Annotated in this window: 45 protein-coding genes (2 of these 45 running past the window's edge); 14 read left to right on the top strand and 31 right to left on the bottom strand. The window is 31.9% G+C overall.

The features are described from left to right. The 15 genes from AAFU52_RS21735 to AAFU52_RS21665 form a co-directional block, all read right to left on the bottom strand. On the bottom strand, window positions 1-1362 hold the 5' portion of the coding sequence (locus tag AAFU52_RS21735) for a heavy metal translocating P-type ATPase (RefSeq protein ID WP_438423528.1). The gene continues 1140 nt to the left of window position 1, outside the view; the window shows 1362 of its 2502 coding nt (coding positions 1-1362); its start codon is at window positions 1360-1362; its stop codon lies off the left edge, out of view. Window positions 1363-1437: 75 nt separating this feature from the next. Then, window positions 1438-1998, bottom strand: coding sequence for a helix-turn-helix domain-containing protein (locus AAFU52_RS21730; protein ID WP_438423527.1), 561 nt, complete (start codon window positions 1996-1998; stop codon window positions 1438-1440). A gap of 47 nt (window positions 1999-2045) precedes the next feature. Next, window positions 2046-2606: a DUF3347 domain-containing protein gene (locus tag AAFU52_RS21725; protein ID WP_024770144.1), complete on the bottom strand. Its 561-nt coding sequence runs from the start codon at window positions 2604-2606 to the stop codon at window positions 2046-2048. A 13-nt stretch (window positions 2607-2619) separates the two neighbouring features. Beyond that, the gene (locus AAFU52_RS21720) at window positions 2620-3855 is read right to left on the bottom strand and encodes a TolC family protein (RefSeq protein ID WP_438423526.1); all 1236 of its coding nucleotides are present in this window, start codon (window positions 3853-3855) and stop codon (window positions 2620-2622) included. Further along, the gene (locus AAFU52_RS21715) at window positions 3852-7586 is read right to left on the bottom strand and encodes an efflux RND transporter permease subunit (RefSeq protein WP_438423525.1); all 3735 of its coding nucleotides are present in this window, start codon (window positions 7584-7586) and stop codon (window positions 3852-3854) included. The genes AAFU52_RS21720 and AAFU52_RS21715 overlap by 4 nt, the downstream gene beginning before the upstream one ends. Before the next feature lie 106 nt (window positions 7587-7692). Next, window positions 7693-8109: an HYC_CC_PP family protein gene (locus tag AAFU52_RS21710; protein ID WP_438423524.1), complete on the bottom strand. Its 417-nt coding sequence runs from the start codon at window positions 8107-8109 to the stop codon at window positions 7693-7695. A 256-nt stretch (window positions 8110-8365) separates the two neighbouring features. Further along, entirely contained in the window at window positions 8366-8908 is a 543-nt protein-coding gene (locus AAFU52_RS21705; protein ID WP_438423523.1) for a hypothetical protein, read from the bottom strand. Window positions 8909-9063: 155 nt separating this feature from the next. Then, the gene (locus AAFU52_RS21700; RefSeq protein WP_438423522.1) at window positions 9064-10365 is read right to left on the bottom strand and encodes a SusD/RagB family nutrient-binding outer membrane lipoprotein; all 1302 of its coding nucleotides are present in this window, start codon (window positions 10363-10365) and stop codon (window positions 9064-9066) included. 14 nt (window positions 10366-10379) lie between these two features. Next, on the bottom strand, window positions 10380-13607 hold the full coding sequence (locus AAFU52_RS21695; RefSeq protein WP_438423521.1) for a SusC/RagA family TonB-linked outer membrane protein: 3228 nt from the start codon (window positions 13605-13607) through the stop codon (window positions 10380-10382). Between the two features lie 338 nt (window positions 13608-13945). Beyond that, entirely contained in the window at window positions 13946-15049 is a 1104-nt protein-coding gene (locus AAFU52_RS21690) for a helix-turn-helix domain-containing protein (RefSeq protein WP_438423520.1), read from the bottom strand. 328 nt (window positions 15050-15377) lie between these two features. After that, the gene (locus AAFU52_RS21685) at window positions 15378-16505 is read right to left on the bottom strand and encodes a serine hydrolase domain-containing protein (RefSeq protein WP_438423519.1); all 1128 of its coding nucleotides are present in this window, start codon (window positions 16503-16505) and stop codon (window positions 15378-15380) included. A gap of 14 nt (window positions 16506-16519) precedes the next feature. Further along, the gene (locus AAFU52_RS21680; protein ID WP_438423518.1) at window positions 16520-17356 is read right to left on the bottom strand and encodes a DUF4249 family protein; all 837 of its coding nucleotides are present in this window, start codon (window positions 17354-17356) and stop codon (window positions 16520-16522) included. 4 nt (window positions 17357-17360) lie between these two features. Beyond that, entirely contained in the window at window positions 17361-20009 is a 2649-nt protein-coding gene (locus AAFU52_RS21675) for a TonB-dependent receptor (protein ID WP_438423517.1), read from the bottom strand. A 152-nt stretch (window positions 20010-20161) separates the two neighbouring features. Continuing rightward, window positions 20162-21139: a FecR family protein gene (locus AAFU52_RS21670; RefSeq protein WP_438423516.1), complete on the bottom strand. Its 978-nt coding sequence runs from the start codon at window positions 21137-21139 to the stop codon at window positions 20162-20164. Between the two features lie 54 nt (window positions 21140-21193). Then, window positions 21194-21694 carry an RNA polymerase sigma factor gene (locus tag AAFU52_RS21665; protein ID WP_438423515.1) on the bottom strand — a complete coding sequence of 167 codons (501 nt, stop codon included), beginning with the start codon at window positions 21692-21694 and terminating at the stop codon, window positions 21194-21196. Between the two features lie 303 nt (window positions 21695-21997). Between AAFU52_RS21665 and AAFU52_RS21660 the strand changes: the two genes are divergently transcribed. The 4 genes from AAFU52_RS21660 to AAFU52_RS21645 are packed head-to-tail and all read left to right on the top strand — an operon-like array spanning window position 21998 to window position 28142. Next, entirely contained in the window at window positions 21998-22882 is an 885-nt protein-coding gene (locus tag AAFU52_RS21660; protein WP_438423514.1) for an ABC transporter ATP-binding protein, read from the top strand. 8 nt (window positions 22883-22890) lie between these two features. After that, window positions 22891-26454 carry an ABC transporter permease/M1 family aminopeptidase gene (locus AAFU52_RS21655; protein WP_438423513.1) on the top strand — a complete coding sequence of 1188 codons (3564 nt, stop codon included), beginning with the start codon at window positions 22891-22893 and terminating at the stop codon, window positions 26452-26454. 9 nt (window positions 26455-26463) lie between these two features. Beyond that, entirely contained in the window at window positions 26464-27456 is a 993-nt protein-coding gene (locus AAFU52_RS21650) for a sensor histidine kinase (protein ID WP_084050262.1), read from the top strand. After that, entirely contained in the window at window positions 27453-28142 is a 690-nt protein-coding gene (locus tag AAFU52_RS21645) for a LytR/AlgR family response regulator transcription factor (protein ID WP_438423512.1), read from the top strand. The genes AAFU52_RS21650 and AAFU52_RS21645 overlap by 4 nt, the downstream gene beginning before the upstream one ends. Window positions 28143-28213: 71 nt before the next feature. Here AAFU52_RS21645 and AAFU52_RS21640 read toward each other — a convergent pair whose 3' ends face one another. Beyond that, window positions 28214-29317 (bottom strand): hypothetical protein, encoded by a 1104-nt coding sequence (locus AAFU52_RS21640; RefSeq protein WP_438423511.1) that lies wholly within the window; start codon window positions 29315-29317, stop codon window positions 28214-28216. Window positions 29318-29441: 124 nt separating this feature from the next. On the opposite strand from AAFU52_RS21640, the gene AAFU52_RS21635 reads away from it, so the two are divergent. Together AAFU52_RS21635 and AAFU52_RS21630 are read left to right on the top strand one after the other, a co-directional pair. Then, complete coding sequence (locus tag AAFU52_RS21635) at window positions 29442-30713, top strand: hypothetical protein (protein ID WP_438423510.1); 1272 nt, start codon at window positions 29442-29444, stop codon at window positions 30711-30713. A 117-nt stretch (window positions 30714-30830) separates the two neighbouring features. Next, entirely contained in the window at window positions 30831-31157 is a 327-nt protein-coding gene (locus tag AAFU52_RS21630) for a hypothetical protein (RefSeq protein WP_035091464.1), read from the top strand. Here AAFU52_RS21630 and AAFU52_RS21625 read toward each other — a convergent pair. The 4 genes from AAFU52_RS21625 to AAFU52_RS21610 all read right to left on the bottom strand — a co-directional run bounded on the left by AAFU52_RS21625 (window position 31154) and on the right by AAFU52_RS21610 (window position 36706). Then, on the bottom strand, window positions 31154-31564 hold the full coding sequence (locus AAFU52_RS21625) for an Lrp/AsnC family transcriptional regulator (RefSeq protein WP_438423509.1): 411 nt from the start codon (window positions 31562-31564) through the stop codon (window positions 31154-31156). The genes AAFU52_RS21630 and AAFU52_RS21625 overlap by 4 nt on opposite strands. A gap of 27 nt (window positions 31565-31591) precedes the next feature. Beyond that, the gene (locus tag AAFU52_RS21620) at window positions 31592-32161 is read right to left on the bottom strand and encodes a hypothetical protein (RefSeq protein ID WP_438423508.1); all 570 of its coding nucleotides are present in this window, start codon (window positions 32159-32161) and stop codon (window positions 31592-31594) included. Between the two features lie 78 nt (window positions 32162-32239). Then, on the bottom strand, window positions 32240-35815 hold the full coding sequence (locus AAFU52_RS21615; RefSeq protein WP_438423507.1) for a M1 family aminopeptidase: 3576 nt from the start codon (window positions 35813-35815) through the stop codon (window positions 32240-32242). Between the two features lie 3 nt (window positions 35816-35818). Then, window positions 35819-36706: an ABC transporter ATP-binding protein gene (locus AAFU52_RS21610; RefSeq protein ID WP_024770125.1), complete on the bottom strand. Its 888-nt coding sequence runs from the start codon at window positions 36704-36706 to the stop codon at window positions 35819-35821. A gap of 222 nt (window positions 36707-36928) precedes the next feature. Between AAFU52_RS21610 and AAFU52_RS21605 the strand changes: the two genes are divergently transcribed. Together AAFU52_RS21605 and AAFU52_RS21600 are read left to right on the top strand one after the other, a co-directional pair. After that, the gene (locus AAFU52_RS21605; protein WP_241461407.1) at window positions 36929-38044 is read left to right on the top strand and encodes a sensor histidine kinase; all 1116 of its coding nucleotides are present in this window, start codon (window positions 36929-36931) and stop codon (window positions 38042-38044) included. Continuing rightward, window positions 38041-38751: a LytR/AlgR family response regulator transcription factor gene (locus AAFU52_RS21600; RefSeq protein ID WP_024770123.1), complete on the top strand. Its 711-nt coding sequence runs from the start codon at window positions 38041-38043 to the stop codon at window positions 38749-38751. Before AAFU52_RS21605 ends, AAFU52_RS21600 begins: the two co-directional genes overlap by 4 nt. 105 nt (window positions 38752-38856) lie before the next feature. Here AAFU52_RS21600 and AAFU52_RS21595 read toward each other — a convergent pair whose 3' ends face one another. The 3 genes from AAFU52_RS21595 to AAFU52_RS21585 all read right to left on the bottom strand — a co-directional run bounded on the left by AAFU52_RS21595 (window position 38857) and on the right by AAFU52_RS21585 (window position 40516). After that, entirely contained in the window at window positions 38857-39396 is a 540-nt protein-coding gene (locus AAFU52_RS21595) for a class I SAM-dependent methyltransferase (protein ID WP_024770122.1), read from the bottom strand. 23 nt (window positions 39397-39419) lie between these two features. Continuing rightward, complete coding sequence (locus tag AAFU52_RS21590; protein ID WP_024770121.1) at window positions 39420-39980, bottom strand: TVP38/TMEM64 family protein; 561 nt, start codon at window positions 39978-39980, stop codon at window positions 39420-39422. Between the two features lie 185 nt (window positions 39981-40165). Then, window positions 40166-40516: a hypothetical protein gene (locus tag AAFU52_RS21585; RefSeq protein WP_024770120.1), complete on the bottom strand. Its 351-nt coding sequence runs from the start codon at window positions 40514-40516 to the stop codon at window positions 40166-40168. Window positions 40517-40631: 115 nt separating this feature from the next. Between AAFU52_RS21585 and AAFU52_RS21580 the strand changes: the two genes are divergently transcribed. Beyond that, the gene (locus tag AAFU52_RS21580) at window positions 40632-40841 is read left to right on the top strand and encodes a hypothetical protein (RefSeq protein WP_024770119.1); all 210 of its coding nucleotides are present in this window, start codon (window positions 40632-40634) and stop codon (window positions 40839-40841) included. 181 nt (window positions 40842-41022) lie between these two features. Here AAFU52_RS21580 and AAFU52_RS21575 read toward each other — a convergent pair whose 3' ends face one another. Both AAFU52_RS21575 and AAFU52_RS21570 read right to left on the bottom strand, forming a co-directional pair. Then, entirely contained in the window at window positions 41023-42354 is a 1332-nt protein-coding gene (locus AAFU52_RS21575; protein WP_024770118.1) for a S41 family peptidase, read from the bottom strand. A gap of 108 nt (window positions 42355-42462) precedes the next feature. Continuing rightward, window positions 42463-43251, bottom strand: a complete 789-nt coding sequence (locus tag AAFU52_RS21570; RefSeq protein ID WP_438423506.1) for a helix-turn-helix transcriptional regulator — start codon at window positions 43249-43251, stop codon at window positions 42463-42465. Between the two features lie 185 nt (window positions 43252-43436). Between AAFU52_RS21570 and AAFU52_RS21565 the strand changes: the two genes are divergently transcribed. Next, the gene (locus tag AAFU52_RS21565) at window positions 43437-44549 is read left to right on the top strand and encodes a hypothetical protein (RefSeq protein WP_024770116.1); all 1113 of its coding nucleotides are present in this window, start codon (window positions 43437-43439) and stop codon (window positions 44547-44549) included. A 5-nt stretch (window positions 44550-44554) separates the two neighbouring features. Next, complete coding sequence (locus AAFU52_RS21560) at window positions 44555-45643, top strand: Ig-like domain-containing protein (protein WP_438423505.1); 1089 nt, start codon at window positions 44555-44557, stop codon at window positions 45641-45643. 21 nt (window positions 45644-45664) lie between these two features. Here the strand turns inward: AAFU52_RS21560 and AAFU52_RS21555 are convergent, their stop codons facing one another. Genes AAFU52_RS21555 through AAFU52_RS21545 form a run of 3 tightly spaced genes read right to left on the bottom strand, consistent with a single transcriptional unit; the run spans window position 45665 to window position 48621 of the window. Further along, on the bottom strand, window positions 45665-46933 hold the full coding sequence (locus AAFU52_RS21555) for a leucine-rich repeat domain-containing protein (protein WP_438423504.1): 1269 nt from the start codon (window positions 46931-46933) through the stop codon (window positions 45665-45667). Further along, window positions 46930-47643, bottom strand: coding sequence for a LytR/AlgR family response regulator transcription factor (locus AAFU52_RS21550; protein WP_438423503.1), 714 nt, complete (start codon window positions 47641-47643; stop codon window positions 46930-46932). The genes AAFU52_RS21555 and AAFU52_RS21550 overlap by 4 nt, the downstream gene beginning before the upstream one ends. Further along, the gene (locus AAFU52_RS21545) at window positions 47644-48621 is read right to left on the bottom strand and encodes a sensor histidine kinase (RefSeq protein ID WP_438423502.1); all 978 of its coding nucleotides are present in this window, start codon (window positions 48619-48621) and stop codon (window positions 47644-47646) included. A gap of 351 nt (window positions 48622-48972) precedes the next feature. Between AAFU52_RS21545 and AAFU52_RS21540 the strand changes: the two genes are divergently transcribed. Beyond that, window positions 48973-49833: an ABC transporter ATP-binding protein gene (locus AAFU52_RS21540; RefSeq protein WP_438423501.1), complete on the top strand. Its 861-nt coding sequence runs from the start codon at window positions 48973-48975 to the stop codon at window positions 49831-49833. A 77-nt stretch (window positions 49834-49910) separates the two neighbouring features. Beyond that, complete coding sequence (locus AAFU52_RS21535; protein WP_438423500.1) at window positions 49911-51461, top strand: hypothetical protein; 1551 nt, start codon at window positions 49911-49913, stop codon at window positions 51459-51461. Between the two features lie 96 nt (window positions 51462-51557). Here the strand turns inward: AAFU52_RS21535 and AAFU52_RS21530 are convergent, their stop codons facing one another. The 3 genes from AAFU52_RS21530 to AAFU52_RS21520 all read right to left on the bottom strand — a co-directional run bounded on the left by AAFU52_RS21530 (window position 51558) and on the right by AAFU52_RS21520 (window position 56859). Then, window positions 51558-54791 (bottom strand): M14 family zinc carboxypeptidase, encoded by a 3234-nt coding sequence (locus AAFU52_RS21530; protein WP_438423499.1) that lies wholly within the window; start codon window positions 54789-54791, stop codon window positions 51558-51560. A gap of 197 nt (window positions 54792-54988) precedes the next feature. Next, window positions 54989-56443, bottom strand: a complete 1455-nt coding sequence (locus AAFU52_RS21525) for a DUF692 domain-containing protein (RefSeq protein WP_024770108.1) — start codon at window positions 56441-56443, stop codon at window positions 54989-54991. 8 nt (window positions 56444-56451) lie between these two features. Next, window positions 56452-56859 (bottom strand): hypothetical protein, encoded by a 408-nt coding sequence (locus tag AAFU52_RS21520; RefSeq protein ID WP_024770107.1) that lies wholly within the window; start codon window positions 56857-56859, stop codon window positions 56452-56454. Window positions 56860-57130: 271 nt separating this feature from the next. Between AAFU52_RS21520 and AAFU52_RS21515 the strand changes: the two genes are divergently transcribed. Beyond that, on the top strand, window positions 57131-57671 hold the 5' portion of the coding sequence (locus AAFU52_RS21515) for an aldehyde dehydrogenase family protein (RefSeq protein WP_438423498.1). The gene runs 983 nt beyond the window's last position; 541 of the gene's 1524 nt are visible here — the first part of the coding sequence; it begins with the start codon at window positions 57131-57133; its stop codon lies off the right edge, out of view.

Below are 57671 nucleotides of genomic sequence, written 5' to 3'. Positions count from 1 at the left end.
ATAAACTGCCCAAATGACAAATGTGATTAAGGCAATGATAACCACTATAGGCACAAAATATCCCGAAACACTATCTGCCAGTTTTTGGATAGGAGCACGACTACGACTTGCATCATTTACCATTTGGATAATTTTTGATAACAACGTATCAGCTCCAACTTTTTCTGCTTTCAATAAGAAGGAATGATTTCCATTAATGGTTCCACTACTCACCAGATCACCTTCTACCTTATCTACTGGTATTGGTTCACCTGTGATCATTGATTCGTCTACAGATGTTTGCCCTTGAAAGATTGATCCATCTACTGGAATTTTATCTCCTGGTTTTACTCGTAGTATATCATTCAATTCTATCTGATCAATAGAAATTTCTTCTTCTTTACCTTCTACAACACGTATTGCTTTGTTAGGTGCCAGTTTCAACAGCTCCTTAATTGCAGTGTTTGTTTTGCTGTGTGCTCGTGATTCTAATACCTGGCCTAAAAGTACAAGTGTTAAGATAACGGTGGCCGCTTCAAAATATACATGTACTGTTCCTGATTCTGTTTTAAACTGATCTGGAAAAAAACTTGGAAAAAGCATTGCTAAAATACTAAATAACCATGCAGTACCCGCACCAATGCCTATAAGAGTAAACATATTGAGGTTCCAGATTTTTATAGAACGAAAAGCACGCTCAAAAAACATCCAGGTGGCATAGAACACTACAGGAACAGAAAGTCCAAACTGAATCCAATTTCTATATTTTAATTCCAAAATATCATTAAGCGGATTACTCGAAAACATATCTGACATCGCTATTATAAAAATAGGAACCGTAAATAGTACAGCTATCCAGAATTTCCTTAATAATTTTTTATAATTCTTTTCTTCTTCAGAAAGATCTGGTTGTAACACTATTAGATCCATACCACAAATAGAACATGCACCAGGGGCATCTTTAATTACTTCTGGATGCATTGGACAGGTATACTGTTCTACAGCAATTGTATGTAATGTTATTTCTTCAACTAAATCCATCCCACATACAGGACAATCCTGTAACGCATTGTATGTTTTATCTCCTTCGCAATGCATTGGGCAATAAAAAACTCCTGTACCTTTTCCTTTAGGCTTAACCTGTTTTGGTTTATCATTCTGATCTTGTGTCCCCGGAAGGTGGATACTGTAACGTCCACCTTCTTGCGCTAATGTCTCTTGAAAAATAGCTAAAGAAATGTGTTCTTTTGTTTCAATAATTGCTTCTGATTTCTCCAGATCAACAGACGCACTGGTCACCCCATCCATAGTATCAAGTATGTGCTCCACATGGCCACGACAGCCATTACAAGTCATCCCAGATATTTTATATGTATGTTTCATTTTTTAATTTTCAATGTTCAACCAGTAAAATTATTGAGTTTACATCTCTTCCTATTTGATAATTATGGTTTCTTCTTATACAATTTTGTCCAGTGGTTGACGATCCCACGATTGTAGATTTTTAAAACTACTCATAGACATTCCAGTAATTGTTTTAAATTGTTTTGCCAAATGACTTCCACTTTTATAGTTCAATGAATGTGCTATTTCAGAAAAACTTAAGTTTCCCATTTGAATATATTCCTTTGCTTTTTCAATTTTAAGGCGAATGAAATATTTTTCTATAGTCAAGCCCTCATTACTACTAAACAATTTACTTATCACAGAATAATCCTTATGTATATGTTTGGAAATAAGATCAGATAGATTTTTATTTAACATACCATCATTTGACAATTCACTTATCAAATAGGATTTCACTTGTTCTACAATAAGAGCTACTTCATCATTTATGATCTCGAAACCATTACGAATAATAATTTCATTTACTTTTTTATAAGTAATGGCGTCAATATTACTAAACATGATCTCTCCCAATTCTATTGTTTCAACAGGGATTTTAGCATTTTTAAATTCCTGTTGTAGTACAGTTTTACATCGGTTACAGACCATGTTTTTGATTAAAACTTTTTTCATCTGGTTGTATTTATTGTTTTAGAAGTCAGATGGAATAGCTAGTGTAATTATCGAATAGTTTCGGCAACACTACCACATTTTAGCATTCGATCCCCAAAATATGGGTTCCTAATTTCTTTTTCTTTAGATAACCAATATCCACCTGTATTATCAAATGCCATTGGACAATATTGCTTATAAACCTCTCCAGACGACAATGCTCCTTTAAGCGCAGTTTCCATTTGTGCAGTAATTTCTATGAACGCTTTTCTTTGCTCCTCGATATCATCTGTATTTGTTATTGCCTCAACCGCCGTTTTTAGAGCTGTATTTTCTGTTACTTTGGCAAGCATTTGAGCTCCTGCTTTAGCTTCATTAGCATCTGTATTTACCAAAGCTGTTTTGATATGGATATAATGCTGAAAAGCTTCTGCTGTTTCTACATTTTTAAACTGAACTTCCTTTGTTTGCTCTCCTTCATGACTACTATGATCATTATTATGACCCATTTCAGAATGTTCCTGTTTTTCATCTGTTTTAGATGTTTTATTCTCTTTGCAAGATAGTATTGTTAATCCTAGTATTGCTACTATAATTACTCTTATATCATAAATTTTTAAGTTTCTCATTTTGTTTACTTTTTTAAATAGTTTTGTTTTTTTGATTTGTTAAATAATTGATAATCGCAGCTTGTGTATAGTATAATTGTATACTCTCTATCTGATTTAGCTGAAATTTAAGTTGTAGTTCCTGGATGTCTAACACATCATTAAAATCTATAGTTCCTGTTTCATAGCTTTTTATCAGTATTTCTTCTGCATTTTTGGCTTGTTTTAAATTTTCTTTCTGAGTATTGTATTTGATTCTTGCAGTATTTCTATTGGAAACAGCCTTCCCTAAAATCGTTTCCATATGGTTTAATCGTTCTTCTTTTTGTGCTGTAATTTCTTGTTGACGTAATTTGTTTTGACGAGTTCGGGAATCATGACGCTTATTAAATATAGGGATAGAAAAAGATACCATAGGCATTATAATATCTTTACCATTATCATTTATAGTAACATCATTTCTCTCTGATACTGGTATATAGTCAAGTCCAAAGCCAATTTGTGGAGACTTTTCTTTTCGATTAAGCAATTCTGATTGTTTTATGCTTTCATATATCTTATCGTATTTAATTAGTTCTGGGTTAAGTTGTAAATTTTCCTTGTTGGTAATAGGATCTTCTGATGGTATGTCCATTTTGCCGGGGACAATCATATCAATGCCCGAATCTCTATTGAGTAAAGCATTAAAAGCTATTTGTTCTGCCAAAAAGCTTTCTTTGAGTACTGCTTTATGTTGTTCTAGCTCATTTTGACGCATTTGTAGTTTTAATACATCTACTGCAGAGCTTTTACCCACTTCGATAGATGTTAGTGCGAGTTTCTCGTAGGTTTGTAATAGTAGAATATTATCTTCAAGTATCTTTTGTTTGCTTTGTATTGCAAATAATTTATAATACGATTGAGAAATCGAAAGGGCTAATTTTCTTTTCGCAATTACAATGTCTACATATTCTGTCTCTGCCATGGCCGTAGAATAATTCTCTCTTGCTGTAATTGTTCCAAACCATGGTAACTTTTGTTTGACAGAAAATTTTGCACGTTGTGCACCTGTACGTGTCTCTGGTTCACTTACAAAATACCCTGCACTCAACTGTGTATTAGGCAACGTATTCACTTCTTTTATTTTTTCTTTTGCAACTGCATAACGCAACTCAAAATACTGAATATTAGAACTATTACGCCATCCTTCTTGAATATATAATTCAAGTTGTTGAGCATGTGTAAAAACTGAAATAAAAAGAAACCCTAGTATGATATTTAAATGCTTCATTTACTCATTTTTTTAAGTTGAACTTCTTTTTTCCAGCCAAATAATACCGGTACAACAAATAGTGTTATAAGGGCAATCCCCATTCCGCCAAATGAAGGAATTGCCATTGGTATCATAATATCACTCCCACGCCCAGTAGATGTTAATATTGGTAATAATGCAAGAATTGTAGTTGCAGTGGTCATTAGGCAAGGGCGAATTCTCTTCTCTCCTGCTTCGATCACAGATGTTCTAATATCATTAAGGGATTTCGGTTCATTTTTATCAAAAGTCTGTTTAAGATAAGTCGCCATTACTACTCCATCATCTGTAGCAATACCAAAAAGTGCAATGAAACCGACCCATACGGCAACACTTAGATTGATGGTGTGAACTTGAAACAGATCTCGCAAGTTTTTATCAAAGAAATTGATGTTTAAAAACCAATCTTGACCATATAACCAGATCATTAAAAATCCACCAGAAAAAGCTACTGCAATACCTGTAAATACTATTAATGAAGTAGTTATTGAGCGAAACTGAAGGTAGAGTATTAAAAAGATAATGGCCAAAGCCAAAGGTACTACAATCGATAATGTCTTTTCTGCTCTCAATTGATTTTCATACGTACCTGTGAATTGATAGGTTATTCCTTTTGGAACAATCAGTTCACTATTATCAATCTTGGTTTTTATTAAGTTTTGTGCATTCTTAACAACATTTACTTCTGCAAAACCATCTTTCTTATCAAATAAAACATAGCCCACTAGAAATGTATCTTCACTTTTTATCACTTGCGGCCCTTGTTCATAACGAATATCCACTAATTCGCTTAGCGGTATCGAACTTCCTTTTTCCAAAGGAACATAGATAGTTTCGAGATCTGTTGGATTAGCCCGAAGTTCGCGTGGATAGCGTACTCGAACTCCATAACGTTCTCTACCTTCCACCGTTTGTGTAAGTGAAATTCCCCCTATTGCTACTTCGAGAATTTGCTGAACCTGTTCAACCGATACTCCATAACGTACCAATTGTTCTCTATCAATGTCTAAAAGCAAATAAGGTTTTCCAACAATACGATCTGCAAACACTGCTTCTTCTTTTACTCCATCTACTTCTTTTAGTATCTCTTCTAATTGGATTCCAAAAGCTTCAATTTGTTTTAAATTCTGCCCTTTTACTTTAATACCCATTGGGGCTCGCATTCCCGTTTGTAGCATTATCAATCGAGTTTCTATTGGTTGTAGTTTCGGTGCCGAAGTTACTCCAGGTAATTTTGTGACTTTTATGATTTGACTCCAAATATCGTCTGGATTCTTGATTTCTGGTCTCCAGTTACGATAGAATTCTCCATTATTATCGGGAACAAGGTTTCCTCTTTTAATAGAGAAATATTTCTTTTTTGAGGCATTACTGATTTTACCAGAGTCAACATCATAGTTTTCATTATAAATCAGATTTCCATTTACATCAATAAATAGTCCATCATCATTAATCTTATATCGTTGTCTCTTCCCTTTTTCATTCAGCATATACTCTGGTGTATACAAAATGATATTCTCATACATCGATAATGGAGCCGGATCAAGAGCAGATTCTATTCTACCAGCTTTACCAACAACAGTCTTAACCTCTGGGATATTGGCTACTGCCATATCCAATTGTTGCAGTATTCTCTTGTTTTCTGCTACCCCCGCGTGTGATAATGTGGTTGGCATCAATAGGAAAGAACCTTCGTTTAATGAAGGCATAAATTCTTTCCCAGTATTTTTCATAATTAAAAACCCAAAAACAATAATAATAGCAGGAAGTGATAGGAATAGTACCTTATTTTTTAATGCCCATAGCAAAATTCGGGTATAGTATTTTCTAAAAAGGGTAAAAGTACCCAACAACCCAAAACATATAATTCCTACAAACACAAGATTCCAAAAGATGTTTTTATCCACACCCAACGGTCGCCAGTACTCTGCCAATAGAAATATAATTGTTACAGCAGATATTATAATATTACCCAAATTAACCTGGCTTTGGGAAAGTATACCTCTCAAACCAAGAATTGTTGTGATCCCAAAAGCTATCAGGATTATACCTAGCGATATACCATTAAGAATAACTATACATCCTAATACAATCAAAATACTACTAATAACATAACTCACTGAAGTTTTAATATTCTTCCTTTTGAATAAAAACGCAGCAAACGGTGGAATCAAGAATAAAGCTACTATGATTGATGCTGTAAGTGCCATAGTTTTGGTAAATGCTAATGGTCTGAATAGTTTTCCTTCTGCTCCAATCATCGTAAATACAGGTAGGAAACTGATTATTGTAGTTAGTACTGCTGTCAATATTGCACCAGAAACTTCGGTGGTAGCATTATATACAACTGTATTCACTGGCAAATGATTTTTATTATCATCGAGATGCCTTATAATATTTTCTGAAAGTATGACTCCCACATCGACCATAGTACCGATAGCGATAGCAATACCAGATAAAGCAACAATATTAGCATCAATACCAAAGAGTTTCATGGCTATAAAAACCATTAAAACAGCTACGGGCAAGAGTCCTGAAATAAGAATTGATGCCCTGAGGTTAAATACCATAATAATGATAACAAGAAAGGTGATCAAAATTTCTAAGGTAAGTGCCTCGTTAAGTGTGCCTAATGTTTCATGAATAAGTTCGGTTCGATCATAAAAAGGAACTATTGTTAATTGCGAAGTACGACCATCTTTTAGTTGTTTAGATGGCAATCCGCTACTGAGTTCTGTAATTTTATCTTTTACGTTACTGATAACCTCTAATGGGTTTGCGCCATAGCGTGCAACGACCACACCTCCTGCTACTTCTGCACCTTCTTTATCCAAGATACCTCTTCTGGCCTCTGGTCCTAAACTAACATTGGCAACATCTTTAATACGTATTGATGTAAATTCTTCTGAGGTCACTACTGCATTTTCGATATCTGCTATAGATTTTATATACCCCAAACCGCGAACAAGATATTCTGCCTGGTTAATTTCTAACGTCTGTGCACCGATATCCCGATTTGATTGCTTAACTGCATCGACAATATGTTGTAAGCTAATGTTGTACTGGCGCATTAGCTCTGGATTTACATCTACCTGATATTCTTGTACATACCCACCTATAGAGGCTACCTCTGATACTCCACTTGCAGATGATAATCCATATTTCACATAGTAATCCTGGATACTTCTTAATTCTTGTAAATCCCAACCACCTGTTACGTTTCCGTTTTCGTCTCGTCCTTCTAAAGTATACCAAAAAATCTGGCCCAATCCAGTTGCATCTGGCCCCAAACTTGGATTTACTCCATTTGGTAATAGCCCGATAGGTAAAGAATTTAGTTTTTCCAGAATACGGCTCCTGCTCCAGTAGAATTCTACATCTTCTTCAAAAATGATATAAATACTAGAAAATCCAAACATTGAAGAACTACGAATGGTTTTTACTCCTGGCACTCCTAAAAGTGAAGTAGTTAAAGGATACGTAATCTGGTTCTCTATATCTTGCGGTGATCGCCCCTGCCATTTTGTAAATACGATTTGCTGGTTTTCACCAATATCGGGTATGGCATCGACTGCTACAGGGTCACTAGGTAATATTCCTGTTTGCCAACCAAATGGTGCATTTACAATACCCCACCCTACAAAAAGAGCTAGTAAAAGGACTGCAACCAATTTATTCTCGATAAGAAATTTGATGCTTTTATTTAGCATATACTTTGATTATTAAATAATTAGAGAAAGACATTGTTTTTGAATTACAAACAACAACTCTAGCCCAGATGGACGTCATCGGGCATAATTATAATTATCTAATGTATCAAATAAGAAAGGTTTCGTTAAGCACTTGAATATCCTTGACCAAGAAAGGAGGTGGATACTCTTTAAAAGGGATGACATTATTCTCAAGTCCTTCAAAAAGGTTTATATATGAGTAATAAAAAATTGCAACAAAAGCTTGTTGCTCTAAAGTGATTTTATCTAATGAATTTTGAAGTTCATCTTGTCCTTCAAAAGTAAGTTGTTTATCGGTACAACAGCTTTTTTTGGCCAGTATTGAACATGCAACCGAATCAGACATTTGCTGTTCCATTCCACAAGTCTTTGCTTCTTTAAACAAGGCAATATCAACCAAAGTATTTCCACAATAATGCATATCTAATGTAAACGACATTGTAGATGCCATTACTATTAATGCCATTAAAACAGCAGATATTTTATGGATAAATTTTTTCATTTATCTAACAAATCTACAAAAAATAGATATAACAAATTTTGTTTAACAGAAGTTTAATCTTTGTTTTTAAGAAATAAACCTCTAAATATTTCTTACATCAAAAGACTTTTCCATAATAGTTAAGGTCAATTATCTCGTCTTTAGTTGTCTTATAATCACATTTTATGGTTCCTTATTTATGAAGATTGGTCAGTCTTTTTTAGTCATATTTAGTACATATAATTATTATAAAATCTTGAAGGTTATTTGAAATCTATTACTTATCTATTCTTTTCATAACAAATTGAGTTTCTAATTTTCCAAACCAACTAGGTTTTTGGCCATCGGGATAGGTTTCGTCAATCATTTTTAATTTTAAAAGACCTCCTTTTAGATCATATATAAAACTTTGTTTTCCCCCTTCAAAACCAGGTACTTTAGCGATAATAGCTTGTACGTTAAAAGTAGAATCAGTAGCTGTATACGTTCCTGAGTTGAATACTATAGTTCTAAATCCCGAAATCATTTCTTCTTCTGTAGGATGGGATAGGTTTTTAAAGGGTTTTCTGGATGTATCTGTTGCTGTCCATATAATAGAATACCTTTTTGGTGTAACCATAAAAATACCCGGTAATGGTTGTTTTATTGAATAAATAGTATCTTTTGTTATCCATTGTACTTCTTCTATACTCCAGGAACCCAGGATAGGGTTATTTTTTACTACTTCTTCTTTTTTATTTGTACAACCATTTACTAGTATAATAATGGTTATTAAAACTATTACAAGAATTACACTTTTAGAAATTATAGTAATATTCATGTTTATGTCTTGGATATAAGTAAAATCTGAAAAGTAAATTTTTATTATAAAATTAAACCTGCCGAAGTTTTATAGTTTTGATGATTAAGCAATCTTCGGCAGGTTCAGACTAACAAAAATTATGAAATATACTTTTATGATTACTTTAGAATTAATTATTGATTGATCGGTGTAGCAACAAATAAACTTTCGACTCCCGGGAAATTAGAATTTGCATTTATTTCTGATTGTGGGTATAGAAATCGCTCAGGTATTCCAGGTGCTGTAGAGGATTTAATAGGTATCCCTAGTGCATTATCTGTTCTACGTAGATCACTAAAAACTGATAATTGTCCTATTAAAGAGATATATTTTTCCTCCAATATTTCATTGATTAATGTTGTTCCTGTAGATGTAGAATGAGGAAAACTACCTCCGTATACTGTTGCTAGATAATCTCTAACCTGATTAAACGGGGTTAGTCCATCACCACCAGTTCTTGCAGCAGATTCTGCTTCTATTAATTTTGTTTCAAGCCATGTTATTAATCGTAAAGGAGCTATTTCACCAAAATATCCATTACTATTATAATTTAGTTCAATACCATCAAAATATATAGTTGCTCTATTACTGTCTCCTGGAGTAACTAATAGTCTTGGTGTAACTCCTGCGACTAATTTTCGTAAATGAGAGTCCTCTACAGTGAGGTATCCACCTCTTAGCAGAGCACCAAACTGATAGAACAAATTTCTTCCTCCATTAGCTGTAGCATGACTAGATAACAAATCACCATTAGAAGATGAAATTCCTTGTTGAGCTTCTATTAATGCATTTGGGTAATCTTTTGCCGCCATATAATATCTGGCTTTTAGCGTATGCCCTATTTCACTCCATATAGCATCATTTTCTTCAAAAATCCCACTACCGTAGAATCCTTCTACTGTAGCATTATCTACTTTTGTTATAGCTTCAGATAGTATTGCCTGTATTTGTTGAAGTATTACTGATTGTGAATCATAAATAGGGTTCGGAAAATTATCGGCATCTCCGGCTTCAGAAAAAGGAACATCTCCGTACAATAACGTAGTTTCTCCAGCAAAACAAGCCATCAAAATTTGAGCAACTCCTTCTAACACAACATTTCCTGACTCAATAGCTTTTTCTTTGGTAAATTTTGCTTGTGCAAAACCAGCTTGATATGTATTAGCCCAGGTACCATTAAAGCCTTGTGCGGTAATTGTATAATTATTATAGGCTATATATTGTCTATCCGCGCCTGTAAACTGATCTCCAAAGATTCCAGCCAAACGAGCCGCTTCTCCACCTAAAAGATGAACTAGTTCTAATTCTGCCTGGCCAATCACTAATTCTCCTGGAGCATCTGTAAATACATTTGGATTGATATTTACATCTTCTACATAACTATCACAAGCTGTAAATGAAAATATAATCATCAATGTTATAATTGCTTTTTTCATCATTTTATTTTTTATTAGAATCCTATTTTTACTGTTGCTATATATGATTTTGTACCTGGATTAGTAAAGTAATCCAATCCCCTACCTAAACTTGCTCCGGTAAGATTTAGATCTGGATCTACTCCCTTAAAATCTGTCCACAATATCAAATTTCTTCCTGTAACACCAATCTCCATATTGGTTATCCCCATATTTTTAAAAAATCGTTTCGGAAAAGAGTAATACAAAGACAACTCTCTTAATCGTGTCCAGGAGGCATCGTCTACAAACTGCTCTGCCAAGGGCCCAAATCCGCCTCCTGTTCCTGTATACCAATCGATATCCAAAGCGACAGGGCCTGCTCCAAAATCTTGAATATTACCTCTAAATGTTGTACCTGCAGGATATACTGTTCCGGATGCGCTGGTTAATCCTCCGGTTGGAGTTACTGATTCATTGGCTGTATCAGGGTCTATACCGAAGAAGTTTAGTACACCACGCGTTCCTGCCCACATATCTCCTCCTTGAGAAGTTTCAAATTGTGCAGATAGCGTTACTCCTTTCCATGAAAATGTGGTACCCAATCCACCAGTCCAATCTGGATTAGGGTTTCCAATTACTCCGTTAACAGGATCTGCCTGTGGAAATCCATTAGCATCAAGATTTAGGCTTCCATCTGTATTTCGAAGATATCTACCTCCCCATAACGTACCAATAGGATGTCCTTCTACTACACGGGAAGATGTTCCTGCAAAACCAGCCAGAAATACAGATTCAACGCCACTTAAATCTTCTACCATATTATTATTTTTGGAAAAATTAGCATCTATTTTCCAGCTTACACTTGCACTCTCTATGATATCTATTCCCAAATCAATTTCAAATCCTTTATTAGAAATCTCAGCAGCATTATTCAGGCGGTTTGTATATCCTGTCGATGCTGGTAAAGTAAGGTTTAAGATCACGTCTTCTGTGGTCCTGTCATAATATGTAAATCCTAAACTAACATTGTTTTTAAATAGTCTTATATCGGCTCCTACTTCATATTCTTTTACTCTTTCTTCTTTTAAATCTGCGTTTCCTTGTACAAAATTTCTAACAAATGGATTTCCGTATAATGCGCCTACAAGACCATCTCCCCATCCCGAGCCAACACCACCACCTGCAAAGGTTGTAATATTCGAATATGGAACAGGTTCAATACCTACCTCTCCATATGAGGCTCTTATTTTACCAAAACTTAAAAATTTAGAATCCGAAATTAGATTACTAAATTGCCAACCAATGGATGCACTAGGATAAAATATGGATTCGTTTAAAGTAGAAGGTCGTTCATATCTGCCCGAGAATTCGAAAAGTAACTGGTCAAATAATTCTGCATTGATTACCGTATAAGCTCCTGATTTTTTTCTTTCGGTTATGGTTCTAGCTATTCCATTATTCTCTACCGTAGAATTACCGAAAAGCAATAAATCACCTACGATCGGATTTGTGAAATTAGTTTCGGTTCCGGTTTCAGATTTTTGATAATTATCTGTCATGCTTACTCCGGCGATCCAGCCAAGATTAAAATTGTTTCCTAAGTCAAAATTAGAACTGATAAAAAAGTTATAGTTTTCTATTTTTGATATTATGGTTCTATCAGAGAAAAAACCTGTTGAAGCTGCTCCTGCAGAATTAACAGGGAAAAATGTTTCTCTATTATCTGTATAATAATCTAACCCATATCTTGCAGTAAAGGTTATGTTGTTTCTAACCTTCCAGTTAAGTTCTGGGTTAATAATAATTCGATTAACTATATTAGGGTTTTTCTGTTCATTAATAGTCCACCCAGGGTTGTTATATGAAGGGGCTCTATCACCAAGATATCTTCTATATCCTCTATGAGCGTTTGCACTGGATAATCCTATATCATCATAATAAGTACCTTTATAATCTCTATTATCAAAATCTGGAGAAGTTCTTAGGTAGCCCAGATATAATCCATTAAGATTAGATCCTTGTTGTATTCGTTGCGCTTTTATTTTACTATAATTTGTTGTTATTCTTGCAGTGATATTTTCTGAAATATCAAATTCATTATTAAGCCTAAACGTTTGTCTATGATAGGTTGATTGCCCTCTCATGATTCCTTGCTGATTCCAATCTGAATAGCTTAAAAATGAATTAGATTTTTCTCCTGAAAAACTTACAGACAATGCATTTTCAAAGGTGAATCCTGTTTGAAATACCTGATCTCGGTTTGATGTATTAAAAACTTCTCTCGAATTTTTTTGTGTAATCGGGTAATAAACATTTCCAGATTCTGCTACAAATCGTTCTTGCCCAATAGTTACATCATCAAGGCCTCCTGATCTATCAGCAATCTTATCTCCCCAGGAAAAACCTGTATTCGGCACCCATGCATAATCTGTTATGCTTGTATCTGGGAGTCCCTGGCCGTATTTCCCTTGTTTATTATATTCTACATTAATTTGATCGAATGTGACTGCAGATTTCAAATTGACAGACACCTTGTCTCCGCTTCCTTTTTTTGTCTGAATAACAATAACACCATTGGCTGCACCTGTACCATAAACCGCAGCGGCAGCGGCGCCTTTTAAGATGGTTACATTTCTAATATCATCTTGATTAATATCATTTAACCTGGATTGTTGTGAGACACCACCAGTACCACCTCCTATACTAGCATTTGAAACAGGTATACCATCTATAATAATCATAGGTGTGGCATTTCCAAGAATTGTATTTTGTCCGCGAATTTGGATGTAAGCTCCAGAGCCCGGGTCTCCAGAATTTCTAGTTATTCGGATTCCAGATGTTTTTCCCGCCATCCCCTGGATTATCCCCGATTCTCCAGATCGTTGGATCACTTCTGTATCCAAAGTGGTCGATGAACTTAAGTCATTGTCTTTCTTTTTTTGTAATCCTAAAGCCGTAATTACAATTTCATCCAATTCATTATTATCTTGTTGAAATAAAATATTGATTATATCGACGGATGGTTCAATTTTTTTTTCCTGGGCTTGCATACCTATATAACTAAACTGTATGATATCCCCTGTTTTGGCATTTATAGTATAATTCCCGTCAAAATCTGTTTGTGTCCCCTCTCCGGTTCCTTTAATAGTAATATTTACCCCTGGTAAAGGAACCAAATCATAAGTAACGGTACCTGTAATTGTTCTTTCTTGTGCAAAAGTCAACACACTGCTGCATAATAGTACAAAAGAGAACCATAAATTGTTACGTTTACATTTCATAGTTAATCAATTAAATTAGTAATGATTTAAAAAGGAATACCAAATAAATAGACATTCGATAGGGAGTGGCTAACTCAAAATGACAAATGGCAAAAGCATATTGTGTTATATGTGAATATTACTTAATCCTTTACCCAGTATTCCTTCTCCTACAAAAGAATGTAGTTTATATAGAATAAGTGTTTATGCGTGAAGGGGTTAACAAATATCCTTAAAGAAGTTAACAAAATATTTATAGTATATATAGAAGGTATTCAAAGAATCAATAGAAAGATAATTAATTACATCCCGTAGAATACTACGATAGAAAGCATCAAAGAAATGTTGTGAAAAATTAGTTATGATACAATGCTTTGAGAATAACTGGAAGGACTTTGATTTGTGAATTTTTTGAAAGCTTTATAAAATGAAGTTCGATTATTAAAGCCTACGCTATAGGCTATTTGAGTTTTATTTAATGCTTTTTTATCAGTATCTACTAATAATTTGCAAGCATCTTTAATTCTATACTTATTTATAAAATCAAAAAAAGACAAATTAAATTGTTCATTAATTACCTGAGAAGTATGATTTCTTGAAGAATTTAATAGATCAGATAAATCATCTAATCTTAATTCACTATTTAAATATGGTTTTTGGTTTTCCATGATTTGAACCAAGTTTTCTTTAAGTTCCATAGAAATTTGTTTAGAAAGACCTGTTTTTTTGTATTTAAAAAAATTGGCAACATTTTTTATTCTCTTTTTCCCACTAAAGACATCGGGTTGCACAAAACCAAAATAAACCAATACTCCAACAAAAAACACAATTCCGATATCGATAAAATAATCATATTGAGCATCCATAATCTCAAACCGAATTAAAAAAATATAAAGCGTAAACAAAAAGACAAAACCAAAATATGCACCTATAAACCAATGAAGCCAGTTTTTTTCTTTATATCCAACATTCGTGCTTTTTTTGAACTTTTGATAGGTAAATCCTCCATAAAAAATCATAAATACTATTATAATCCAAATACCATATGATGGTAATAAAATATAATCATTCACTGTATTATTAACTATTGTATCATATTTGTTTTGTGCAGAAAGGAAATAAAAAGGAGATAATAAAAGAATCAGTATCAGAATAGGAATGACAAATAAAATATCTGATTTCTTAAACGTCGTATTAAAAATCACTCTTCTCACATATATATATACCAAAGGTCCATAAATTAACCATAAAGGAAAATGAGTCATATTTAAATGTACATATTCAATAGTATACAATTTACCAGACCATCGTAAACAATTATATATGATCTCATAACAGGATAATAATGTATATATAACTAGTATTCTATTTGCAAAACGATCTCCTTGCTTTTTCAAGAATAGTAATGAAATTAAAACTCCTAAAAATGCAAAAAACAGGAATAAGATAATTTGAGATTTCATGTATCTACTTAATTTTACTTTACACTTCAATTTACTGATAAAAATGCATTTTATAAAACAGACACAACTTAGGTCGGTACTTTTCTCATATAAATAATCATCATCATCTACATAACAAATTATATAAGTTGTATTTTTTTATTATACAAAATAAGCAGATTGTAAACATAAAAGTGTAAATGCATGTACGCATTTTTATATATGCTTATAGAGATTAACAAATAATTTATACAAATAATCATTTATAACATATAAAAGTCAAACTTTCTTATAATCGAATATGAGTATTTAATTTTGATGTAGTTTTATTAAAAATTATTCTGCTTTCTTACAAATCAGTCCCTAAATCATAAGCTTTACGATATATATCAGAGATTTTAATTTCCCAATTATTTGTAAATAGTAGTATTTCTATTTTTGATTCGGGATTAAAAGCAACAATAGTGGCAACACCTTCATTTCCTCCACTATGTCCCCATAAATTTCGACTATCGTCTAGATAAAAAACATGTAATCCCATTTGACCATATAAGTTTGGTATTTGTGGTGTCAGCATTTCAATGATTGTCTCTGATTGTAATAATTGGTGATTATTAGATCGGCCATTTAAAACAAAGACTGTTAATAGCTTATGCATATCTCTAACATTGGAGCGTAGTCCCCCATTTGGGTAATCTGTAAATGTATAATGTGGGATAGCTTGATATTTACCATCGATATAATGATAAGGTTGTACTATTGGTTGTGAAATTTCATCATATCTCCAAAATGTATTGACCATACCTAAAGGGCTAAAAATATGTTGCTTACAATAGGTGTTAAAATCAATACCCGAAATTGCCTCAATTAATACAGCAATTAATGCATTTCCGGTATTTGAATATCTAAAATTGCTACCGGGTTCAAAATCATAGAAATTTTCTTCTTCATTATAATACTCTCCTCCAGCAACTAAGTAATTTTCTAAATAATAGTCTAATACTATAGGACTGTCTTCTTCATAATAGTATTGATTAGATAATATATCCCAATTATCACGTATCCCCGAAGTATGCGTTAATAAAATTCTAAACGTAATAGGAACAGCCTGATTTGGTACCTGAACAGAAAACGGCAAGTATTCATTAATATTTTCATCTAAAGAAAAATGACCTTGATCATATAATTGCAATAATGCTGTAGAAACGACTAATTTTGAGACAGATGCTAACAAAAAAAGGTGGTCACTTTCTAAATTGTTATCTTTTTCGATATTTGATTTTCCTAAATATTCTTCAAAGAGAATCTGATCTTCTTTGAATACTAAAACAGACATTGCGGGAATGTGTTGCTTTTCCATTTCATTTTGAAGAAAGGTTTTAAACTCTTGAGCTTTATTTGTGGATGGGTCATCACTTTTTTCACAACTTATAGAAATAAATAAAATAATGATAAAGCCAGATATAGATGTTTTCATGTTTACATTTATTATTAATTAAAGATTGCCTCTCTATAATCTACACTAAAAACCCCGAAAAAGCCTAGTGCTGTTTCATTAGCTGTAGTATTTCTAATATTTCCAATTAAATTCACAGGAGGTTTTGAAAATATCAAAAAAGGATCCGTAGTTTCTGGATTACCAAAGTCTACCTGATTCTCATATTGCTCAAAAGACGTTACATAATATTGATAGGTTAGAAAATTGAGATTCTGTAAACTAATCCCTATACCGTTACCATCAATATATTCTGTTTCTATAAATGCATTCTCGTTTCCGTCAAACAGATTATCACTAGATAACTCAAAATGGGTAGCAATAAGCTCACTATCATTATAAAAACGATATCCAACTAAATAAAAGTTGGAAATATTATCAGGATCTCTAAACCCAACTCGTGAGAAACCATTAATTCTTTCAATATTGGTTATGCGTACGGGTATTTTTAATTGTTCATGTTCAGATTCGTAGGTAGTTCCATCCTGTAATACTACTTTAATCCAATACTTATTACCAACAAGACCAGTAATCATTTCAGCACTTTCATAAACACCATTATTAACTATAAAATCATCAGTCAGCAATGCAATAGTTCCAAATGTATCTTGGGTAAATAAGGATACAGATGCATCATTAACAGGATCAAGATTAGTATTATAAACAGGAACAGTTTTTTGGATGGTTATTTTTATATGATCTGTGTTATTGATAAGATATCCATAGATAAAAACTTGTGGCTCAAATTCTGCATCTGGTTTTATTTCATCAAGACAACTTACAATTGGTAAAAAGGAAAAAATGATCAATATAATGCGATATAGTGGTTTCATAGTTTTAAAATTTAAAGTTGTACGTAATAAAAGGTACCGGGGTTCCTATTAAATAAAAATCATAAGATCTCAATTGGTTATTTTGAAATATGGAAATAGACGAAAATGTATTTTTATGTGAATACAGGTTATATAAACCAAAAGACCAGCTACCTTTCCATTTTTTATGAGGTTTATTCGGTGTATAGGTAAATGAAATATCCATTCTATGCGTACTTGGTAATCGATATGCATTTCTACTCGAATAGGTTAAATAAGGATTGTTATCAAAAATAAGTCTTCCGGTTGCTTTTGTTATGGGTCTACCCGATTGGTACGTAAAAAACAGGCCTACATTCCATTTTTTTCCTAATGTGTAATCAGTTGTTATATTAAGGACATGTGGTCTATCATAATTTGATGGATAATATTTCCCATTATTAATATTTTCATCAGGAAAAACACTAATAGTCTTTCTTTTGGTCACAGAATAAGTGTAATTAAAATTCCCCTTTAATTTACCTGTGTTTTTATAAATTCCAAATTCTGTTCCATAGGAATATCCTTCTGCGGGTAACAATTGCGTTTCTACATTTTCGTTTAAAAACAGATCTGCTCCATTTTTATATTCTATTATATTTTTGAATGTTTTATAATACCCTTCAGCTATAAAATTATAGTGTTTATTAGGAGTATCATAAGCATATCCTACAGAAACTTGATTGACCCGTAAAGGTTTTATATGCGTTCCTGAAAGTTTCCATATATCAAAAGGCATAGCAGATGTTGTGTTAGAGATATAATGAATGTATTGAAGCATCTTGTTATACCCGAGTTTTAAAGCTTTATTATCTTGTAGATCATATTTTAATGAAATTCGAGGTTCAAAGCCAGCGTAACTCTTAATAAGTTCTCCTTTTTTATACGTTCTAGTATTAACAACCGTACTTGTACTCTGTGGAAAATCAGGGTTATATGTAGCAACCTTGTTTACTCCAAAGTTTCCAAACCATGAATATCGCAATCCAGTATTGAATGAAAATCTTTTCCATTTTTTTTCATATTCTATATAAGGTGCGGCCTCTAATCCTTTTTCTACTTCAAAATCAAGAACATTGATCCCTACATCATCACTAGAAGCTTTTGCTGGTGTAAATCGATACAGTGTGGCATTGACTCCAAACCTCATTTTTGTACTGGGATTAATGTAATAAGTAAAATCTGGCTTTATAATATAATTCTCTATAGAAGATGTCCATTTTATGCTACTAGATGTCTCTAAAGGACCACCATTTGTGCTTTCTAAATTATAATTGTACTTGCTATATATTCCAGAAACATTCATAAATAATTTGTTAGAGAATATATGATTCCAGCGTATTGTAGCTGTTGTATTTTTCCAATCCATATCTGTTTCTTCATTAGGTCCTTGAGTACCATCAGAATTAACCTCTTCTTCAAAATTAAGCTTCATCACATCTGCACCAAAATAACCAGACAGAAACAAGGTATTATTTTTATTTATTTTCCAGGTTAGTTTAGAGCTCAGATCATAGAAGTACAATTTTTGATTTTTTACCTCTCCTCCTATGATTGGAAAAAACACATCAAAATAAGATCTACGGCCAGAAACCAAAAAACTTAGTTTTTCCTTTTTTATAGGCCCTTCTAGTGTAAGTCTTGAAAACAATAACCCTAATCCTCCTTCTCCTTTAAAAGTCTTTGTATTTCCATCACGTTGTCTAATTTCTAAAACAGAAGATGCTCTTCCTCCAAATCTTGCTGGGATTCCTCCTTTATATAGTTTTATCTCCTTAACTGCATCAGCGTTAAAACTTGAGAATAAACCAAATACATGAGTAGGACTATAAATAGGCGCTTCATCTAGCAAGAAAAGATTTTGATCTATATTACCACCTCTAACATTAATTCCTGCAGAACCTTCTCCAATGGTATTTACACCAGGAAGAGTTAATAGAGCTCTCACAATATCTGGTTCTCCCAGAAAAGCAGGTAATCGTTTGATATCAGAACCTTTTAAACTCGAAACACCAGATGCAATCGTATTCACCTGGCTTTTATTTTCATTATTTGTAGTAATCGTTACTTCATCTAATTCATTAGAAGTGGATTCTAGCTGAATATCGAGGTTTGTATTCTTGTTTAATTCTAGTGCTATCTCTTTTTGATTATATCCTAAATATGAAATTTGGAAACTATAATTGCCTTCGGGAAATGTAATAGAATAAAAGCCATATTCATTGGTAGAAACTCCTTTATCGCTATCTTTTATATAGATACTGGCTCCAGGTAGCGTCTCACCTGTTGCAGCATCTTTAACTGTTCCGCTTAGTGTAAACTTATTTTTTTGTTGAGATTGATTAGAAAGTATAATAAAACTATTTTTTACCAAATACTTGATGGTTGTGGTTTGTAATAACTCGTTCAATGTTTTAACCACACCTTCTTCAACTACTTTAATATCAAATTTTTCAGACACATTAATTTCATCGTTATTATAAATAAAACTATATGATGTTTGTTTCTCTATTTGTTTTAATATGGTTTCTAATTGAGTATTCTCGAGGTTTAACGTAACCTTATCCTGAGAAAACCCATTAATAGCCATGAGTTGTAAACAACCTAGTAGATAAAGAGAAAAAGATAATTTCATTAATAAAATACTTTTTTTATCAGGGGTTTTTACCTGTAAAGACAGAACGAACTGTTTTATTTTCATAAATTTGGATGTTGTTAATTATTACTGATTTCGCGATTAGAATACTATTGACACGTCGGTGGGAAAATGGCAGTTTTCCCACTTTTTTATTTTATTATCCATTCATTTGCTTTTGTATTATATTCATACTTAAAATCTTTTGAAGCTTTTAATACTTCTAGGATTTCATTAATTGGTAACTCTTGATCAAAGGATCCAGTAAATTTTGAATTGGATATTTGTTCATTCTCAAAACGTATATTCACATTATGTTGAATCTTTAAATCATTTGCTATCTCATTTAATGGTTTATTATTGAATTGTATTTTACCTTCTCTCCAAGCAATACTACTGATAGCATTATTAGATTTTGAAGTAAGTACTCGTCCATCATTCTTAAAAATCATCACTTTATCGTTTGGAAGCATCATGATGCTATTTTTAAAATACTCTGCAGATGTCACTTCGACTTTACCAGTTAATAATACCGTTTCTGTAAATGCATTTTTTGCATATGATTTCACGTTAAAACTTGTTCCCAAAGCTTTTACTATAATATGATCTGGTGTCTCTACCGTAAAAGGATGTTCTTTGTCTTTTGCCACTTCAAAAAAGGCTTCACCATCTAAAAATATTGTTCTCGGTGATTTTGGATCATAAGAAAGTTTACTTGAAGAATTCAACCAAACTACAGAGCCATCAGGAAGATTTATTTGTTGATGATCACTATAAGCAGTCTGAATGGTTATACTATCATTTGCTACTAATATTTGATATGTAAATACAGAAGCAGATAATAAAATCGCTACCATAGCTGCATACTTTACAATCTTTTTCCAGCTAGAATTTTTTCTTTCTTTATTTGCTATCGAATTGAAAAATCTTTGTTTAGCAATATTTGTTTCTAAATCACTACTCTCTGGGGCTTCACCAGTGACCTTATAAATATTCTTTATTTTATTAAATAAATCCTCGTCAAAATCCTCAGAATTCATCCATTGTTCTACTCTTTCATTCGTAGCTGTATCTGCGCTTTTTGAGATATATCCCCAAATATCTACTTCCGTTATTTGATACTGTTCCATAATAAGGTATTTTACTATAAGACGTATGTCGTATAGTTACACCCTATTAAAAAATTACAAATAATCTTTTAGTTCTTGTCTAAACGCTGCTAAGGCCTTGGAAATATGAAGTTCTACTGTTTTGATCGAAATATTTTTTTGTGTAGCGATTTCCTGATAAGTAAACCCCTGATCCCTTGATAATTTAAATATTTCTATTGTTTTTGGGTGAAGTGAAGAATAAATACTATCTATTTTTTGCGATAGCTCCCATTCATTATCTATATTTTCTTGCATATCCTGGTTTAGTGAATATAAATTGATATGCTTTTCCCGCGTTTTATTCTTTCTGGTATGATCAATTATCTTATTCTTTAAAGTAACGATAAGAAATGATTCTATCGAACGATCATTTGATTGAATTTGCTCTATTTTCTCCCAAAGTTTTATAAATGTTTCTTGTACTAATTCTTGAGAAAAATCTCTTTCTTTAACCACCTTAAAAGAATAATTGAAGAGTTTTGTATAATGTTTATCAAATAAAATTGAAAATCTCTTTTTCTTTGGTGATTTCATTAATTTATTTTTCTCCTATTATTTTTTAGATAGCTAATATTAACATCTGTAGTATCAGAAAATTATACTTTAATAGATAGTGGCTAATATATAAATAATACCTAATTACTCACCTATCTTCATTTTTATTGAAAGCACAACACTTATAAACAGCTCTATTTCAACACAATAAAACATGGTGCAATTATAAAATCATCTCCAATTGCATTGATTTTTCATCAACACTTAACAGACGTTCATCAAAATAAATAGTAAGATTTGGATGCTATAAGTAGGTTCGCATTGTCAATTAAAACGAATCCTATGAATACTTTAAAAATTGAAAATCTATCTAAAACGTATCCCAATGGAGTAAAAGCATTACAGGATATCAACCTAACTATTACTAATGGTATGTTTGGGTTATTAGGTCCTAATGGAGCAGGAAAATCTTCACTAATCCGCACCTTAGCTACGCTACAAGAGCCTACTCAAGGGATCGTATTATTTAATGATACAAATAGTAGTAAGAATCCACAAATCATTCGAAATCAATTAGGGTATCTGCCTCAAGAATTTGGTGTTTATCCCAAAATATCAGCAATTCAGCTATTAGATCATATAGCAATATTAAAAGGAATACAAGATTCCAAAGAGCGTAAAGAACAAATAGAAGGATTATTACATCAAACGAATTTATATGCAGTGCGAAAAAAATCTGTAAAGACCTTTTCCGGAGGTATGCGTCAGCGATTTGGTATCGCACAAGCACTACTAGGAAATCCCAAACTTATTATTGTAGATGAACCCACTGCTGGTTTAGATCCAGAAGAACGTAATCGTTTTCATAATCTATTAAGCGAAATAGGAGAACATAGAATCATCATTCTATCTACCCACATTGTTGAAGATATTAAAAACCTATGTGCCCAAATGGCTATCATGGGAGAAGGAAAAATATTAAAACAAGGTATCCCATCAGAACTTATTGCTCACTTAGAAGGTAAAATATGGCATAAGGTTGTAGCCAAAGAAAATGTTACGGCTTTCAAAAATGCCTTTAATGTCCTTTCAACCCGTTTATTTGGTGGTAAAACAGAGCTTCGAGTATTAGCAGATCATCAACCAGAACAAGGGTTTAAAGCTTCTAAACCAGATTTAGAAGATGTCTACTTCTCTACAATCAATAAACAAATTACAATACAATAATTATGACTATGAAATTACTTCAGTTCGAGTGGCGATATCATACTCGTCAAACTTCCTTTATACTATTTCTCGCATTGTTTATGGGATACGGTGTTCTTGCTATTACACAAGCTTTTCAATATTTAGAATTCAGTAGTATGTATAACGACGCTTATAATTTAAGTTTTCTATCCGGTATTATTAGTATAGGCGTTGTATTTGCAAGTATATTTTTTTGTGTGAATGGACTACTTCGGGATACAACTTTTCATACTGAAGAAATAATTTTTAGTACCGGTATACAGAAACATAGTTTTTTAATTAACCGTTTTCTGGGCCTCTTCTTGATATCTCTTCTTATTGGGAGTACAGCTTTATTAGGAGTTTTTATTGGTACAAACATTGCCGGTATAAATCCAGAGACATTGCACCGTTTTGACATGAACCATTATCTATGGCCTTGGTTAACAATCATAGTACCCAACGTTTTTATTTGTACTGCTATTTTATTTTCGGCAACACTCCTATCCCAAAAAGCAATAGTAACGTATATTACGGGACTTTTACTTATTGCTATTCATTGGATTTTGGGGTTTTATATTAATTCTCCTCTTGTTGGCGGCTCAATACTTTCTGATCCGGAGATTTTAGAAATTGCATCTTTGGTGGACCCAATAGGGTTAAGTGCTTTTTTTGAGCAAACTCAGTTCTTAACACCGATAGAAAAAAATGATACACTTATTTCATTATCTGGACATTTTATATGGAATAGAATTATTTGGATGTCCTTTAGTATTGGGGTTATTATAGTATCATATCAATTATTCTCTTTCAGGAAAATAAACCAAAAGGCAAAAAAACAAACTACTCCTATTGATGATTCAAATAGTAATTCTATTTATATACCGGTGACTACTACTTCAGATACGTTAACAACAAGAATAGCACGTATTAAATCAATTGTCTTTTTGGATGTAAAAATGATAATTACCGGAATTCCTTTTTTGATCATTATGCTATTATGGATTGCTATGATTGTACTGGCATTTAACAATAGCACACATAGTTTCGGAATTTATGGAAATCGATACCCAACTACAGATCTGTTTATAGGACTAATTAATGAAATTTTGCCAATAATGGGATTATTACTAATTATTTTTTATACCGGTGAAATGGTATGGAAATCAAGAACTAATGAGTTTCATGAGATTATTGATGCAACACCTATAAAAAATAGTACATTTTTTATTTCAAAATATATCACAATAGCCATAATACCAATACTCCTTATTTTAATATCAATCCTGGTTGCAATGATATTTCAGATTTCAAAAGGTTATTATGATTTTGAATTAGGTCATTATTTTTCAATGTTCTATTTCGGAGGGCTTCAGATTTTACTATACACAATTTTTGCACTGTTAATTCAGAATATAGTCTCTAATAAGTATTTAGGAATGGTAATTTCTGGTGGTATCATGCTATTGTTCGGCCCTTTAAGCAATAGCATAGGATTAGAACACCCTTTATTTCTTTTTAATAACCTTCCTAGTATGGCCAGAGCGCATTCTGATTTTAATGAGTATGGGCAATATGTTTTAAGATTTAACTGGTTATCCTTGTATTGGATTGCTTTTGCAGGAATATTAGCGCTATTCGGTTTTAAATTATGGAAAAGAGGAACAACTTCTACTATTAAAGCATACGCCAAAATGATATGGAGTAAAAAAGAAAGAGTACTATTGATAAGCTTTGTTTTTCTATTCATAACTATCGGTGGGTATATCTATTATAACACTAACGTAATCAATGAATATAAGATCGCAGACGAAGCATATGATTTTAACGAGAAATATGAACGCGCCTATAAAAAATATGATCATCTCGCTGTGCCACAATTGGTTTCTGTAAAAACAGCAATGGATATTTTTCCAAATGAGCAGAAATATGAGGTAAAAGCATCCTGTTTTATAACTAATACGTCTATACAACCTATAAAAGAAATCTTTATTACTGCACCAGTACCATTAAGAACACTATCTATAGAAAATAGCACACAAGTTTTTCATGATTCAATTATAGGAACTTATCTATTTAAACTTAATACTCCCCTAAAACAAGGCGCGATAGCAAAAATGGAGTATAGCTTAACCAAAGCCTCTTCAGGATTTGATATTGACCATAGTATTACAAGTAATGGTTCTTATATTAAAAGCCATCAATTTAGTCCCCATTTAGGGTATGTAAATGAATACGAGATTAAACATGCATATGAACGAGAGAAACGAGGGTTACCTGTTAGAGAAAAACCAATAGTAAATGAAAATTATTTGCAAATTGGTGGAAAATTTAATTTTGAAAATATCGCTTTTGAAACTATAGTCTCTACTTCAAACGATCAGTCTGTACTATGCTCTGGAGATTTAATAAAACACTGGAAATCGAATAATAGAAATTATTATCATTTTAAATCCAAAGGTAAAATTAATAGTATGGTGGCATATCATTCGGCACGCTATAAAATCGAAAAAACAAATCACAAAGGCATTCTAATTGAATTATACTATCTACCTGAGCATTATCGAAATGTTACAGAAATAATTAAAGTAGCCAAAGCAACTATTGATTATGCAACCGATAATTTTGGCAAATATCCTTATGAACATCTCCGTATCGGTGAAATGTCAATATTTGGTGGTAACGGAGCCAATGGTCAAGCAATGCCAGGTGTGATTAGCATTAATGAAAAAGTGTTTAAAAGAGATATTTCAAACCAAGAGAGCTTTAATGTAGTTGCCAGAGTTATCATTCATGAAATAGCCCATCAATGGTGGGGAGGGCTACTTACACCAAAGCGAATTGATGGATTCATGATACTATCAGAATCTCTAGCTAAATATTCTGAAGCTGTGATTATGGAGAAATTATATGGTAAATCTATGGTAAGACAACTATCAGAACATACAGTAAGAAGATATTTTAGTGGTCGTTCTCATGCCACTGAAATAGAACCATCATTATACTTAAGTCAGTTACAACAATATTTGGGATATAGCAAAGGAGCTATTGTTATGTCTGCAATAAAAGATATTATAGGAGAATCTAATTTAAATACGGCGCTACAAAATATGATACATAAACACAGTGATAAACCGACTGCAACAACACTTGATTTTCTTGAAGAGCTTTATCTGGTTACTCCCATCAAATATCATAACCTAATTGATGATTGGATGAAACGTGTAATCACTTATGATTTAGGAATTAAGAGTACTTCCTATAAAAAACTTAATAATGGTAGTTATGAAATTACAGTAGGTATAAAAGCCCAACGGTTTCAGACAAATACTTCTGGAAAAGAAATCATAACAACTATTAATGAACCTATTAAAATTGGAATATTTAATAGGCATCCAGAAACTATTGATAATGATAAGAATATTCTCTACTTAAAGCCACACCAGATCAATAAAAAAGAAATGGTTTTTAAAATTATTACCAGGGAAATTCCAGCCTATATTGGTATAGATCCATATTACACCAGGTTAGATAGAAATATGGCCGATAACATAGTTTCTGTGAATCTTTAATATATTTGAATGATGACATTAAAAAAGAGATTTTATATCACAAGTATTCTTTCTGTAATCCTAGCCACATTAAGCTGGGGTTATAAAGACGCTAACAGTGAATTACCTACCTTTTTAAACATCCTTGTTGGTATAGTTATTTCTTATATGTTATTATTCTATCTATTTAAAACAGGCAAATTAAAAACAAATTGGACAAGCTCAATTATAAAAATCATTGTTTACATTTCTGGAATTAGCCTGTTGATTTTCGGAATAAATATGGCCAATAGAATTGATGACGATCAAGAGAGTTTTTGGGTAGTAAATCATAATATATGGCTTACAGATCTATTTGGGATATTATTAGCACTATTGATTTTTTATATCATTTTTTCATGGGCATTTGAGCAGTGGACAAAAATACAAACTCTTAAAAATGACAAAGCCAAAGCAGAGCTCGAACTTTTAAAAACCCAAATAAACCCTCATTTTTTCTTTAATACGCTTAATAATTTATACTCACTGATCAAAAAAGACCCCGATACAGCACAAGAATATGTGCTTAAACTATCGGATATGATGCGATTTACCATTTATGATGGAAAAGAAGAAACTGTTCCCTTAGAAGAAGAAATTAAATATTTAACCAATTTTATTGAGTTACAAACAGCGAGGTATCATAAGGTAATTGATATTGATTTTAAACACCGTATTAGTAATAAGGATTACCCTATACCTCCATTATTATTTATTATTTTATTAGAGAATTCGTTTAAGCATGGAGTAGAAAAACTTATAAATCAATCTTTTATACATATTGAATTACAGGAAAATGATACCCAGATATTATTTACAATCAAAAACAATTATGATCCCGATACACATATAAAGTCAGAAGGTATTGGATTAGAAAATTTACAAGACCGCCTTAATTTGCTTTACCCAAATGGTAGACACAAATTGACAATTAGCAACCAAAATCAAGTGTATTTTGTAACATTAGAATTATACAAATCATGATCACCTACATAATTATAGACGACGAGATTGCTTCACATGATATTATTGAAGATTACAGTAGTAACTTACCTTATTTATCACTTCAAAAACATTGTTATAATGCCTTTGAGGCTATGGAGTATCTAAATCATCATCAGGTAGATTTAGTATTTCTAGATATTAATATGCCCAAGCTCACAGGTTTTGATTTTTTAAAAACATTATCTAACCCTCCTAAGATCATCGTAACTACTGCATATAAAGAGTTTGCATTAGAAGGCTATGAACTTAATATTGATGATTATTTACTAAAACCGTTTAGTTTTCAACGTTTTGTTACAGCAATACAAAAAGTACAGGAAATATTGGCCTTACATTCGCAAACCATAAAAAACATAGATGATTCTAGTATCTTTCTGAAAGACAATAAAAAGCACTATCAGGTAAAACTAAAAGATCTATTGTTCTTAGAGGCTTACGGAAATTATGTAAAGGTGTATTTACAGAATCAAATGATTATTACTCATCAAACTTTATCTTCTTTTGAAGAAATGCTTTCTAAAAAAGATTTTATAAAGGTGCACAAGTCATTTATTATAGCAAAGACTAAAATAGAACTAATTGAAGGCAACCGAATAACAATTAAGGATCACAAAATTCCTGTGGGGAAAATGTATAGGCCAAATATTAATGACTTACTTAGTTAAATTTTAATTATTACCCGGTTACTTCATCTCTATCAAAGATCAACAATTATTATTTTTATTAATGGATTGCTTTATTCTATATCAATCCCTTTTTGATCAGGAAATTTCCCTGTTACCAACCAGCCTCCAAAATCTTCAGAAACAGCAAATAGAAGTGTGTTTTCTCCTTTTTTCAGATTTAGGTATATCGCATCAAACAACCCTATAGTACCCAAATATCGGTAATCCCTCGAGCGCCATCTATTCGTACCTTTATAAATAGGTTTACCATTTAAAATAGCGACTACTCTATCACTGTAACCGAATTCAAAAAGTTTTATTTGGTCTTTATTAGATGTAATTTTAATTTTTGCAAAAACAGTGTTTCCAGGAGTTCCATCAATCAAAACCACTTCTCTTGCAATGTTTGCCGCGGTACCTTCTTCTACTTTGATTTTTTTTCCCCATTTTCTGGATTCAATTATCTCTTTTAGTTTCATTGGGTCATGTACAGATTTTTCTTCAAATATATCAGACACTTCCCATTGAGAAATCAACCCATCGATAGGTTTCCTTTTTATAGGTTTAAAATCTACTATTTCATATTTACTTTTATCAATTTTGAAATTAGCATAATGCATTGCAGCAGCTCCCCCTCCTCCTATTGCGATCTCACCCTCTCGAGGTTCATGAACCAGATCCCATGATAGGTTTGGAGTTTTAGAATAGTCCAGATATATCTGTGCTCTACGACCATTTACTACTATTTTCACATGAGTCCAATCATCATAATTATAATCATATGCAAAAGAATATCTAGGGCCAAAATAAAGTTGCCATGGTGTTATGCCATTAATAACAGGTGCAACTTGATTTGCATCGGGTTTACCAGAAAGATGTGCTCGCAGATAAAAGGATTCCATATTATTCCTATCAGAAGCTCTAAAACGAACACCAGGAAATCCCTGTTGATTGGTTAGATATACATCAAACTCAATAGTACCATTTAGAAATTTAGTATCTTTTAAATATGCTAAGCCACGCTGAATATAAATGGCATCTTTTCCTTTATAATTTTTTAAAACATATGATTGCGCATTTATTTCCCAGTTTATGGTATCTAAAGGAATTATATTTTGAGAATTCCCTGGCTGAATAAAAAAAATACTAAATAGAATATATATTGTAACCCTCATCACGAATTTTGTTTTTTGATTTTAATCAAAGTTCTAATGTATGATAGACAATGTGAAAACAAGTTGGTGCAAGTTGATTCAATGTTGTTCAAGTCGTAATTTTTGATGACTTTTGTTTAATATTATGAACACATATCCAGAACATAAATTAGTAAAAAAGTGTTTGCTTGAAATCGAAGAGAAACTTAAGTGGGGAAACTCTGATCAATGGCATAATGATGTATTCATTGAATTGAGCGAAAGTATTCAGCAAAATACCGGTATCCTTTTAAGTCCAACAACTTTAAAACGTGTTTGGGGTAAGGTAAATTATAAAAGTGCACCAAGCATTAGTACATTAAATACACTCTCACAATTTGCCGGATATGCAAATTGGAGAGATTTTAAGAATAAAAATGATGTCAAAAAACCTTCTTGGGTAGAAAAAAAAATAACTCATAATCTTGGTGTTATTATGGTCTCTGCCTCGATTATGACTGTTGTATTTATTTCATTTTATTCTATGATTGGAGCTAAAAACGATACTATAACCGATACCGATTTTTCAAAAATTACTTTTAGTAGTAGACCAATAACAGAAGGGTTACCAAATTCTGTAGTTTTTGATTTTGATTTAAATACTATTAAATCTGATAGTATTTACATTCAACAGTTTTGGGATGTTACAAAAACTATTAAAATAAGACCAGAACAAAAGAAAGCTACTGGTATTTATTATTTTCCTGGATATTTTGGTGCTAAACTTCTGGTTGATGGGAAAATTATAAAAGAGCATGATTTGTTTATTACATCAAATAGTTGGATGAGTACCATAGATTATAAACCTATTCCAAAATACGTCGCAAATACAGATTTACTTCGAGATAGGTTATCTTTTTCAAATATTATACTCAATGAAATTAAATCTACAATAGAGCCTGTGGTTTCTACTTTTCATTTGGTAAAAGATTTTGGAGATGTATCTGGAGATAATATCAGAATCAAAACCTCTGTTCGTAACCTGTATAGAGAAAAATGGGCGGTTTGTCAAAAACTCAGAATTGTTATATTAGGTACCAACGGAGCTTTAATAGTACCCTTCTCTATTCCGGGATGTGTTTCGGATATCAATGTAATGCTTAATGATGTGTACTTAAGAGGTAAAGAGCATGATCTTTCTGCTTTTGGGGTTGATTTTTCTGATTTCAGAGCTATCGATATCAATATCAAAGAAAAAAAAGTGGCTGTTTTTATTGATGATAAGGAAATTTACTCGAGACAATACAATAAATCTATAGGAAAATTTGTGGGTATTCGCTACCGGTTTTTGGGTGCAGGAGAAGTTAGTTATCTAAATATTACTGAAGGCCCTGATGAAAAAACAATTATAAATCATGATTTCAATGTAAAAAATTAGGTATTGCATATCAATTTTAAAAAAAAAACAGGGATTTAACTGTTACCAATCAGTCTTTTAACTCTTTTATCTCAAAACCTCCCATTGTATATTTGGTCATAATAAATTTATAAAGTTATGGCACAATCATCTTTTCAAGTAAAAACATATTCATATTACAATTGGTCATCCCGAAGCTTAGGAAAAACCAATCTAATTTTAAAGGGAGCTGGTGGAGAAACCTGTTCGGTTTGGTTTAGAGAAGACCCTAATGCTGTACTCCCCGTAGCAACAGTTTCTGGATCATATTATAGCTTTTATTATCATCATGATCAATTACAACATTTAATAGACATGCTAAGAAATGAAAGCCCAATCTATGTTTATTTCAATAATGATAATGACTTCAATAATTCTAGGATTTCTACTGCTAATGAACCTGTTGGTGAAGGTGAAATGAGTTAAATATCAGATAAAATTAAATACGTTGTAGGGTCACCATAGCGTAGTAGTTTATCAATAAACTGTTGTAAGTGTAATTGATCAACTAATTTCACTTTCATAGAAATATTGTGCGCCCCTGTAACACGTTGTGCTTCAACAATTTCCGGGAACTTATCTAATTCACTACAAAACACATTCAGGTTTCCGCTAAATAATTTAAGCATAATAAGAACTTCTATACCAAAACCTAGTTTTTTATTATCCAATTCAACCCTATACCCCTTTATAATTCCAAGGTCCTCTAATTTTTGGATACGTTCTCTAACCGAGGATGGAGAAAGTCCTATTTGTCGACCTATTTCAACATAAGACGCTCTTGAATTATCATTAAGTCTATTGATAATTTTATGATCTATATTATCCAACATAAATACAATACTATAATTGAGGATGTATTAATCCTTTACCCAACCCCAAGGAGCATCAGGATTTTCTACCGGTTTTGTGATATCCATTACAACTTTAAAAACACGTGGAGTCCCTAAACGTCTTAAGTTATAGGTAAAAGTTGTATCATCAACTGTAATCCACCAAACATTAGTAGAGGCTGCGGGAATCATTTTTTTGGTTTCTTCATCTGCAGGAAATATTTGTATCCCTTTTTGCCCTAGATTTGTTGTACTACCACCATATTGAGTAATTTTATCCTCAGAGCCATCTTCATGCCTATGATCATGTTTTAACGTTATGCGATTATCTTTATACGTTAACACCCAGGTTCTGGATTTATCATCTCCAACAAAAAAAGGTATTTTTATAACGGTATCACTACAGTAACGTACATGCATGACTAATCGTTTGCCACCAAATTGCTCATCTTCTTTGGGTAACTCCAGGCTCCCTTCGAATGATTTTCCACATAAATTCTGTAATGAGCTCCAAAATTGCTGAGCCTCATTTGTGTCCTGAGAGAAGGATGCTGTAAAACAACCTAGTAAAAAAATAAGGAAGTGTATTTTATTCATAGATTCAATATAATAGAATTTTGAAAGTTATGAATTCTTTTTTACACTCCCATTATTTTTTACCATATCATAAATTAATCATTTAGATACTGGCCTCTTGGTGTTATCAACATTATTTGCATCCAAGCGAGTACCAAAAGGATCAATCGAGATATATTGTGGAATCTCATCTACGAGAAGTTTAAACTGCATTTGATTTGCATTAATCTGATGCGGTTTTAAGTATACTATCGAGTCTTGATTATCAATTGTACTCGGGTCTTTTGAAAACATCCCAAGTTGAATAGGTTCATCTATCGAAATCGCTACTGCTTCTCCATTTTCTTTTGTTTCAAAACGTTTTGCAAAAATGTCTATAGTAACTTCATATTTGCCATTAGTAAGTGCTGTAACTTCAGCATTTTCAATTTTTAAATCATATGTGATAATACGCTTAAACCAATCATCAATCAAAATATGATACTCCTCGGGTGTAACCGCATAAAACTCGTTTAATAACTCTGTTGATGTAACTTTAGATTCTTTTTCGTCTTTGTACTTGATTGCCAGTCTTCTCATTGCTTCATTCATCTTATGCTCTCCGATCAAATCTTTTAGAGCAAGTAGAGATACATAACTTTTTCCGTACAATAAATAAGATTGGCCTTCTCCCAGGTATAAAGGAGGTTCTGGATCAGTAGCATAAGAGCGACCAGAAAAGTAACGTGTATTTGCTGATTTACTTAATTGCCAAATTGCCTTTTTACCATAGTATTTTTCCATAATAACTGCTTCGGTGTATTTGGTTAATCCTTCGGTAATTAATCCTCCACCATCTACATTTTTAGGAGTAAGCATATGCCCCCACCATTGGTGTGCGACTTCATGAATAGTTCGTTTGGCTACTAGATCAAAATTGTCTGTATTGCGATTATCAGTGAGATATAATCGATCTTCTACCATTGCAATGGTACCTGGTTGCGCTTGCCCTCCAAACCGCCAATGTCCTGGTATTTCTGCAATTCGTATATGATCAAACTTATAATCTATAAAGTGTTTTTGACAATAATCTAAAGTTTGTCTGGTACTCTTAGAAATAGTATTGATGTTATACTCATGTCCCGGGTGATAATATTGTTCGATTTCTACTCCTTTATAGTTTTCTTTCTCGATCTCATAAGCTCCCGAATAGTAAGCCAAAAAAGGAATAATGTCATGAGATGATTTATAATGATAAAAGTTTCTGTCGTTTTCATGCCAGCTTTTTATCAATTCTCCAGTTGCTATAGCAGTTTGATCTTTTTGTGTAGATACCACTGTTTCGTATGGTAATTTAACATATGATGCATCAACAGCACTAAAATGGCTAGCATTGTTTTCATCCTCTATTTGTTTTGGTAACCCACGCTTTTCTCTTTCAAACGAATCTGTGATTTCAAAACTCGTAGTGTATCCCAAAATTGGTTCAAAATTACTATGCTGTATAAATGATCCGTTATTAACCAAAATAGTACTGGTTTCAAACCCCTTTTTTTGATAGGTTAGTTCATAGGTATATTTTATCTGTTCTCCCGGAGCCAAAGGTTCTTCGAATCTAAAAATTCGAATATCGTAAACACTATCATGTTTTTCTAATATTGCATTTTCTATAGACATGTTGGTAACAGGAATTCTTTCATAAATAAAGAATTCTTGTAAAGCCTTTTCTCCTCTGTTTTCGAGTATATAATCAGCCTTAATAGTATAGAAATTCTCATCTGGATATATATCCACTTTGGTTTTTATTGCTACCGGAACGAGCTGTCTGGGGACATCATATTTCTTATATTTTTTTTCATATGTTTCACGGAAATCTAAATTATCGCTTACTGTAACATATTCGTTTATAATATTTCTATTGTAATATATAGTAGCTCCCGAAGTAATAAATACTATCCCAAAGAAAACAAGTGTTGTAAGTTGCCATTTTTTCCAATGATATCGAAGTTGTTTTAATCTGAAAGCAAACTTATGGGTGGTACCTCGTTGCCATAATTTAAAAGACAATAACATTAATATCAAACCTAGTGTAGTCCAATGCATAGCATAATAATGAAAAGGTTTTGTATAATCTCCATACCCTGTCATATTGGTATACTCTATAGCTGGGAAACTTCCTATCCGAAGTAATGGATGTTCAATTCCTATTAATGAAGCAAGAGAACTTCCAAAAAAGATAATAATCAGCCCTGTAATTGCCATACCTGCATATTTATTAGGCGATAAACTTTGAATAAATAGTGCTAATAAAATATAAAAGAGAAAGGTCATTCCCGAATAATAAAACATAGAGAGATACTGCCAAATTTCAAAAATATAATAGCCTTTTGTAATTTGAATTCCAATAGCGATAAGAATACTTATTGCGATCAATATAACCGGTAGTAGAATAAGTGTAATGGCTTTTGATAAAAAGAATACCATATTAGAAGCTGGTGTAGCATCAATTATACCATTAAACTGTAAGCTACGTTCACGCCAAACTAATTCACCACTATAAAATACAATTAGTAATAATCCTAAAAATGGTAACGGATCTTTAATCAACCAAATAAGCAAGTCTGTTGTTGGGTATAAACTATCATTATATGCTCCTCCTTGATTAACTCTTGAGTAAATTTCAGTAACAACAATAACTATCCAAATCAGTATAATAGCTATAAAAGGTAGGCTCTTAAACACATTGGTAAGTTCGATTCTCAATAAAGATTTAAAACTTGCTACATGTGCCTTTATAGTCGCTGTTATAGTATAAATGGGTTTGTATGCTTTCTTTACTATTTCTTTTTCTTCAATAAGTATGGCTCTTTTACTTTTTTGCTTTAATTTCTTAAAAGAAAAATAGGTGTACGTTATTTTTAATACCACTAATGATATTGAAACCCAGAAAACTCTGTTCCAAAGAAAATTACCAGAAAAAGAAAGTAATCGTGTGTTTTTTTCGAAAGGAGTCCAGTATTGAGTTTGTTCAAAAAAAGCTGAAATCCCAAACGGATCTGCCAACGCTGCTATAATCATATTTTCTGGTGATGCGGGGGTTGCGGCAGCTAACAAAGGGGAATTAAAAAAAATAGAGCAAATCCAGTATAGTGCATATATCGTAATTGCACTAATATATGTAGCGATATTATTCTTGCTAAACGCGCTAACCGAAAAAACAAATGCAGTACAAATAAAAACATTAGGCAAAACTATGAGTAGCCATGTCCACAGATAATAATCTAAATGAAAAGAAGTTAAACGTTCTGGATCCAAACCCGGCATATATGTCCCTAATGCAAAGCCAACCAGTGTCATGGTAAAAACCAGTAAACTGAATAATAATACTCCAAGAAACCTACTAATGAAAAAGTGGTTCTTTTTTATCGATGTACTGTACATTATGGCTTCCATCCGATATTGTTTATCTCGTAACACTCCGCTAATGACAAAAAACATAATAGCAAACTCACATCCTAATGATAATAAAGCAATATTATAACTAATCTGGTATGCAGAGTTAAGATTTACTTTAGCCAAACCATTACCCTGGCTTCCTAATATGAACCCAAAAGCAAGAAAAATAATAATAAAACCAATAAAAGCCTTTTGTTTAAGTTGATAACTGGCTTCAAAACGTAATAAGGAGATTAACATAACTTAGCTTTTTATAGGTTGATTATTAAATAATGTAGAGAAATACACACTTTCAAGATCAGGTTTCATAGTTTCAAATCCTTTTTCAGGAGTTGTTTCGGCAAAAACCTGAATCTGTGTTTTTCCAGAAACTAGTCGTGTAGAGATTACATTAAACTGCTCTTTATAAAACTGGAGATCTTCTTTTGTTATGGTTTTTGTCCAGACATTTCCGACTAATGTTTTTGTAAGCTCTATGGGGTTGCCTTGTTTTATAATTTTTCCTTCACCCATGATAGCCATATTTGCACATAAATCGCGAACATCTTCTACGATATGAGTTGATAGAATAACAATAACATTCTCCCCTATCTCACTTAATAAGTTCAAAAATCGATTACGTTCCTCGGGATCTAATCCTGCAGTAGGTTCATCTACAATAATGAGTTGCGGATTACCCAATAAAGCTTGGGCTACTCCAAAACGTTGACGCATACCTCCAGAAAACGTATGTACTGCTTTTTTGCGATGTTGATATAAGTTTGTTTGTTGTAACAGTGCTTCTACCTGATCCTTACGTTCACTTTTGCTGGATATTCCTTTTAGAACAGCAATATGATGAAGTAAATTTTGGGCACTGATCTTAGGATACACCCCAAATTCCTGCGGTAAATACCCTAAATGATTTCTAATTTCCTGGGGGTTGCTAACAATATTTTTATCATTAAAAATTATAGTACCCGATGTAGGTTCCTGCAAAGCGGCAATTGTCCTCATTAAAGATGACTTTCCTGCCCCGTTAGGACCTAATAATCCAAACATTCCGTTTGTAATAGTAAAAGAAACATTATCCAGAGCTTTTACTCCATTAGGATACGTCTTAGATAAATTTTGAATATGTAATCTGTTCATAGTTTGATTAATTAATGATTTCTGATACGAACCTATTCGAAAATGAGATCACTAACCAACTTTTATGACCACTACACTAAAAAAATCAATACAAACATGTATAATAGATACAAATAAGGTTGATTCAAAAAAAGAAAGTGTTTATGCAAAAAAAAGTATCGTTCATCAAATTTATTGTCAAGACACTATAACATCAGTATTTTTGTGGATATGATTACATTTTTGAAAAAATATAAAGCTTTTCTAATTGGTTTTTTTGTGGTCTTCTTTACAATACTATATTTAGAATATATAGGGTTCATTAAAATTCCGGAAGATGAGTATATAGAGGTTATTGTCATTTTTACATTTTGGTGGTTCGTTACCTCACTTCCTATTTATAAATTCAAATATTTTAAGAAAAATAAAATTGTAGTATACAAAATACTTGGACTAATACTTTTACTCATAGTAGCCATTACAGTAGATAGTTATTGGAAAATCCCAGATAACCCTATCGTTATATTTCTAATTACATTGTTCTGGCTAGGTGTTTTTTATGTGTTATTTTCTTCATTTTTTAAGAAATATAAGCTGTTCATTCTAGTAATCTATACAATTGCAATATCCTATTTCTTTTATGTTCGCTTGTTTTCTAAAAACTTAGACACTTATTTAAATGATGAAAAAGATATTGCATTCATTATTCTTACATTACCTATACCCATTCTAATTATGCTTTGGTTATTTGAGCAATGGAAATGGCTAAAGACATTGAAAGCAGAAAAAGGGAAAGCTGAGTTGGCTTTATTAAAAAGCCAGGTAAATCCACATTTCTTTTTTAATACATTAAATAATTTATATGGCTTAACAGTAGAAAAATCTGATAGTGCTCCAGAAGTAGTTCTAAAACTATCTGATATGATGCGATATACTATTTATGAAGGTAAGCAAGATGTTGTATCATTAAAAGATGAAATCAAATATTTAGAGAATTATATAGAATTACATAAAATACGGTATCAAAAAAAAGTGGTTATAACATTTGATTATACTTATGATGAAGATGATAAGATTGCACCTTTGTTGTTTATCATTTTGCTAGAAAATGCTTTTAAACATGGCGTAGAACGATTAACAAAAGATGCTTATATTCATATTAATTTAACAGCCAAAGACGATATTATTTCATTTTGTATTGAAAATAATTATGAAGAACCAAAAGAAACTAGTCAACATGGGATTGGATTGGATAATTTAAAAGACAGGTTAAAACTTATTTATCCAAAAAAACATAAACTACTTATCGAAAAAGACAAAACCGTTTACAAGACAACCTTAGAGATAGATATACAATGATACGATACATTATTATAGACGACGAACCTATTGCACATCGTATTATCGAAGGGTATTGCAATAATTTACCACATCTGGAAAAAGCTGGTAACTGTTATGATGCTTTCGAGGCAATGCAAATGCTTAATCAAGAACAGGTAGATCTTATATTTTTAGATATTAATATGCCAAAATTGTCAGGTTTTGAGTTCTTAAAAACACTATCTAACCCTCCTAAGGTTATTGTTACAACGGCGTATAAAGAGTTTGCTATCGAAGGTTATGAGCTAGAAATCACAGATTACTTATTAAAACCTTTTCCTTTTGAGCGATTTGTAAAAGCTATCAATAAGACTATTAATACGGTTGTAAAAAATAATACAACCACACCACAACCATCTCCTACTGTAAAACAAACTCGCTTCTTTATAAAAGGAGACAAAAAATATCATCAAATAGCTACAGAAACAATTTTGTTTATTGAAGCTTATGGAAATTACACAAAACTCTATCTTAATGAAGGTATGATCGTTAGTCATGAAAAAATATCATCTCTGGAAGAGGTTTTGTCAAAAGATAACTTTATACGAGTTCATAAATCTTTTATTGTTGCTATCGATAAAATAGAAACTATTGAGGGCAATAGAATCTTGATCGATACTCACAAAATCCCTATAGGCCAGACATATAAGAGTAGTATTTATAAGCTGTATAGTTCTAATGGATAGAAGTGTATTAATTTTAAGAGGAAAGAAAGAAAATATAATTTATCTTAGAAATTAAGTTAGGTTGTAATTGATATAGATCTGTACTACACTAAAAAATAATGGTATTTAGTTTTTGCAATTATAAATAAATGCTGGTGGAATATTTTTAATACAAAGCGTTGTGCTTGTATCTGCAAAGTTGTTTTTTAAAAACTCTAAATCTTTTTTAGAATATTGATACTGAATCAGGCTTCCGTTATCTTTGAGTATAAATTTCACATCTTCGATTAGTTGTTTTTTAAAAGTATGTTCAATATTCGCTAAAGGCAAACAAGACACTACAAAATCTACTTTATTTTCAGAAAAAATAGTAGCTAAATTAGATACACATGTATTATGTATCGTTAAACGTTCATCATTTATATTCTCTAATATAGGTACAAATGAAAGGTTTATTTCAAAGGAATGTAAATAAGAATTCCCTCCTATTTTGCTTAAAATTTGTTTCGTAATTATTCCATCACCAGCACCTAACTCAATTACTACCAAATCTTTATTATTACCCAAAGGTTCAACAAGTTTATTTGCTAATGTTTTAGAACTTCGAAATAAGCTTCCTGTTTGTTTTAGGTTTTTTAAAGCAGTAATTGTGAAAAAGTTTGACATGATTTTTTGATTATGATTGTTTTCTAATTGATGATGAATGCGCTACCAAAGATATAAATTGAACATAAAACCAACTCTCCTAATAAAATGGAGGTTATAAATACAGGAATTTTGATTTTAATAGCACCGGATAGGTAACAAATTAAATCCGTAGGTACTATCGGAATAAAAGACCAGAGGATAATATATAAATAACCATTTTTACCCAATAATCTATTTTCTATAAGATTAAATTTAGTATTATCTCTTTTAAATACATTAGAAAAACCCAGTCTATTCGAAAAAAAATAGATTAGTAATGATGATGCAAGAATCCCCGTTAAAGAGATAATGAGCACCCAAACTAAATTATTGGGAAACAATAATACGCCAGCAAAAATTAAAGGTGTACTGGGTAATAAGATAAAACCTCTTATAATATGTATTAAAAAATAAGCCATCCAAGCATATTTATGAAACTGCCCTACAAAAGAAGCGATTTTTTCTTTTGTAAACAGGTCTGGGTAAATAAAATATATCAACAAACATATAGCAACAAGACCTATCCAGGTGTACTTTATTATGTATTGAAGCTTTGATGACATCTTGGTCGTTTAAAATATGACGAATATGTTCAAAAATAGTTACACATTAAACCACTTCATTATAAAAAAATCCTTGTTTCGTACCAATTTATAAATATTCCGTTTGATTCATAAAAAAAAGAAGCCACACAATGTGGCTTCTTTTTTTATTAAAATAGGTAAGTTCAGGGGTTACTGATTAATTCTTAATCACCTGCTAATAGCACATAAGAACTGGTTACAGGAGATATATTGTATTCTTTTACGTTTTTTATATTTTTTAAGTGCTTCTCTGCTTCTTCAAAAGCAGTTTGTAATGCACTTAGACGTGAGTTTTTGCTTACAACAATCGTCTTCGATATCGTATTACCATTAACATATTCAATCGTCATTTTCCATTTTTTCAGAGAGTGAACATTTTTGTTCAATGATGTTTTCTTTTCAACTTCTTTTTTACGTTCTGTTTTCTCTTTTTTATCAGTACGAGGTTCTGTTTTAGAGGGAGTTGCATTTCCTATAGACACGCAAAATAGTACTGTTGCAAATAAAAGTTTCATATTTCGATGATTTGAATTTGTATGCTACGAATATACAAACATTTTTTTAATATTCAAATATTTCTTTAATAAAAATTTATTTGATTAATCAAATGTTATATGTATATTTGTTTTTATGATTAATAAGAAATTAAAAAGGCTCCTTAGAAAAAGTAAAGGAGCTAAAACGGTATACGGCATATCAAAAGCTTTAGGAGTTAGTCCACAGGCAGGAGATTATGTGGTTAAGCGAAAAGATCTGGTAAAAGATTTTGAGCGGCTAAAGAAAATTGCCGATTATATGGGAGTAGAAATAAGAGATATTATTGACCATAAAGAGAAATAATTTTACTTCTTCTCTTCTATTTGGGCCAATCCATAGTTAGGTTTAAGTATTGGATACAAGGTTTGATATAGGTATAAAACAAAACGCCAGGTTAATTCTATAAAAATTAGAACTAACCTGACGTTTTGTTTTGTGATTTTAATAGTACACTTAATAATCACATATGTATTACTTTACATAACTATTGCGACTTAATCCTTTTTAGCATTCCTCTTGCATTTTCTCCTACTCCTCCCTTGGGATCCATTTTAATTGCTTTCTCATAATATTCAATTGCTTTTTCTTTATTTTCTAACCCCAAATGACTTTCAGCAAGACTATCCCAGGCGTTTGCAGAATCGGGAAATAACTGAGTATTAGATTCAAAAATTATTAAAGCTGTTTGTGGTTTATTATTTTGAAGATAATAATACCCCATTGCATTAATTTCACTTTCATTTATCATACCTGTTTTGGTCAATAAAATAAGTTGCTTGTGTATATCTGCTTTAGATTCTTGGTTCGTTGTTTTATTTTTTTCTATGGTTGCAAGAGTTTTTTCTAAAGGCTCAAAAAAAGAATCTTTATATGTCACAGCTTTTACTGATGCTAGTTCTTTTGCTTTTTCCAAAGCCTTATTTGCAGACATTTTTATATCTGGTTGTACTCCTACACCTTCCCAATTGGTTTTGGTAACCGGGTTTATAGTTCTTGCAAAAGGTATAGCAATCCTAAATCCATTTGGCAAAGAAAAACCTCTCGTTGGGTGTGCTCCTCCTCCTGTAATTTCCCCTATTATAGTAGCTCTACCTCTACTTTGCATAGTATATGAAAAATCTTCGGCACCAGAAAATGTATAATCGCTTGTTAGAATATAAACAGGCACTTTAGGTCTTTTAACACCTTTTACATCTGCAACCCATAATTCTTCGGTGTGATCAGTAGCACGCGAATAAATAGTGTTTAATAATAATTTCTCATTAAAGAAGTAACTCGATAAATAATTTACTGTTGTTGGACTTCCTCCTCCATTTCTTCTCATATCTATAATTATAGCATCTGCTATAAGCATATCATTCATAACCTGATCTATTTTTGCTAAATGTTCCTCAGAACCACCAAAATAAGCAAGGTCTATATAACCGATATTTGCTTTCATAAGTTTAAATCCCCTTAACATAGGAGGTCTATATCTAGATAAGTTTTGTACAAAAGAAGCTTTTGTATCTTCTTGAGATTGTTCTGGTGGTCTGGGAGATAAAAAGCGTAGATGCTTATCTTTTGTGATTTTTCGTAACTCCTTGGTGAATGCTTTAGCAAAATCTGATGGTGACTTATCATCAAAAAAACCTTTTTTCATCAATGCATCCAAATGAGCATTGGTTTCTTTTGCTTTATCTAAGAAGATATAATTATCTTCTAATAGCTTTTGCGCTTCTTTAATGATATCATTATTAGATTGAGCAAAAAGAAATGTTGTGATGAAAAGAAATGCGATTACCATTTTACTTTTCTGTAATACTGTTTGTTTCATGAAAGTTGAAATTATTAATTATCGACAAATGATCTTTTTGCCATATGTAAATTAACAAATAAAGAATCATGAAAAATAGGATGAAATTAACCTCGGGAGCACACTCCTCTATATTCTTCTAAATTCATTCGGTTTAAACCCGGTACAGAGTTTAAAAGTTTTAGAAAAATGACTTTGATCAAAAAAACCACACAGAAATGTAATTTCGGTAAGAGGCTTGTTAGTGTGTTTTAAGAACAAAATTGCTTTTTCAATTTTAATCCTGCGCATATACTCTCCAAGTGTACAATTAAAATATTTTGAAAAGTATCTGGAAATTGTAACTGGATGTATCTGTAGTTTTTGTGATAACTCTGTTAATGTAATAAATTCGTCCCATCGATCACATAATAGCTCTCGAATAGCATCAACCCAAAGAGGTTTATAATCAATGACCTTGGTATATCCCGAAAATAATGTTAGTAACGATGAGTGAATAGAATCTGAAGAAGATATATCATCTATCTTTAATTCCTTATATATTTTTAGTAATTGAAATTGAACAGCAGTATTTTTAAGAATAGAACTCCTAAAATCCGAGGTTGACAGTTCATTTTTCACAAAAAAAGAATCATCAATTTCTATATTTAAATTCTCAGACGGAAATGCGGTATATCTATTTCTATGTACTTCTAACTTATCATACAGTATGATACTTCCTGGAAGGACTTGAATGTCTTTTCCTTTTCGTGATTCTAGATTACCTCCTTGCAAGACCAACGAAAGGTGATATTTTTCATGAGAATGCCAATCTTCTGAAACCGGTTTGTGATATTTTACCATAGAAATATCATAACTTTCAAAAGAAAACTGCTCTGTCGTTTTTCCTAAAAATTCTTTAGTTTTTAATGCAATCATAATGTATATCGCCAAAAAATGAATCTTTCTTTCTAAAATATCAAATTCATGAATTGTATAGAAACAAATATAATGCCATTAAAATAGTTTAAAAAATTAGAATTCATATTGGCATTTCTTTAACTGTGGACATAGCTCTTTTTTCCTACATTTAAGAACTTTGATCATTCTATAAATCAAACATTATGAAAACATTAATAACGTTCGTTCTTTTATTGATCCTTTCTTTTTTAGAAAACCCTATTCTGGCTAATTCTTCTTTAAAAGCAAATTTTAAAACCGGTGACCCTGGTATTACTTCTATCAATTCGATGACCTTTGGACCAGAAGGTATTTTGTTTATTGGTGATAGCAAATCTGCACAAATTGTTGCAATAGATCTAAGTACCCATCCAAAAGTTGATAATAGTACGGTGAAGATTGATTTTCTTGATAAATTAATTGCTGATATGTTGGGCACTGCCATCGATCAGATACAAATCACAGATATGGTAGTTAATCCAGAAAATAATAATATTTACCTCTCTGTTCATCATAGTTCGGGTAATGTACTATTGTTTCGCGTTGAGAATAATAAGTTAAAAAAAGTTTCCCTCGATAATATATCTCATAGCAAAACTTCATTAATAGATCCAGTTCATAAAGAAGCGAAAGATAAACGAGGTCGAAAACTTCGTAAATGGGCAGTTGCAGATATCAAATATACTTCTGGCAAAGTAATGCTTTCTGGCCTAAGTAATAAAGAATTTGCTTCTACTTTCAGATCGGTTGATTTTCCTTTTACTGATAAACAAGATTATGGCTCTTTAGAGATTTATCATGCTGCGCATGGTCAATATGAGACTCATGCTCCTATAAAAGCATTTATACCAACTACGATAAAAGGTAGTTCTCATATCATTGCTGGTTATACGTGTACTCCTCTTGTTATTTTCCCCATGGATAACATTAAACCCGGAAAACATAATAAAGGTAGAACTATTGCAGAATTAGGAAGTGGTAACAGCCCTGTAGATATGGTAGAAATCAAAAATGGTGGTCAACGATACTTACTTATTGCCAATAGCAACAGACCACTAATGAAAATGGAATTTACTGACCTGGAATCCTACAATGGCTCTCTTACTTCTCCGGTTATTAAAAAAGGTGCAGCTGAAGGAGTAAATTATGTAAACCTACCTTTTGTTAATGTACAGCAATTAGATAAATTTGGAGAGACTGGTTTTCTTATTGTTCAAAGAGAATCCAGTGGAAATCTTGCTCTAAAAAAAGGAAATAGCTGGTGGCTTGAGAAATAGCAACTTTGGATAAAAAAGTATTATTTATTAGTAATGTGAAAAACTTTATACTTTTCGTTATAATAGTATTCTTTTCTATTCTGGAGATGTATGCTCAAAAATCTCCGGAATTTACCTTTAACAAGGAGTTTATTACTATAAAAAAAGATGCGAAAACTTCGGGAAACCTCTATGTCTATAGAGGTGAGATTCCTAAAGAAGAACTTTCTAATGTAAATCCAATATTAGGTAAGTTGATTCAGGAAAAAACGGTACTACGTTTTATTCCGTTAATACCATTTGGATGGAATCAAAAATATACATTAGTATATCGTGATGCAATAGAATATTTCGAACTTGATACTCCAGAAGAATACAAACATCTTTCTGTAAAATCGATTTACCCTTCGGCAAAAATTCTTCCTTCTAATCTCTTAAAATGGTATATTCAATTCTCTCACCCAATCAGTGAAACTTATGTTTATGACCACATACGATTCATAAATGCTACAGGAGATACTATATCCAATGCTACTTTATCCTTAGAAAATGCTCTCATTAGTGATAATGGGAAGCTTTTAACCGTTTGGATAGAACCAGGACGCCAAAAACGTGATTTAATACCTAATACGTTATTAGGTCCGGTTTTTGAAAATGGAAAGACATATAAACTTGTTGTTTTAAAAAAATTGAAGGACGCAAATGGTATATCTATGCAGCAAGACTTTATACACTCATTTAGAGTCACTATTGCCGATCGTGTAAAACCCGATATAAAGTCATGGAAAATACAGTTCCCAAAAGTAAATTCTAAATCACGTTTATTGATTTCATGTTATGAGTCTCTAGATTATGGTAGTACACTAAATAGTGTAACTATTATAAATGCAAAAGAAGAAAAAATTGATGGAAATTGGCAATATACTGATCACGAATCAACTTTATCCTTTACACCATTACATCCCTGGAAAAAAGGGAATTACAAAATTTTGTTTGACACTCACATTGAAGATTTAGCAGGAAATAATTTAGATAGATTATTTGATAGTGAAATTGGCCTTTCAGATATGAAACAATTACCTATTGAATATAAGCTGGAGTTTAATGTTAAATAAAAGGTAGATTTTGATCTCGATTTAAAAGGAAATCTCGCACGATTCTGGCAATAATTCTTTTATTTTTTGTTTTTCTTCTTCTGTAAGTTTGTTATTAGTTATCTCTAGCCTTTTTAACTTAACTAAATGTTTAATAGTCTCAGGTAAGTTTCTCAACTTATTTTTGTTAAGGATTAATTCCTCCAGATTATTTAAATTACCAATGAAATCTGGAATGTTATTTAAATTGTTTTTGCTTAAATCCAGCTCTTCCAACATCTTCATATTTTTTATAACATCAGGAAAACTATCTAATTTTGTATCTGATAAATATATTTTCTTAAGCTTCGTTAATTTTGCTAAAGATTGTGGTAAGGTTTTTATTTTATTTTGATTAAGAACTAGAATTTCTAAATTTTCTAACGTACTTACCACTTCAGGAAACTCTTTTAATTTATTTCTTTGTAAGCTTATTGATCTCAACCCTGTTATTTTTTTTACGAATTCAGGAACAGTCTTAAGTCTTAATCCTCCAATACTAAGTGATTGCAACCCTTTTAACTCTCCTATTACGATAGGTAGAGAATCGAACTTATTATCACGTAAATAAAGTGTTTCGAGACTAGTCAGGTTTTTAAAAGAATCTGGTAAATCACGGAGCTTATTTTTATAAAGCTCAAGTTTTTCTAAATTTCTTAAATTACCTATAGACTCTGGTAATTTTCTTAGTTTGTTTTTATTTAATCGCAACATTTCTAACTCCACGAGCTCCCCAATAGATTCTGGAAGATACCTCAGCCTATTATTATGAAATTCTAGCCAATATAAATGACTCAATCTCCCAATCTCTTCTGGGACAAGGCTTATATTATTATTTGCTAAATCAAGCGTCCTTAATTCTTTTAATCTCATTAAATATGATATTTCCTTTAACTTGCTATACGTAATTCTTAAATCTCTTAATTTGATTAGTTTAGTAAATGAATCTGGTAGCTCTTTAAGGTTAGTTTCAAAAATGAAGAACACTTCTAGATTAGTTAATTCTCCTATTGACTCAGGCAATTCGCTCAGTTGGTTTCTAAATATTTTTAGATCTTTTAAATTGCTAAAAACTCCTATAGAGTCTGGTATTACGGGATCCCCTTTGTCAAAACCCAAAGATTCAATATTTTCTTTATTCTCAAAAGCTTTTATCATATAACTAGGGTAAACATCTTTCTGAGCACTACCACTAGAATACACTAATATTAGTATTAAAACAGAAATCAATGACCTTTTTGTCATATCAAAAATATCCAAGACTAATATCATATTCCATCTATTTTATCTAAAACCAGTTTTCGGTAGGATTTACCAATAGGTAAAGTAGTCGTATTATTAAGTATTAACTGGTTACCTTCTATTAGTTTTAGTTCGTTAAAATTAATGACAAATGATTTATGAATTCTTATAAAATCTTCTTTAGGAAGTTTATCAAAAAAATCTGATAACGTATTGGGAGTTAAAATCATAGTATCGGTAAAAATTTTAATATAATTACCATAAGCCTCTATGTATTGAATATCTTTAAAAGGTACTTTAATTAATTTTTTATCACTTTTCACAAAAACAGAAGTGGCTATTTCTTCCTTTTCTGAAAGGTGTACTACGGTAGTATCCGTTACATTTTTTTTCTGAATTTTTATAACTGCCTGGATAAAACGTTCTAACGAAAAAGGTTTTAATAAATAATCAGTTACCGACAATTCAAACCCTTCTATAGCATACTCTGGATATGCGGTTGTAATAATAACATCTGGTCGTTTCTGCATTGTTTTCAACAAACTTAATCCTGATAATTTTGGCATGTTTATATCCAAAAAAAGAACATCCGCAGATTGGTTTTGAAGAATTTTCATAACCTCAAAAGCATCTTTACAAGATGCTAATACTTCTAAATTGGGGACTTGCTCAATATAATTTTCTAATATCTGACGCGCAATGGGCTCATCATCTGCGATAATACATTTTAAAATCTCCATTTATAATTTTAAGGTTAATTGAACTTCAAACTCTTCTTCTTTTTTACTAATACTCAGGGTATGTCTGTCTGGATATATGAGAGTCAATCGTTTTTTTGCATTTTGTAAACCGATACCACTTTTCCCCTTTTCCAGATCAGATTCATCACCTCCTCTATAATCAGCTGTATTTACACAAGTAAACAATAATTCACCTTCAACTATCTCAATAGTAATCGACACTCTACTCTCTCCTTTTTTAGATATGGCCAAATGCTTAAAAGCATTTTCTACAAACACAATCAAAAGCATTGGGGCTATATCTAAAGTAACCATTTCGCCATAAGTATTTAGCTCTATCTCTGTTTTATCTTCTAAGCGTATACGCTCTAAAGACACATAATTTTGTAAGTATTGAATTTCTTTTTGTAAAGGAACTAATTGTTCTTTGGTATCATATAAACTATATCGTAGTAAATCTGAAAGCTTTAACATTAAACCTGGTAGTTTGTCAGAATTTACAACAGATAAGCCGTATAAATTATTTAGTGTATTAAACAGAAAATGTGGATTTAACTGTGCTTTCAAAAGTTTTAATTCGGCATCTTTTATTTCTTGTCTACGAGTAAAACTATCTTTTGCAATCTTTATCGCTGAACTAAACAATAAGGCCAAAACCATTACAGAAAAAAGATTGTATAGCATCGCCCATTCGAATTTTTGAAACTGTTTACTCATAAAAAAAACAGCAATACAACTAAACAAAAAAGCATTGAGACAGAAAAGTCCAATTCCTAAAAGCTTATTTTTCCTGTTAAATAGTGGTAATATTTTTAGGTTGTTTATATACACAGGAACAATAAGGTATAACGTTACCCATACAGCAGTAAGAAGCCTGTTTTCTGACTGAATTGACATTGCTAGAATTAATGTGGTAAAAAGCCATACCGCAATATTCTGCACAAAACGATTATCTATCCATTGATCTAATTTGGACATATTTTTTCTTTAAATATTCTCAAAAATACTAGAAAATGCATCTAAAACACAGATATTAATGATCAAAGGAGTTCTTTTGACTGTAAACGTCTTCAATATACTGATGTAGGGAACAAACTCAGCTTTAGTATTATTGATCACTAAATCTAGCACATTGATCATTCTTTCTTTTTAATGTATTGGTTTACCCTCACTTTTGAAGTGTTAATTCAAAAATCAATCATTATGAAATCAATTCAAAACTTATGCCTTCTTATTGTACTATTTATTATTAGCATGATAAAAACTTTCGTTGCAATCTAAAAAAGTGAATTGTAAAAATGTATCAAAAACCACTAAAACAGTAATCAAATGAAACTAGATATACAAAACGTATCCAAAAGATACAACAGCAATAAATATGGATTAAAAGAATATACCCTAAACATAGAGAATGGTATTTTGGGATTACTTGGTCCTAATGGCGCAGGAAAATCCACATTATTAAAAATGATTGCTACTATTAGTAAACCATCAAATGGAAGCATTTTATTAAACAAAAACAACGTTGTAAAAGATCCTAACTATATGCGAAAACAACTAGGGTATCTACCACAAGATTTTGGAGTGTATCCTAACTTGAATGCTTACGAATTTTTAGAATACATGGCTGCACTAAAAGGTATCGGGGGAACACAATTAAAACAAAGAATTGCATTTCTCCTTGAAGGATTAAATCTAACCGAAGTAGCCAAAAAACCTATAGGTAATTATTCTGGAGGAATGAAACAACGTATTGGGATCGCTCAGGCACTACTTAATCATCCAAAAATATTATTATTTGATGAACCGACCGTTGGTTTGGATCCTGAAGAACGTGTACGTTTTAGAAATTTAATTTCAGAATTAGCCAATGATTGTATTGTTATTTTGTCCTCACATATTGTTTCTGATATTGATACTATAGCAGATCAGGTAGCTATAATGAAAGAAGGCCAACTATTATGTCAGGGAAATCAGAAAACTATTGTTGATACAGTAAAAAACAAAGTGTTTGAAATAACAATGAATAAAGAAGATGTGCCCAATTTTATAAACCATCATATTACCCTTAATACCATTCGAAAAAAAGAGGCTGTTACCGTACGATATATATCTGAAACACATATAGAATCAGCAATACCATGTAAAGCAACTCTGGAAGATGCTTATCTATATACAACCAAAAAATAACATAATCAATTCATGAAACGAACATTAAAAAAACTTAAATACATTTTCATAAAAGGAAATGTTTAAAATTTAAACGTATGAAAAATTTTATAACTATAATAAAATCAGATTATTTACAACGTACTCGTAGCTATGCTTTTTTGATCACATTATGTATTAGTCTTGCTGTGGCATATTCATTTATTCCTGCCCCTGGCGCTAGTTATTCTACCATTCGGATCGGAGACTATCTAGGTTTTTATAACTCTTCGTGGATAGGTTACGTAACAGCACTTATGACTAGTGTTTTTCTTTCTTTAGTTGGTTTTTATCTAGTTAATGGTACGATCAAAAATGACATAAGCAGTAAAGTAGGTCAAATCATAGCCACTACAAGGGTTTCAAATTTTGGATATCTCCTATCAAAAACGATTAGTAACTTTTTGTTATTGTCTACTATAGCATTTATCGTATTTATAATGAGCATCATACTATTCTTCTTATATAATGATGGGTTTTCTTTTGAAATACTTCAATTTATTATTCCATACAGTGTTATTGCTATTCCTTCTTTGTTTTTTATTTCGGTACTAGCGGTATTGTTTGAAGTCTTTTTAGGTCAAAAATCTATCCTTCAAAATATTCTTTTTTTCTTTCTTTTTTCGATAATGGCTATTTATAAACCTAGTGATACATCAAAGAATTTTTATTTAGATGCATTTGGCACTAAGATAATCACATCTCAAATGGAAGAAACGGTAAGAAATATAGTGGGTCATAAAGATTTAGGTGGAATAAACATTGGGTTTGTATTAGGAAATGTATCTGATGCTAATTATTTTGTTTTTGAAGGAGTTGATTTTCCTATAGGGTATATTTTAAGTCGTTTGGGATGGATTATTTTTGGAATTCTTTTACTAGGTCTTGCTTCCCTGTTTTTTCATAGGTTTAGAGTTAAAGAACGTTTTCAATTAAAAAACAAGAAAACACTCTTAAAAACTAAAAATGATAATGATATCGATATTTCCAAACTTCCAAAAGTCTCTCTCTCATTCAAAATATTACCTCTTATAAAAACTGAATTTATATTACTCATACGAAGTGGGCATAAATGGTTATGGATACTAAATATTGCAGGTATGTTGGCGTTATGTTTTGCTCCTCTATCTATTGCTCATCAAATGATATTGCCTATAGTCTGGTTCTTACAAGTAGGCAGATGGTCTTCATTAGTGACCAAAGAGAGAATATTTAGCACACATTTCTTTACCTTTGCTTCGTATCAACCACTCAAAAGACTCTTGTTATCTCAAGTACTATCCGGAATTCTATTGGCTCTTTTACTTGCTTTACCATTAGTATTAAGGTATATGATACAGCTTGATTTCATGCATGTTACTTCTATTATACTTGGTGGCTTTTTTATTGTTTCACTTGCTGTTCTAACTGGGATTTTGACTAAAGGAAAGAAGTTATTCGAAATCTTATTCTTCATGATCACCTATGCCAATATTAATGCAGTACCATTTACCGATTATTTTGGTGGATTACACCATCAATATAGCTACCTCATCAGTATTGCTATTCTGGCAATACTATCACTAACCATTAGCTATGGTCTTAGAAATATAGAATTGAAAAGAATATAAATACGATCAGTACTTCAATCCAAAAACCGAACAGGTTTAATCAAAAAAGCTTCCGGAAGATTTATCTTCCAGAAGCTTTTATTATATCTATCTAAATTACTTAGTTATAATAAACTTTTTGGTAATAGTTTTATTGCCAGTATTAACCTCTAAAAAATACATACCATTAGATAAACGTGCTACGTTGATTTTATCTCCCGATAATTGATTTTCCATTACCGTTTGCCCCATATAATTGATAATTCTATAGGATACATTTTTTTGATTCATATTTTTTATAAATAACATTCCCTCTTTTATTGGATTTGGATACAATATAAAATCATTTACCAAAGAAGAATCATTTCCTTTAGAAAGCAAAGCTGTGCTAATATTTACGGTATAATCCTCTACTTCTCCGTAAGTAAAGGTATCACATGGTCCAGATGCTGTGCTGTATTTCATAGACACACGCATTCTTGTATTACCTGCTACAGCTGTAGTAGGAACATCAAAATTAAATGACTGATTATCACTACTATTGGATAAGTTTGATACAATCTGCTCAGCACTATCAAAGGTACCATTCTGATTATAATCAATCCAAATACTCCAATATTCTCTGTATGCCGTATTTGCAAAACCGGCACTTACTACAATTGTATTTGTTCCTGTCCCAATATTAGCAATCAAATTGGTAAAATCTCCATACCCAGCATTTGCAGTTGTCGTATTTGCAATACCACCTAATCCCACATAATCGATATATTCATAATTTACATTACTTCCTTTAGAAGCACAATATGTAGTTGAAGTATTCGACGTTGTTCCACTAGCTGTATTACTTGATGAAGAAGTATTTCCTGCTGCATCTTTAGCTTTTACAGAAAATGTATACGTAGTATTAGGAGTCAACCCAGTAACAGTATAACTAGTACTTGTTGCTGTAGTAACTAAAGTAGCTCCCTGGTATATTTCATATCCCGACACTCCAATATTGTCTGTCGAGGCATTCCAGGATAACCCAATAGTGCTCGAAGTAACTGACGATGTTGTAAGCCCTGTTGGTATAGAAGGCGCTTCTGTATCAGGAGCAGAAGATTTTATGCTAATATTATCTATTGCCATATCACTTCTAAAACTTGTTCCTGTAGTGCCTTTAAATTGTAATTTTATTACAGATCCAGCATATGCAGTAAGATCAATTGTAGCTTGGTTCCAGCTATTTCCAAGATCTCCACTTTTTGTCCATAATGATGTATAATTAGCTCCATCATTTGTACTTACTAAGACTTCCATAGCTCCCATATTGGATCCATACATATGATATCCAAATTCTAAAGAAATACCAGAAAGAGTTGCTAAATCAATACAAGGGCTATTAAGAAGTGCTGTTTTATTTGGACTTCCTGGCGGTGTAACATTTGTAGATGCCTCAGTATATAAATAAAAAGTACCATCTTGAGCCGACGAAGGTCCTGTTGAAGATGAAGAAGTTCCTCCAGAATCTCGTGTCCAATTAATATCATCTCCGGTAGCATTAGTCCAAAGCCCTAAACCAGTCTCAAAGCTTTCTGTATAAGGAAAACTATTTATCCCTGTACAAGCTTGAGTATCTGTGGTTGTAAAGTTTATTAAAGTACCGTAAGGAGAACTTGCTCCTCCTGCACAATTACTTCTTACCTGAGCTTCATATTGAGTTGTAGCGGTTAGCCCGGTTATGTTAATCGTATTTGTATTTGAAGATAAGGTTGTCCAATTCGAACTTCCTGTCACACGATATCTTACATCATATGTAGCTCCAGAATTAGCACTCCAGCTCAATGTTGCCGTCGTAGGCTGTATATTTGATGCTGCTAATCCTGTTGGTGCTACTCCGCCTATAGGAGTTAATTGAACATTTTTAGTCACTGCAGCATAATCTGCTACCGTTACTCCTGTTAAAGTAAGTGGTTCATAACATTCTGCTTCATACAAAATATTGTAAGTTCCTGCTTTAATAGGTCTGTAATAGTCTCCTTCTGGTAATTCTGTCGGTGTCCAGGAATCATAACTCTCACGACCTACAACTGTTACTTTAGCTTGTATCGGTTGGTTGGTTGCTGCATCAGTTACTACTCCACGGATACCATAATTTACTTGTTTCAAAAATGCAAGAAGAGCTTCTCTATTATAGTTCCAATAATTTACTAATTGATTAGCAGCAGGTGTTTTGTTATTAGAGAGTTCAACGGTTACTTCTCTTCCTTTTTGATTGTATATCTGGTAATCTTGTCTCCCTCCTTGTACCTCATACCAGGCATACCCATTTGTAATACCATTATTTAATGCAGTAAAATATCCAGAAGGACTATTGGCCTGACAGTGATCTCTATATTCTTTAGAAATATGTATAAAATAATCCTCATCAGGATGTGCTCCAGCATATGTATCCCAAGGATAATTAAATACTTCTATTCCTCCATGAAAATTAGCAGACAATACAAAATGTTTAGTATCTGCAAAATTCATAAAAGCGACTGTCTCTGTTTGATAACTGTTACCATCTGGATGTGCTCCGTCATCTGGATCAGGGTAATTTCTGTTTAAATCTACGTTATTAGCATTTCCCCGGGTAGCATTAGCAACAGATGTGTTATTAGCACTATTGCGATACGTACCATCAGGATTTGCCAGTGGATTAATCCAAACCTCATTATTATCCAAAAGATTCTTAATCTCGGCATGTTTTGGATGACTTGTATTGTTATAAGCTCCAAGTAAATAATCAATAAGGTTAAGCATCATAGGATAACCTGCTATTTCATCACCATGCATAGAAGAAGTATACATTACCCTGGGTTCTTGCTCATTTTGATTTACGTTATCTGATAATTTTACAAACAGTAGCGATTTATCTCCTTCAACCGTAGCTCCGATATTTTCTACCTTACATAGAGACGGGTTACTAGTAGCAAAATCATTCATCATTGTTACATAATCACCATATGTTGGATATGCAGTAAGTGGAAACGTAGCAGCTTTTATAGCTAAATCAGAAGTCATAGTTCTATATCCTATGATGTTATCTTCTGAAATGACTGTAAAAGCAACTTTTTTTTGTAAAAAAGATGAAAACTGATTTTTATTAGCCATTACTTTAACACTATTTGTGTTTTCATCAAAATGAACAATAGCTAATTCTTTGGTAATAGTACTTAATTCTGATTTGTTGTTGATTGTGAAGCTGAAAATTACTTCTCCTTTTAGGTTCAGGTATTCATTAGCGAGCTCTTTATTACTTTTTTGCGCAAAAAGAGAAATGCTCATGGTGCAATACACCAACAGCATTAACATGATGTTGTTTTTCATTGGTTTTAAGAGTAATTTAAATTGAGTTAATATTTAGGTTTTAATGATATCGTGTAATAAATATCAAACCTAAAGGTACTAAATTCGTGAGAATTAATTAGAAACGTTTTTTCTTTGTTTTTAGGGAGAGTTCCTCCTAATCTTTTATTATAGAAAATGTTATGAAAAAACAACACAAAATAATTACTACAAAAGTACTATATAATCATCCAGTTTGTTGTAGAAGTCTCGGGAGTAATTTCGACTTCATAATCTCCCAAATCTCCTATTTTTTTTGGTAGCTTTCCTTGAGAAAGAGCATTAAACATTGGTGTAGGATCAGCATCAAAAGTAACTACTCTAAGAGTTTCATCCATTAGAGTATCGAGTACAGCAACTTCATAATTAAGTAATCTATCTAACCAAGGAAGTTTATAGTCCTTATGTATTAGATAAGCTGCAAAATTTTTAGCCTCTTTATAACTTAGTTGTTCTGGTGGATAATATTTCCAAAAATCATTAAGAATGGCGGCAAATACTTCCATCCCTAATACCAACATCATATATCGTGTTGTGAGTTTAAATATTCGAGCTACCATAGAAGCTCTAAATTCTTTTATTAGCTTTTGATATATTTTAATTCTTTCTTCATTCTTTAATACATCATGTTCGTCTACTCGGCCAATAACATGATTACCTAATATATTTTCCCATGCTATGGGATCAAACTCCTGGTTAAGTTTTTGAATATTGCATACTGTTTTTGGAAGTTTTTCTTCCTTAGGAATACGATATTGCTCTTTTCTATTTTCCCAAAGTCCTCTTACTTTTTCCATTTCAGAAATAATAAGAGCATCACCAACTACAGGAATATAAGAATCGAATATTTCATAAGTAACAGCTTTCAAATTAGTAAGATCTGGTAAAATTTCTTTTGTTATAGCAAGTAACCTTTTATCTATAGGTCCAGAATGAGAATCCATCCATAAATTATTCAATTCTGTTCCTCCTGCTATATGCATTTCTACCACATGTTCTAAAGGTATTTCTTTTAAGAAATCTGTAATACTTTGACGGCCATTTAATTGATTGGCAAAAATATTATGAATATCTAATAATATTCCACAGCCCGTTTCTTTACATAATTCTGCCACAAAACTTCCATCATTCATCTCATGACTATTGGGTTTTAGATAATTCACCCCTGTCTCAATAGCAATAGGTTTTCCTATTTTATCTTGAAGATACTTTATATTTCGTATTGCTAACTCCAATCCTTTTTTTGTCTGGCAAGGCGGAAGAAAAAAACCAGTATTAAATTCGGTAGTAGCATTAAAACTAAGGTGCTCTGTTACCCAGGGACTATCAAAAAGAGTTGTAGTATACTTAATTAATTCTAACTGATCCTTTTTTGGCAGTAAACTCCCTCCCACAGGTGCTCCTATACTGTGTACCAGCTTATGATATGGTAATTTATTTATTTCTTCAAAAACTTCTGTTGGCACCTTTAAATTATCATTTTCATCTCTGATGCATAATGTTTGAGGTTCTATTTCAAATGTATCAATTAACCCATTAGGAAAATTAATATTGGCCACTGTAGGTGAGTAAATAATGCCTACCCCTAATTGCGGTAGGCACTCTAACTCTAGCGTTTTTTCAATTACACCCATAATTTGTTTTAAAAATTAAAATCAAACTGGTTTTGGAAAAATATATCATTCCCCGAACAACATGCCAGGCATCCTATTTCTTCAAAAATGCTTTTTATAGCATTATCAATCTTACCAATATCATAAGATACAGCGGGAGATACACCAACACTTAGAGTCTTTGTTGCTATTAATTTACTAGGTTGTGGTGAAGGGTCTCTAAAAGCCAATGACCGTGAAACTACATTCTCTCTTGGGTCTAAAACATAATCTCTAATCGTTTGAAAATAGCAGTCTACGCCAGAGAAACATTTTGGACATCCTAATTCATCTAACAGCTCATGAATACTATTTTGAAAAGCTTTTGCATCATATGCTACTTTTGCAGGGATCGATAATCTTACTGCCCCTCTTCCCTTTTTTTGATCAATTTTCATCTTATTTTGTGTTTTAATTATTAATTACATAAAAATACTCACACAATCATTTGTAAAACAGAGTTTTACCACTATAAAGCACAAGGTAAACACCCCTTAAATATAAGGGTGTTATACTCCTCAAAAATCTAAGTAATAATTAACAATGTTCACTAAAAAAATATGGTCAAAATGCCGTATATTTAAGGATAGATCCCTTCTTGTCAATACATTACACATGTAGACAATAAAACACACATTTTATTACTTAAAAACCTTTAAATCTAAAATTATGAGTATCTCACAAGCATCCCCTAAAAGCAAAATGGAAAGACCAAGCTTTAAGAACCAATATGATAATTATATTGGAGGAAAATGGACCTCACCTGTAAAGGGTCTGTATTTTGAAAACATCTCTCCGGTTGATGGTGTTAGTTTTACCAAAGTAGCTCGTTCTACGAGTGAGGATATAGAACTTGCAATTAATGCTGCATGGGCAGCTGCACCAGAGTGGAACAATTCTTCTGCCACATATCGTAGTAACTGTTTATTGAAAATCGCAACGGTACTAGAAGAAAACCTCGAAGTATTAGCACGAGCAGAAACCTGGGATAATGGAAAAGCATTACGCGAAACTCTTGCTGCAGATCTCCCTCTGGCGATTGATCATTTTAGATACTTTGCTGGCGTAATTCGTGCAGAAGAAGGATCTGTTAGTGAACTCGACGCCAATACAGTATCTATAAATGTACCAGAACCTCTTGGGGTTGTTGGGCAAATTATCCCATGGAATTTTCCATTATTAATGGCTACCTGGAAAATTGCCCCGGCAC

The organism is Aquimarina macrocephali, from assembly GCF_051627225.1.
Lineage (GTDB): Bacteria > Bacteroidota > Bacteroidia > Flavobacteriales > Flavobacteriaceae > Aquimarina > Aquimarina macrocephali.
The sequence above is the reverse complement of the archived record's forward strand: the minus strand, read 5'-3'. Positions and strand labels throughout refer to the sequence as shown.

What these genes read in the sequence shown, in the direction of transcription:
- AAFU52_RS21730 (WP_438423527.1), bottom strand. Translation starts at nt 1,998, where the DNA reads ATGAAAAAAGTTTTAATCAAAAACATGGTCTGTAACCGATGTAAAACT.
- AAFU52_RS21725 (WP_024770144.1), bottom strand. Translation starts at nt 2,606, where the DNA reads ATGAGAAACTTAAAAATTTATGATATAAGAGTAATTATAGTAGCAATA.
- AAFU52_RS21720 (WP_438423526.1), bottom strand. Translation starts at nt 3,855, where the DNA reads ATGAAGCATTTAAATATCATACTAGGGTTTCTTTTTATTTCAGTTTTT.
- AAFU52_RS21715 (WP_438423525.1), bottom strand. Translation starts at nt 7,586, where the DNA reads ATGCTAAATAAAAGCATCAAATTTCTTATCGAGAATAAATTGGTTGCA.
- AAFU52_RS21710 (WP_438423524.1), bottom strand. Translation starts at nt 8,109, where the DNA reads ATGAAAAAATTTATCCATAAAATATCTGCTGTTTTAATGGCATTAATA.
- AAFU52_RS21705 (WP_438423523.1), bottom strand. Translation starts at nt 8,908, where the DNA reads ATGAATATTACTATAATTTCTAAAAGTGTAATTCTTGTAATAGTTTTA.
- AAFU52_RS21700 (WP_438423522.1), bottom strand. Translation starts at nt 10,365, where the DNA reads ATGAAAAAAGCAATTATAACATTGATGATTATATTTTCATTTACAGCT.
- AAFU52_RS21695 (WP_438423521.1), bottom strand. Translation starts at nt 13,607, where the DNA reads ATGAAATGTAAACGTAACAATTTATGGTTCTCTTTTGTACTATTATGC.
- AAFU52_RS21690 (WP_438423520.1), bottom strand. Translation starts at nt 15,049, where the DNA reads ATGAAATCTCAAATTATCTTATTCCTGTTTTTTGCATTTTTAGGAGTT.
- AAFU52_RS21685 (WP_438423519.1), bottom strand. Translation starts at nt 16,505, where the DNA reads ATGAAAACATCTATATCTGGCTTTATCATTATTTTATTTATTTCTATA.
- AAFU52_RS21680 (WP_438423518.1), bottom strand. Translation starts at nt 17,356, where the DNA reads ATGAAACCACTATATCGCATTATATTGATCATTTTTTCCTTTTTACCA.
- AAFU52_RS21675 (WP_438423517.1), bottom strand. Translation starts at nt 20,009, where the DNA reads ATGAAATTATCTTTTTCTCTTTATCTACTAGGTTGTTTACAACTCATG.
- AAFU52_RS21670 (WP_438423516.1), bottom strand. Translation starts at nt 21,139, where the DNA reads ATGGAACAGTATCAAATAACGGAAGTAGATATTTGGGGATATATCTCA.
- AAFU52_RS21665 (WP_438423515.1), bottom strand. Translation starts at nt 21,694, where the DNA reads ATGAAATCACCAAAGAAAAAGAGATTTTCAATTTTATTTGATAAACAT.
- AAFU52_RS21660 (WP_438423514.1), top strand. Translation starts at nt 21,998, where the DNA reads ATGAATACTTTAAAAATTGAAAATCTATCTAAAACGTATCCCAATGGA.
- AAFU52_RS21655 (WP_438423513.1), top strand. Translation starts at nt 22,891, where the DNA reads ATGAAATTACTTCAGTTCGAGTGGCGATATCATACTCGTCAAACTTCC.
- AAFU52_RS21650 (WP_084050262.1), top strand. Translation starts at nt 26,464, where the DNA reads ATGATGACATTAAAAAAGAGATTTTATATCACAAGTATTCTTTCTGTA.
- AAFU52_RS21645 (WP_438423512.1), top strand. Translation starts at nt 27,453, where the DNA reads ATGATCACCTACATAATTATAGACGACGAGATTGCTTCACATGATATT.
- AAFU52_RS21640 (WP_438423511.1), bottom strand. Translation starts at nt 29,317, where the DNA reads ATGAGGGTTACAATATATATTCTATTTAGTATTTTTTTTATTCAGCCA.
- AAFU52_RS21635 (WP_438423510.1), top strand. Translation starts at nt 29,442, where the DNA reads ATGAACACATATCCAGAACATAAATTAGTAAAAAAGTGTTTGCTTGAA.
- AAFU52_RS21630 (WP_035091464.1), top strand. Translation starts at nt 30,831, where the DNA reads ATGGCACAATCATCTTTTCAAGTAAAAACATATTCATATTACAATTGG.
- AAFU52_RS21625 (WP_438423509.1), bottom strand. Translation starts at nt 31,564, where the DNA reads ATGTTGGATAATATAGATCATAAAATTATCAATAGACTTAATGATAAT.
- AAFU52_RS21620 (WP_438423508.1), bottom strand. Translation starts at nt 32,161, where the DNA reads ATGAATAAAATACACTTCCTTATTTTTTTACTAGGTTGTTTTACAGCA.
- AAFU52_RS21615 (WP_438423507.1), bottom strand. Translation starts at nt 35,815, where the DNA reads ATGTTAATCTCCTTATTACGTTTTGAAGCCAGTTATCAACTTAAACAA.
- AAFU52_RS21610 (WP_024770125.1), bottom strand. Translation starts at nt 36,706, where the DNA reads ATGAACAGATTACATATTCAAAATTTATCTAAGACGTATCCTAATGGA.
- AAFU52_RS21600 (WP_024770123.1), top strand. Translation starts at nt 38,041, where the DNA reads ATGATACGATACATTATTATAGACGACGAACCTATTGCACATCGTATT.
- AAFU52_RS21595 (WP_024770122.1), bottom strand. Translation starts at nt 39,396, where the DNA reads ATGTCAAACTTTTTCACAATTACTGCTTTAAAAAACCTAAAACAAACA.
- AAFU52_RS21590 (WP_024770121.1), bottom strand. Translation starts at nt 39,980, where the DNA reads ATGTCATCAAAGCTTCAATACATAATAAAGTACACCTGGATAGGTCTT.
- AAFU52_RS21585 (WP_024770120.1), bottom strand. Translation starts at nt 40,516, where the DNA reads ATGAAACTTTTATTTGCAACAGTACTATTTTGCGTGTCTATAGGAAAT.
- AAFU52_RS21580 (WP_024770119.1), top strand. Translation starts at nt 40,632, where the DNA reads ATGATTAATAAGAAATTAAAAAGGCTCCTTAGAAAAAGTAAAGGAGCT.
- AAFU52_RS21575 (WP_024770118.1), bottom strand. Translation starts at nt 42,354, where the DNA reads ATGAAACAAACAGTATTACAGAAAAGTAAAATGGTAATCGCATTTCTT.
- AAFU52_RS21570 (WP_438423506.1), bottom strand. Translation starts at nt 43,251, where the DNA reads ATGATTGCATTAAAAACTAAAGAATTTTTAGGAAAAACGACAGAGCAG.
- AAFU52_RS21565 (WP_024770116.1), top strand. Translation starts at nt 43,437, where the DNA reads ATGAAAACATTAATAACGTTCGTTCTTTTATTGATCCTTTCTTTTTTA.
- AAFU52_RS21555 (WP_438423504.1), bottom strand. Translation starts at nt 46,933, where the DNA reads ATGATATTAGTCTTGGATATTTTTGATATGACAAAAAGGTCATTGATT.
- AAFU52_RS21550 (WP_438423503.1), bottom strand. Translation starts at nt 47,643, where the DNA reads ATGGAGATTTTAAAATGTATTATCGCAGATGATGAGCCCATTGCGCGT.
- AAFU52_RS21545 (WP_438423502.1), bottom strand. Translation starts at nt 48,621, where the DNA reads ATGTCCAAATTAGATCAATGGATAGATAATCGTTTTGTGCAGAATATT.
- AAFU52_RS21540 (WP_438423501.1), top strand. Translation starts at nt 48,973, where the DNA reads ATGAAACTAGATATACAAAACGTATCCAAAAGATACAACAGCAATAAA.
- AAFU52_RS21535 (WP_438423500.1), top strand. Translation starts at nt 49,911, where the DNA reads ATGAAAAATTTTATAACTATAATAAAATCAGATTATTTACAACGTACT.
- AAFU52_RS21530 (WP_438423499.1), bottom strand. Translation starts at nt 54,791, where the DNA reads ATGAAAAACAACATCATGTTAATGCTGTTGGTGTATTGCACCATGAGC.
- AAFU52_RS21525 (WP_024770108.1), bottom strand. Translation starts at nt 56,443, where the DNA reads ATGGGTGTAATTGAAAAAACGCTAGAGTTAGAGTGCCTACCGCAATTA.
- AAFU52_RS21520 (WP_024770107.1), bottom strand. Translation starts at nt 56,859, where the DNA reads ATGAAAATTGATCAAAAAAAGGGAAGAGGGGCAGTAAGATTATCGATC.